This window comes from Rathayibacter sp. AY1A3, assembly GCF_002930975.1.
Taxonomy (GTDB): domain Bacteria; phylum Actinomycetota; class Actinomycetes; order Actinomycetales; family Microbacteriaceae; genus Rathayibacter.
The window spans coordinates 1-57,223 of sequence record NZ_PSTO01000002.1; the positions used below are offsets into that span (position 1 = coordinate 1).

The following is a 57,223-nucleotide window of genomic DNA, read 5'->3' on the forward strand; positions in this document are numbered from 1 at the left end:
GACCGACGACGCCCGGAAGGCAGAGCTCGCAGCCCTGGTCGCGCCGGCGAAGGCGATCTTCCTCGACGCGAAGATCGAGTCCGAGCTGATCGACCTCGACGAGGCCGACGCCGCCGAGATGCTCGAGTCGACCGGCCAGACGGAGTCGGGCCTCAACCAGCTCGCGACCATCGGCTTCGACACCCTGGGCCTCCAGACGTACCTCACGGCCGGCCCGAAGGAGACGCGCGCCTGGACCATCGGGAAGGGCTGGACCGCGCCCCAGGCCGCCGGTGTCATCCACACCGACTTCCAGAAGGGCTTCATCAAGGCCGAGATCATCTCGTTCGACGACCTCGTCGAGACCGGCTCGATCGCCGAGGCCCGCGCGAAGGGCAAGGCCCGCATCGAGGGCAAGGACTACGTCATGCAGGACGGCGACGTCGTGGAGTTCCGCTTCAACGCAACCTCTGGGAATCAAAAGTAGAACGCAACCGTGGAATGGAGCGAAAGTGCGGTCGCGGTCGCAACAAGCGTTGCCACGACTATCGCGACGCTTGCAGTGACGAAGGGCGGGGGATCGATCCTCCGTCTTCGCAAATTTGCGTTTACGCTCCAGCCTGGCATCGGCCAGGTCTGGCACCTGACGAAGATTAGCGGGCGCAAGGCTTCCGATGTGGAATACCGCATCGTTGCTGCTGACTCCAGCGAGACTCGGACGACTGCGCCCCTGCCGGGCGGGTCGATGGAGGTAGGGACAGCCTATGGCGTCGACTCTCTCGTGCCTGGCGACACATTTGAGGTGTACTGGAGAGAGGGGCGCCATCAACGCTCGACGTCTCAAATGATTCTCACGGACCAGCGCGTATATCAGCTTCGTCGCGAGAACACTGGGCACTGAAATCCGTAGAGGGGGTCCAGCGTGCTTGGCCGCCTGGCGAGCGTTGGAGCGTCCTAGGCAATTGCGCCGACCAAGCGCTGCGCGTGACTCGATCACCACCCTGGGGGTGGCAGCGGAGTGTTCGACGTAGTGTCAGCCGCTCGGCCGACGCGCGAACCCACTGTGCCACGTCTCCGTGCAGTCTGGCGGATACACTATTCCCTGGCCGCGGGCCTCGGTAGCGCGAAGGTCGATCAGCCCTGCCTCCCAATGCTTAACCTCTTACTCCTTTGCGTGGAGCGGGAGGTCGCTCTGCTTTACCCGGTGGCGCGTGCCGCGAAGCAAGCAAGGTGGGATGCCCGTAGACAGCTCGCCTCGTGCCGTCCTCACCGGTGCAGCATGATCGTCACATGACGAACAAGTTCAACATCGGCGATCGAGTCTTCGTGCCCTCGCGGATCCTGCCGCGTCCTGACCATCAGCCCCATGCCCTCGCGGAAGCGAAGGTCCTGGGTCAGCGCGATCGAACCGTCCGGATCGACCGTCAAGACGCGGCGGGAAACGATATCGAAGTCGCCTCTCGTCTCGTCCACGGAGATAATCTTGGGATCACCATCCTCGAGATCGGGGATTTTGCCACAGAGGTCACTACGCTTGATCCGCTTACTAAGTCGGTCTTGCAGTATCTGCGGCTCCTTATCGATGACGGAATGCTAAGAAAATATAAAGTGAGGACGACATCAGAATTGTCACGTGTGTGGGCGGATGTCGAACCAGTGACGAGCCACGTTTTGATTATTGGGCACGGCGTAGCCGACTCAATCCGATTTATTGACCGATCTAAGCCGGTACGCGGGAACCAGTTAGCGAAACTCCTTCAAAACGCTTCCGCTAGTTCAAGGCCAAAGATCTTCATTTCGTTGAGTTGTCTAACTGGGCGACGACCATTCGCAAACCCTTTCAGCTCTAACGACGTGTGTTCAGACTACATAGCACCGTTTCAATCGATCCATTCTGCGGCTGCATCGCTGTACGCTCAAAGCTTCTTCAGTCATCATCTTCTAAGTGGTGAAGGAGTCGCTTCGTCTCACAAGAAGGCTAAAGCGGCGGTCGGGGACGGCGTTAGTTTCCGCCGGTGGCGTAAGGGTTCGATGGTCCGTTGAACTCGCAGCGCGGTAGCCCGTTGGGAATGTGACGCTCTTGCATCCTCGAACATCGCGGGTCGTCATCGCGTCCTCCGATCAGGTCAGGCCTCTTGTTTCAAACCACGATTCGTCGAACCAGAGGTGAAAACCCTCCTCCTATATCTCGGGCGCCTCAAGGAGTGATAGCTTCGGATTCTGCCGGAGCGGCGGCGGATAAGGCATGACCGAATTTGCCCGTGCCCTGCCGCATGCAGCTAGCCGGTGGCAGGTTCTGCTATTTGTTGTCGCGCAGGTATGCCTTGATGTCGTTGATGAATACGCCAAGCAAATCGCCTTGTCCGGTCGTCAATGTGGGATGCCCAAGGTCCTGTCTCATAGCCTTTAGTAGCGATTCGAAACCGAGCATCGTCTGACGGGGGTTCGGCTTCGCATCTGCGTCCTTGACCGTGGCAATAGAGCGGAAATCATTCCAGGCGAGGATGACATTTCGCGAACCGTAAGTGATGAGTTTCGGGGTAATGTCCGCAAATAAATTTGCCATATCCGCCTCGGTCATACCGTTGGCTTTCTTGCTGAGATTCAACATCTCCATGAGGCCCGTTATCATGCCATCGTAGAGTTCGGTTTTCTTCTCGCGGATGGCATTTTCACGAGAACGTCGCCGTTCGAGCGAGCGCGACGTGAAGTACGTGATGATCGGCACGGACACGACGCCCAGCAGCGCGGCGGTTGCGGTCTGCGTGTCGCTCGGCAACCCGAGGAACCATGACACCAGCGCCCACAGCCCCCAGACCGCCGCTCCGATGATCGCGACCAGAAGCAGACTGCCGAGTACAAGTTGAATCGCCCTACGCATGATTCAATAGATACCAGCCGCGACCGCCCTGACAGTCGCGGGCGCGCTGAAATGGGGAGCGCGACGACCTAAGGCGAGTCTTATACCGTCCTTCTCCAGGCAAAATTGCCAGAACTGCGGGATAGCCGGGGGGCCGAACGTCCACAGATCTGCCAGGGGCGGGCCGAGACGTGGTGGAGTTCCGCTTCAACGTGTAGGACGGCCGCGCTCGGCTCGAGGCGCCCGGTTCGCTCGGATCCCCGGATCCGCGAGCCGGGCGCTTCTGCACGGAGGTGCGGGATCGCCGACCCCGGGAGTCCGACACGAGGCCGGTCACGTCCGCGGACGTCCGCTCCGCCCGTCAGTTCAGCACGTCCCCGATCAGCCAGCTCGACAGCCCGACGAGGGTGCAGACGCCGACGACCACCCAGGCGACGGTCCGGCGGACCGAACGGGAGACCGCCTCCGAGCTGCGGGGAGTGGGACGCAGCGGCGGCGTGTACGCGGGCGGGACGGTGTAGGTCCGGGCCCGCGGGAGGAGTCGGGGGAGAGTGACCGGACGGCCGTCGACCCACTCGGCGGGCAGCTCCGCGGCCTTCGCGGCCTGCAGTGTGAGCTCGACCTTCAGCGGCGATCCGCGGAGGGAGGCGTAGGCGGCGGCGGTGAGACCGAGGCTCGCGAGGTGGCGGAGGGTCGGGGTGAAATCCGCCGAGAGGGTCGGGGAGAGCTCGCCCACCCGCTCGCCGTCGAGACGGAGCTCGACGAGGTCGCCGGCCGGGTGCAGGGTCACCAGCAGCAGGCCGCGGCCGCTCGCCGGAACGACCGTCGAGAGGCGGGCGAAGTGCTCGTCCTCGCGCAGGACCGGCAGGCCCCGCGACCAGGGGAGGATCGAGTGGCGCTCGACGGGCGGCTCGTTGAGCGGCACGAGCAGCTCGGGGGCGACCAGGGCGACGCGGAGGACGGCCCGCAGGCCCTCCTCGCCGCGCTCGACCCGGAGGCGCGCGGTCGTGACCGGGACGGCTCCGCTCGCCACGACCCGGTCGAGAGCGGCCCGGTGGGCGGAGGCGTTCGGCAGGTAGCCGAGGACGCGGCCGCCGGCCCGGACCGAGACGGCGTCGAGGCCGGTGGGGTGATCGGGCTCGGGGATCAGGTCGACCTCGAGGGTCCGCTCGTCGATCTCGCCCTGCTCGAGCGTGCGGCCGATCAGATCGGCGATCTCCTCGATCCGCTCGGCCTCGGCGAGGGCGTCGACGCTCGGGGCGCCGTCGGCGTTCGGGAGCCGGTAGTCGACGCGCTCCGTGACGGGGGTGACGGGTGCGTCCCGCACCACCGCGGCACTGTCCTGCGCGGAGCGGCGCGCCCCGGTGAACCGCCTGCCGTCCCACCAGCGCATCTCGGCCGCATCGGCCTCGTCGCGGGACCAGCCCGCCGGCGCACCCTCGTCCATCGACCCCCCGTTCCTCCGGCGAACGAGTCTACGAGGAGGGCGGGAGCGTCAGAGACCCGGGTCCGTGGCGGCGGGATCCTCGGGGGCGAGCGCGGCCGCGGGCTCTCCCGAAGCGGGGCCGCTCCACGCACCGGACTCCTGCGCCCGAGGGCCGGCGATCCACTCCAGAGCCTCGCGGACGAGCATCCGGACGTGACGCGCGTGGCCGATGGTGACGGGGGCGGGATCCTCGAGGACCTCGAGCAGGCGCTGCAGCACGGCACGGCTCTGCAGTCGTGTCATGGGCCTCACGGTTGGGGCCCGGTCGCTCGGACGGTAGTGCCGATCCGCGACAGCGCACCCGTCTAGGCTCGCCACATGACTCGTCTCGACGGTGCCGTCGTCCTCGTCCTCGGAGCCTCGGGCGGCCTCGGCCGCCTCCTGGCCGATTCGCTGGAGGCGCGCGGTGCCGTCGCGGTGCGCTCGGGGCGCGACTCCGCGGCGCTCGGCGAGGCACCCCTGGTCGCCGACCTGCGCGGGGAGGACGAGCCCCGGCGCGTGGTCGCCGAGGTGCTCGAGCGGCACGGGCGCCTCGACGGCGTCGTCGTGGCCGCGGGCGTCGTGGCCTTCGGGCCCTCCGCCGAGCTCGATCCGGCCGTTCTGGAGGAGCTCGTCGAGGTGAACGCGCTGGCGCCGATCCGGGTGCTGACCGCCGCGCTGCCGTCGCTCGTCGCGTCGGCGGGCGAGGGGCGCGAGCCGTTCGCGCTGACCATCAGCGGCGTGGTGGCGGAGGCTCCGACCGCGGGACTCGCCGCGTACTCCGCCTCGAAGGCGGCACTGCACTCCTTCGTGAAGGCCTCGGCCCGCGAGTACAAGCGGGCGGGCGTCCTCCTGCTCGACGCGCGCCCCGGCCACACCGAGACCGAGCTGTCCCGGCACCCGCTCGCGGGAGACGCGCCCCGCTTCGGCGCGGGTCTGGCGCCGCAGGACGTGGTCGACCGGCTGCTCGACGCGGTCGAGGGCGGCGAGACCGACCTGCCTCCTGCGGCGTTCACCGGCTGACGCCGTCCCGAGACGAGGCGGAGCCGGTCGATCCTCGCGGGAGCGCCCCGGATCGAGCACTGCAGCCTCGGCTGCGTACAGCCGCCGTGATCAGCCTGCGCATCCGGCGGCCGGGACCGCGATCGGCGCGGCAGCCCGTCCGACCGTCCTCCCCGCAGACGCGGGGATACCCGCCGTTCACCGGAGCGTTGCACGGCCGCACTAGCGTCCCTCCGTGCCCGACACCGCCGATGACGCCCTCCGTCCCACTCCCGAGCTGCTCCGCACGCTCACACCCGCCGACGCGCGGGACCTCGTCGTGCTGGACGAGGACGACGACGATCCGGTGCTCCTGCGCCGCGACGGCACTCAGGTCGACACCTGGCGCGAGGGCTACCCCTACGACGAGCGGATGTCGCGCGAGGAGTACGAGGCGGGCAAGCGCCTCCTCCAGATCGAGCTGCTGAAGCTGCAGAACTGGATCAAGAAGCACGGGCGCCGACTCGTGGTCGTGTTCGAGGGGCGCGACGCCGCGGGCAAGGGCGGCACCATCAAGCGCTTCACCGAGCACCTCAACCCGCGCGGAGCCCGCGTGGTCGCGCTCGAGAAGCCGACCGAGCGCGAGGCCGGTCAGTGGTACTTCCAGCGCTACGTCTCGCACCTGCCGGCCGCCGGCGAGATCGTCCTCTTCGACCGCTCCTGGTACAACCGGGCCGGCGTGGAGCGCGTGATGGGCTTCTGCACGCCGGCGCAGTACGACGAGTTCATCCGCCAGACGCCGCTGTTCGAGCGGATGCTCGTCGGCGACGGCATCGACCTGGTGAAGCTGTGGTTCTCGGTCTCGGCGGAGGAGCAGCGCACCCGGTTCACGATCCGCATGATCGACCCCGTGCGCCAGTGGAAGCTCTCGCCGATGGACCTCGCCTCGCTCGACAAGTGGGGCGACTACACCGCGGCCAAGGAGGCGATGATGGCGGCGACCGACACCGCCGACGCTCCCTGGACCATCGTGAAGAGCAACGACAAGAAGCGCGCCCGGCTCGAGGCCATGCGCTACGTCCTGAGCCTCTACGACTACGACGGACGCGACGAGGAGGTCGTGGGCCCGCTGGGTCCGGACCCGCTGATCGTCGGATCGGCCGCGGACGTGTACGAGCGCGGCGAGCACGCCGCGACGAGCTGACCGGGGGGACGGACATGGGGGAGTCGGGGATCGGCGCGGAGCTGCCGGGGGTGCACCTGCGCTGGCTGGCGCTCGACGAGCAGACGCTGGACGCCGAGCGGCTGCTGCCGCTGCTGAGCGACGAGGAGCGCGAGCGCTACGCCGGCACGGTCGCCGCGTCGGCGGCCGAGCGCTTCGTCTTCGGGCGGGTGCTCCTGCGGATGCTCGCGGCCGAGCTCACGGGGACGCGCGCGTCGGAGGTCCGGGTCGTCGCGTGCTGCCCGCGCTGCGGGGGCGCGCACGGCCGGCCGCGGCTGGAGGGACGCGGGATCGCGCTCGAGCTGCTGTCGGTGAGCATCGCGCACTGCGCGGGCGCCGTCGTGGTCGCGGCGAGCAGCGCCGGTGCGGTCGGCGTCGATGTGGAGCCGACGCTGGGCACGCCCGAGCGCGGGGAGCGGATCACGCGCATCGCCGGAGCGCCCTTCGCCACGGGCGGGATGCGCCCCGCCGACCCCGTCCTGCACTGGACCCGGATCGAGGCCGCTCTGAAGGCGGACGGCCGCGGGCTCGAGCTCGACCCGCGCCGGGTGCACGTGCACGAGTCGCACCACGCGGCGGAGGCGCGGATCGACGGCGTCCGCTTCCGGCTGGCCGAGCCGCAGCTGGACCCCGCGCTGCGGGTCAGCGTCGCCCTCGGGCCGATGGGGGACGCGGGCGCCGGGCCCATCATCGGCTGGCGGCGCGAGCACGGCGACGCGCTCGCGGACTCGCTGGTGTCAGCGCCCGGGCGGTAGCGGCGGCAGCTCCTCGTCGAGGAGCCAGGCGTCGAGCAGGTCGTCCACGCCCTCGCCGAGGACCTCGGTGCAGAGCTCGCGGAACTCCTCGTCGGTGACGGCGGCGGAGGCGTAGCGGGACGTCCACTCCCGCAGCAGCCGGAGGAAGGGCTCGTCGCCGACGGTGAGCCGCAGCGCGTGCAGGGTGAGCGCGCCGCGCTTGTAGACGCGGTCGTCGAAGAGCGCGACCGGCCCCGGATCGGCGAGCACGAGATCCTGCGCCGCGGCCCGCAGCACCGCGTGGTGGCGGCGGGCGCAGGCGTCGGCGGTGGCGCGGCCCGACTCCTCCGACCACAGCCACTCCGCGTAGCAGGCGAACCCCTCGTTGAGCCAGATGTGGCGCCACCGGGCGATGCCCACGCTGTTGCCGAACCACTGGTGCGCGAGCTCGTGCGCGATGAGGCGCTCCGAGCCGCCGCGGCCGTCGGCGTGGTTGGCGCCGAACACCGCCATCGCCTGCGCCTCGAGCGGGATCTCCAGCTCGTCCGCCGTGACGACGACGCAGTAGCGGGCGAAGGGGTAGGGCCCGAACAGCCGCGTGAACAGGGCGAGCATGCGCTCGAGCGGAGCGAAGTCGTGCGCGACCCGAGCGGCCAGGGCGGCGGGGCGGGCGAGGGTCACCGCGACCCCGGCGAGCACGCGCTCCTCGATCGCGTAGCGGCCGATCTGCACCGAGGCGAGGTACGCGGCGCTGGGCTCGCGCTGCTCGTAGAGCCAGGTGCGGCGGCCGGAGCGGGCGCTCGAGTCGACGAGCACCCCGTTCGCGAGCACGGCGTAGCCCTCCTCGGCGGTGACGCGCAGGCGGTACGGAGCCTTCTCGGCGACGTCGTCGTTGCAGGGGAACCAGGTGGAGGAGCCGGAGGGCTGCGAGGCGACGAGCACCCCGTCCTCCAGCTCCTCCCAGCCGAGCTCGCCCCAGTGGCTGGCGCGGGGGGCGGGGTGGCCGCTGTACTCGATCTCGACGTCGACGCTCTCGCCGGCGGCCAGCGGCTCGGCGGGGGACACCCGCAGCTTGTGCGGCGCCTGCTCGTGGCGGGCGCGGCGTCCGTCGATCCGGACGCGGGCCACGCGGAGCCGGGAGAGGTCGAGGGAGAACCGCCGGAGCGGCTGGAGCGCGACGATCCGCAGCACAGCCCGGCCGGCCAGGCGGTTCGAGGCGACGCGGTAGTCGAGGTCGAGGTCGTAGGACTCGACGCGGTAGCCGGTGTTCCCGATGCCGGGGACGTAGGGGTCGCCGGCGGTCTCGAGCCCGGTCAGCGCGGGGCTCACGCGACGGGCGCGTGGTAGTCGGCGACGCGCACCTCGCGCCACGGGCCGATCGGGTTGCCGCTCCAGCGGCTGCCCGCGGGCACGAGCTCCCCCCGCATCACGAGCGAGGCCGGGCCGACCGTGCCGTGCTCGGCGATCCGCGCGGCGGGGAGGATCACGCTGTGCGGGCCCAGGGTGGCGCCGGCGTCGAGGCTCACGAGATCCATGCTCATGATTCGATCATGGAACAGGTGCGTCTGCACGACGCAGCCCCGGTTCACGGTCGCTCCGTCGCCGAGCGAGATCAGATCGGCCTCGGGGAGCCAGTAGCTCTCGCACCAGACGCCGCGTCCGATCCGAGCGCCGAGGCTCCGCAGCCACCAGACCAGCGCGGGAGTGCCCGCGGCGGCGTGGGCGAACCAGGGCGCGGCGACCATCTCGGTGAAGGCGTCGGCCAGCTCGCTCCGCCAGACGAACGAGGACCACAGCGGCTGCTCGCTCGGCTCGACCCGCTGGATCAGGATCCACTTCGCGGCGGTGGAGACGGCCGCGGCGACCGCCCCGGCGGCCAGCAGCACGACGCCTCCCACGAGCGCGGCGAGCACCGCCCCGAGCGTCTGGATCAGCGCGAGCAGTCCGGCGACCACGCCGAGGCCGATCGCGACCGAGACGACCACCGGGACGAAGCGGCCGAGCTCCCACGCGATGCGGGCCGCGCGGAGTCGGCGGGCCGGGCGGAAGGTGCGTGCCGACTCCGCCTCCACGACGGTGCGCCGCAGCCGCACGGGCGGTGAGCCCAGCCACGACGAGCCCGCCTTCGACTTCCGGGGCGCGGAGGAGAGGACGGCGACGAGTCCGCCGGCGGGCACGGTGTGACCGGGAGCCGCCATGCCGGAGTTGCCGAGGAACGCGCGCTCGCCGATCTCGGCGCGGGCGAGCCGCATCCAGCCGCCGCCGAGCGCGTAGGAGGCGACGAGCGTGTCGTCGGCGAGGAACGCGCCGTTGCGGATGGTCGTCATCGCGGGCAGGAGCAGCACCGTCGAGGCCTCGACGTCGCGTCCGACCTTCGCGCCGAGGAGCCGCAGCCAGACCGGGGTGAACAGGCCCGAGTAGAGCGGGAAGAGCAGGACCCGCGCGGAGTCGAGCAGCCGCTCCGTCGACCAGACCTGCCAGCCGATCCGACCGCGCACAGGGTGGGTGCCCGGCTCGACGCCCCGGCCGAGCAGGCGCACCAGGACGACGACGAGAGCGGCGAGGACGACTCCGGAGACGGCGACGGCGGGCACGAGGGCGGCGAGAGCGGGCCCGAGCGCGGCGCCGAGGCCGGCCGAGCCGCGCACGGCGGCGGCCACGACGGCGAGCCCGGCCGCGAGGGCGAGGACCGGGACCGCCGCGAGGCCGACCGCGGACGCTCCGTACGCCCAGACCCAGCCCGGGCGGCGCGCCGGGCGCTCCGAGGGGAACCCGGCGTTCGCCCTGCCGAGCCGCTGGGCGGGGGATCCTCCCCAGCGCTGCCCGGCCGGCACCCGCCCGAAGACGGCCGATCCCGGCTCGATCTGCGCGTGCTTGCCGATCCGGGCGCCGGGGAGGAGCGTGCTGCGCGCGCCCACCGTGCTGCCGGCGCCGACCCGGACGGCGCCGACGCGCAGGACGTCGCCGTCGATCCAGTAGCCGGAGAGGTCGACCTCGGGCTCGATCGCGGCGCCGCGCCCGAGCGTGAGCATCCCGGTCAGCGGAGGGAGGGAGTGCAGGTCGACGTCGTCGGCGATGCGGGCGCCGAGCGCGCGGGCGTAGTAGGCGACCCAGGGCGCGCCCGCCAGGCTCACGGCCTTGAGCTGGAACGCGATCTGCTCGGCCAGCCAGAGCCGGAGGTGCACGCTCCCGCCGCGCGGGTGGTCTCCGGCTCGGATCCCGCGCAGCAGGGTGCGCGCGGCGAGGACGGTGAGCCCCATCCGCCCGAACGGCGTGAGGAAGAGCGCGAAGGCGGGGATCAGCGCGGCGAGCGGAGCGGTGGGCAGCCAGCCGAACCCCGGCACCAGGTCGAGCACCGCGGTGACGCTGAGGATCGCTGTGATCCAGCGGGCGCTGCCGAGCACGAGCAGTGGTGCGCCGAGGAGGGTCTGCAGCACGCGCATCCTGAGGGGGACCGGCGCGATGCGGTGAGCGGACACCTCCGCAGTGCCGGTCGAGCGGCTCTGGATCTCGGCGGCCATCGCCGCGAGACGCGGGTGGGCGTAGACGTCGGCGACCGTGAACTCGGGGTCGCGCTCGCGGATCCGCGCGACCAGCTGGGCGGCGGCGAGGGAGCCGCCGCCGAGGTCGAAGAAGTTCGCCCGCTCGTCGACCGGCACGCCGAGCACGTCGCGCCAGAGGGCGGCGAGCCACGCCTCCTCGGGGTCGAGGGAGGCGTCCTCGGTCGTGCCCACGGCGAGCGGCCAGGGGAGTGCGGCGCGGTCGACCTTGCCGGAGACGCGGGTCGGCAGCTCCTCGACCACGGCCAGCAGCGGCACGAGGGATGCGGGCAGCTCCTCGCGCAGGCGGGCGAGCGCCGCGTCGCGGTCGAGCTCCCGGCCGCCGGCGAGGGCCAGGTAGCCGACGAGGACCTGGTTGCCGGCCGCCGTGGTGCGGACCGCGGCCGCCGCCCCCGAGACTCCGGGGAGCGCCTGCAGCGCCGCCTCGACCTCGCCGAGCTCGATCCGCCGACCGCCGAGCTTCACCTGGTCGTCCGCGCGCCCCTGGAAGACCAGGCCGGCGCTCTCGAAGCGCACCAGGTCGCCGGAGCGGTAGGCCCGCTCCCAGCCCAGGAGCGGTGCCGGCGCGTACTTCTCGGCGTCCTTGACCGGGTCGAGGTAGCGCGCGAGCCCGACCCCGCCGATGACCAGCTCGCCGACCTCGCCCTCGCCGACCCGCTGCCCGTCCGCGTCCACGACGGCGAGCCGCCAGCCGTCCAGCGGCAGCCCGATGCGCACCGGGGGAGGCCCGCCGAGGGGCGCGGCGCAGGCGACGACGGTGGCCTCGGTCGGCCCGTAGGTGTTCCAGACCTCGCGGCCCTCGACGGCCAGGCGCTCGCCGAGCTCCGGCGGGCACGCCTCGCCACCGAAGATCAGCAGGCGGACGTTCTCGAGCGACTCCGCGGGCCAGAGCGCCGCGAGGGTCGGGACGGTCGAGACCACGGTGATGCCGTGCGTGGTCAGCCAGGGGCCGAGGTCCATGCCGCTGCGGACCAGCGAGCGGGGAGCGGGGACGAGGCAGGCGCCGTGCCGCCAGGCGAGCCACATCTCCTCGCAGGACGCGTCGAACGCGACCGAGAGACCGGCCAGCACCCGGTCCCCGGGGCCGAGCGGCTCCGCCTGGAGGAAGAGGCGCGCCTCAGCGTCGACGAAGGCGGCGGCGGAGCGGTGGCTGACCGCCACTCCCTTGGGGGTTCCGGTGGAGCCGGAGGTGAAGATGATCCAGGCGTCGTCCTCGAGCGAGGGCGGCTGCAGCAGCGGGATCGACGCCGTGCTCGGGTGCGGCGCGCTCGCGGTGAACAGGCGCGCGGCCGGCTCGTCGGCGCCGGTGCGCTCGAAGCGGCCGGAGCCGGTGATCACGCCGCGGACGGCGGCCTCGCCGAAGACGAGGCGCGCCCGCTCCTCGGGGTCGTCCGCGTCCACCGGGACGTACGCGGCTCCCGCGGCGAGGACGGCCAGGATCGCAAGGTAGAGCTCGCGGGAGCCGCTGGGCATGCGGATCCCGACGCGGTCGCCGCGTCGGACCCCTGCGGTGGTGAGCTCGCCCGCGAGCTGCACCGTGCGGGCCAGCAGCTCCCGGTAGCTGAGCGCTCCGGCCGGGTCCTCCAGCGCGGAGGCGTCCGGGTGGCGCTCCGCGGTGTCGCGGAGGACGTCGACCAGCGTGCGGGGAGGAGGGGTGGCCGCTCCGGCGTCGAGCACGTCCTGGGGGCCGGCCGTCTCGGTCACGTCTCGTCTCCGTCCCGGCCGCGCGATCGGGAGCGCGGCGGCCGGGGCGACACCGTAGGGAGGCGGGGTGACGCGGAGGTGAACAGGCGGGGTCGGCCCGCCCGGCTCAGTGCGCCATCGGGAGCGGCGCGTCCGACTCCGCCGGGCGGCGGACGAAGAACGCGGCCACGATCGCGACCGTCGCGATCGACGCGCCCCACAGGAACGCGGAGTGGATGCCGCCGGCGTAGGAGGCGGCCTGGTCGGCTCCGCCCTGCGCGAGCTCCGCCGACCTGATCGAGAGGACGGTGACGAACAGCGCCGTGCCCGCCGCGCCGCCCAGCTGCTGCACGGTGCCGATGATGGCGCTGCCGTGCGAGTAGAGCGAGGGGCGCACCGAGCCGAGGCCGGCGGTGAACAGCGGCGTGAAGACGAAGGCGAGGCCCAGGCTGAGGGTCACGTGCAGCGAGAGGACGAACCAGGGCGACGAGTCCGCCGCGAGCAGGGTGTACCCCCACAGCGCGCCGGCGACGACGATCGAGCCGGGCACGAGCAGCACGCGCGGGCCGAAGCGGTCGTAGCCGCGGCCGACGAACGGCGCGAGCAGGCCCATCAGCAGGCCGCCGGGGAGCAGGAGCAGCCCGGTCTCCAGCGGAGTGAGGCCCAGCACGTTCTGCGTGTAGAGGGGCAGCAGGATCAGCGTGCCGAAGAGCGCCGACATGCTGACCGCCATCATCGCGATGACGATGGTGAAGTTCGCGGAGGAGAAGGTCCGGAGGTCCAGCAGGGCCCGGTCGGTGCGCTGCAGCAGGAGCTGGCGCGCGATGAAGCCCGCGAGGCCGAGGCCCGCGACGACGAACGGGATCCACGGCGCGACGACCGCGGCTCCGCCCTCGCCGAGGCTCGACAGGCCGTAGACGAGGCCGCCGAAGCCGAAGACCGAGAGGACGACCGAGAGCGAGTCGATCGGGATGGAGCGGGGCTCGGTGACGTTCTCGACCTTGCGCAGGCCCAGGAGCAGCGCGCCGATCGCGATCGGCAGCACGATCCAGAACATCCAGCGCCAGCCGAGGAAGTTGAGGATGACGCCCGAGATCGTCGGTCCGACGGCCGGAGCCACCGAGATGACGATCGAGATGTTGCCCATCATCCGGCCGCGGATCGCCGGGGGCACCAGCGTCATCACGGTCGTCATCAGCAGCGGCATCATGATGGCCGTGCCGCCGGCCTGCACCACGCGGGCCGCCAGGAGGACCGCGAAGGTCGGGGCGAGCGCGGCGGTGAGCGTGCCGAGGCTGAAGAGGATCATCGCGGCGGCGAAGAGCGTGCGGGTGTGCAGCCGCTGGATCAGGTAGCCCGTGATCGGGATGACGACGGCCATCGTGAGCATGAAGGCGGTCGAGAGCCACTGGCCCACGTGCGCCTCGACGTCGAAGTCGCGCATGAGGTCGGGCAGCGCCACGCTCATGATCGTCTCGTTGAGGATCACGACGAACGCCGACACCAGCAGGAGGCTGATGACCAGGCGGCTGCGCGGCTCGAGGGTCGTGGCGGCGGCAAGTGCGGCGGGCCGCGCGGCGGGAAGGGTGCTGCGCTCGGTCACAGGTGTTCTCCGGTCGTGAGGGGATCGGTGTGAGGGGCGCATCGACGGCTCGACTCGCGGGCGCGGATGCGGGGTACGGAGGGAGAACAGCGGCGGACGCCCCGGACATTCCCGATCGACGGGGATCCGCTGCGAGAGGTCTCAGGTGAGGACCGCGGAGAGCGCGGAGGACGCGGCCTCGGCCTCCTCGAGCGTGGCGCCCTCGCCGAAGCTGAACCGCACGGCGGTCCGGGCGACGTCGGGGTCGAGGCCGAGGGCCAGCAGCGCGGGCGAGGGCTCGTCGCGCCCGGCGGCGCACGCCGAGCCGCTCGAGACGACGACGCCGCGTTCCTCCAGCTCGAGGAGCGTCGACTCGCCGCTGCGCCCGGGGACGGCGTACGCCGCGATCGAGGGGAGCCGGTGCGCCGCGGAGCCCAGCGGCACGGCCCGGGGCGCCAGGGCCGCGACCCGCTCGGCGAACGCGTCCCGGACCGCTCCGACCCGTGCCGCGCGGTCCGGATCGAGCAGGTGCACCGCGGTGCCGAGCGCGACCGCGAAGGCCACGTTCTCGGTGCCCGAGCGCCGCTCCCGCTCCTGGCCGCCGCCGTGCAGCAGGGGCTCGAACGGGAGCCGGCTGCGCAGCAGCAGCGCCCCCACGCCCTTCGGCGCCCCGAGCTTGTGCCCGGAGACCGAGACCGCGTCGGCGCCCCAGCCCGCGACGTCCAGCCAGCCGGCGGCCTGGACGGCGTCCACGTGCAGCGGCACGCCCCGCGATCGGCAGAGCGCCGCGATCGCCGGAACGTCCTGCACCGTCCCGATCTCGTTGCTCGCCGCGAGCACCGAGACCAGTGCGGTGTCCGGCCGGACCAGCGCGGCGAGCGCGTCGAGGTCGAGCAGGCCGGTCGCGTCGACGGGGGCCGTCGACACCTCGAAGCCGTGCAGGCGCCGGAGGTGGTCGGCCGACTCGACGGTCGCCTCGTGCTCGAGCGCCGAGATCACCAGGTGCCGTCCGCGCGGCGATCCCAGCGCGAGGCCCTTGACCGCCGTGTTGATCGACTCCGTGCCGCCGGAGGTGAAGAGCGTCTCGGAGGCGCGGCCGCCGAGGAAGCGGGCCACGTGAGCGCGCGCCGCCTCCAGCGCGCGCGCCGCGGCGTCGCCGAGCGAGTGGCTGCTCGACGGATTGCCGTACTCGGCGGTGAGGAACGGCCACATGGCCTCCAGCACCTCGCGGCGCACGGGCGAGGTCGCGGCGTGGTCGAGGTAGATCACTCGACCGCGATGTCCAGGCCGAGGTCGAGCGAGCGGACGCTGTGGGTGAGCGCGCCGACGGAGATCACGTCGACCCCCGCCTCCGCGATCGCGCGCACGGTCGAGAGGTCGACGCCGCCGCTCGCCTCGACCACGGCCCGCCCGCCGATGAGGGCGACGCCCTGGCGGAGCAGTTCGGGGGTGAAGTTGTCGAGCATGATCGTGTCCGCGCCTCCCGCCAGCGCGGGCTCGATCTGGTCGAGCCGGTCGACCTCGACCTCGAGGTGCGCCGTGTGCGGGATCGAGGCGCGCGCCGCCCGCAGGGCCGCGGTCAGGTCGATCCCGCGCGCGGCGAGCACCGCGAGGTGGTTGTCCTTCGCCAGCACCGCGTCCGAGAGCGAGAAGCGGTGGTTGCGGCCGCCGCCGCTGCGGACGGCGTGCCTCTCGAGCGCGCGCAGGCCCGGCGTGGTCTTGCGGGTGTCGACGATGCGGGCGCGCGTCCCCTCCACCGCGGCGACGTACTGCGCCGTCAGGGTGGCGATGCCGCTCATCCGCTGCACGAGGTTGAGCGCGACGCGCTCGCCGCGGAGCACGCCGCCCGCGGGGCCCTCGATCCGGGCGAGGGTCTGCCCGGCCTCGAAGACCGCGCCGTCCTCCACGAGCACCGAGCAGCGGATCCGGGAGTCGACCTGCCGCATCGTGCCGATGAGGACGGCGCCGCCGCTGAAGACGCCGGGCTCGCGGGCCACGAGGGCGGCGCTCGCGGTGGCGTCCGCGGGGAGGAGGGTGTCGGAGGTCAGGTCGCCCCAGGGCGCGTCCTCCTCGAGGGCGAGGGTGACGACGCGGTCGATGCTCTGGCGGGTCAGCACGGAAGGGCCGCCTCTCTGGTGGGGGCGGCGGCGCTCGCCGTCGCGGGGTCGGAGGAGTCGGTGCGGTGGTGGGCGCCGACGGAGTGCGTGCGCGCGAGCGCGGCGTCGATGAGAGCGAGGGCGCAGGTCAGCAGGTTCGCGTCCTCGAGCGTCCTCAGTTCGAGCGGAGCGGGCGAGGCGGAGGCGACGAGCGCGTCGCGCGCCGCTGTGAGCCCCGCCGCGTCCCGGGAGAGGCCGGCTCCCGCCCACATCGCGTCCTGGAGAGCGGCGCGGTCGAGCGTCATCGGCACGACGGCGCAGGGAGGGGCGACCGGGCCCCCGCTCCAGGAGAGGGAGTCGAGGGCGAGCGCCGCGCGGCGCGCGAACACGACGCCCTCGAGCAGGCTGTTGGAGGCGAGGCGGTTCGCGCCGTGGACGCCGGTGCGGGCGACCTCGCCGACCGCGAACAGCCCGGGGAGGCTGGTGCGCCCGTCCAGGTCCGTCGCGATCCCGCCCATCCAGTAGTGCGCGGCCGGAGTCACGGGCAGCAGGTCGTCGGCGAGCGAGAGCCCGTTCTCGCGGCAGGCCGCCGAGATCGTCGGGAACCTCTTCGCCAGCACCTCGGAATCGATCGCCCGGGCGTCCAGGTGCACGGGCAGTCCGCCCTGCAGCCGCATCCGCTCCGCGATCGCGCGCGCCACGACGTCGCGCGGCGCCAGCTCGGCCTCGGGGTGCACCCCGGCCAGGAACCGCTCGCCGGCGGCGTCCCGCAGCACCGCGCCCTCGCCGCGCACCGCCTCCGAGACGAGGAAGCCGCCCGGCAGCGCGAGCGTGGTCGGGTGGAACTGGTAGAACTCCAGGTCCGCCGTCTCCGCTCCTGCCCGCAGGGCGGCGGCGAGCCCGTCCCCGGTCGCGACGGACGGATTGGTGGTGTGCCGGTAGAGCTGACCGGCGCCTCCGGTGGCCAGCACGACCGCGTCGGCCGTCAGGCGCTCGAGCACGCCGTCGTGCAGGACGTCGGCGCCCGTGACCGAGACGCCCTCCCGCACCAGGTCGACCAGGGCGGCGTGCTCGCGCACCTCGACGGACGAGGCCCGCACCGCCGCCACGAGCGCGGCCTCGATCGCGGAACCCGTCGCGTCGCCGCCGGCGTGCAGGATCCGCGGACGCGAGTGGGCGCCCTCGAGTCCCCGCGCCAGCTCGCCGCCCTCACGGTCGAAGCCGACGCCCCACTCCTGCAGCACCGCGACCGCCTCCGGCCCCTCGGCGCAGAGCACCTCGACCGCCGAGCGCACGGCGAGGCCCGCACCGGCGGTGAGCGTGTCCTCCACGTGCAGCGCCACGGAGTCGCCCGGCGCCGTGACCGCGGCGATCCCGCCCTGCGCGGCGCGCGTCGACGACTCCGCCAGCGCGCCCTTGGTGACGAGCAGCACCTCGTGGCGGCGCTGCGCCGTCAGCGCGGCGACCAGCCCGGCGATGCCGCTGCCGACGACGACGACCCGTGCCATGTCAGACCGCCGCCGGCCCGGCGGGCGGAACGGCCGCGAGCATCCGCTCGAGGGCGATGCGCGCCTCGGCCTGCACCGATTCCGCGACCTCGATGCGGTTGAGCACCGTCCCCGCGACCAGTCCCTCGAGCACCCAGGCGAGGTAGCCGGGGTGGATGCGGTACATGGTCGAGCAGGGGCAGACCACGTCGTCGAGGCAGAAGATCGTGTGCTGCGGGTACTGGACGGCGAGGCGCTGCACCAGGTTGATCTCGGTGCCGATCGCGAAGGTCGATCCCGCGGGTGCCGCCTGGATCGCCTTCACGATGTAGTCGGTCGAGCCGTACTCGTCGGCCGCGTCGACGACCGCCATCGGGCACTCCGGGTGCACGATCACGCGCACGCCCGGGTGATCGGCGCGCGCCTTCGCGATCTGGGCCGTCGTGAAGCGCTTGTGCACCGAGCAGAAGCCGTGCCAGAGGATCACCTGCGCGTCCAGGAGTGTCGCGGTGTCGGAGCCGCCCTGCGGCTTCCGCGGGTTCCACATCGGCATCCGCTCCAGCGGCACGCCCATCGCCTTGGCGGTGTTGCGGCCGAGGTGCTGGTCGGGGAAGAACAGCACCCGCTGCCCGCGCGCGAACGCGTCCTCGAGCACGGTCGCCGCGTTCGAGGAGGTGCAGACCACGCCTCCGTTGCGGCCGCAGAACGCCTTCAGCGCGGCGGAGGAGTTCATGTACGTGACCGGGACGAGCGGCACGCGGCCGTCGGCGTCCGGCTCGGTGCCGTAGAGCTCGGTGAGCTCGGCCCAGGCGTCCTCGACGGAGTCGATGTCGGCCATGTCCGCCATCGAGCAGCCGGCCGCCAGGTTCGGGAGGATCACGGCCTGCTCCGGTCCGGAGAGGATGTCGGCCGTCTCCGCCATGAAGTGCACGCCGCAGAAGACGATGGCCTCGGCGTCGGGCCGGCTCGTCGCCGCCTTCGCCAGCTGGAACGAGTCGCCCACGTAGTCGGCGTACTGCACCACCTCGTCCCGCTGGTAGAAGTGCCCGAGCACGACGACCCGCTCGCCGAGCGTCTCCTTCGCCGCGAGGATGCGGTGGTGCAGCTCGTCGGCGCTCGCCGTCGTGTACTCCTCCGGCAGACGTCCCTGGACCGGGGCGTCGGCCGGGATCGGGTCGGCCTGGGAGGCGCCGGGCCCGTAGGCGGGCAGGCCGAGGTCGAACGACCAGGGGGCCTCCGCGAGCTCGGGCGCGCAGGTGGCGCCGGGCGCGGAGCCGCCCTCGATGAGCCGGATGGTGCTGTCGACGGATGTCACGGTGTTCTCCTCGTGAGGCGGGTGGGGGAGTCGGGCGGCGCGCTCAGACGGGCAGCGGGCCGTTGTCGACGAGCGCCGCCGACTCGTCGTAGCGGTAGAGGCGCGGGGGACGGTGGCGGGTGCCCGTCAGGCGCTCCCCGGTGGGCACCACGGTGCCGGAGCTCTCGATCGTCCGGCGGAAGTTGGCCGGGTCGAGGGGCTTCTGCAGGACGGCCTCGTGGACCTCCCGCAGCTGGGACAGGGTGAAGGCGCCGCCGAGGAAGGCCTGCGCGATGCGGGAGTACTCCATCTTGTTGCGCAGGCGCCAGAGGGCGTAGTCGACGATCAGTCCGTGGTCGAAGGCGAGCTCGAGCGGCAGATCGGTGCAGAGCCAGGCGACGTTCTCTCCCACGATGGCCTCGTCGGCCTCGGCGGAGCGCACGAGCGCCCAGTAGACGATCGACACGACGCGGTCCTCGCCGGGGGAGCGGTCGGTGCCGCCGACGGCGTAGAGCTGCTCGAGGTAGCGCGGAGCCAGGCCCGTGGTCTCGCGGAGAGTGCGGCGGGCCGACTCGGCGAGGTCCTCGTCCGGATGCAGCGGTCCGCCGGGCAGTGCCCAGAGTCCCTCGAACGGCTCGCGGATGCGCCGGACGACGGGGATCCAGACGGTGCTCGCTCCGGTCTCCAGGTGCGGCCGCAGGGCGAAGATCACCGTCGACACGGCGAGCTGCACGTCCGGCATCCGGTGCCCCCTACTAAGAGTCGCACCGACTGTAAGTGCTGGGATCACCTTAGTGTCACGAACACCTGAACACCTAGCGGAAGAGGCGACACGCCGCGCAGGGTCCGCCCTCACCGCTAGGCTGACCGCACAACCGAATACCGGGCCGCAATACGCGACGCGGGAGAGCCGACTCCGGTCGGCACCGAAGGAGCAAGCCTCCCCGCCAATCTCTCAGGTCTTGTACCGCGTCGAACTGGCCACTCTGGAAAGCGATCCGCTCGGATCCGCCCATGGTGAAAGCGCTCGACCCCTCGGGGCGGCGCGAATCTCTCAGGCTCCACGACAGAGGGGGAGTTCCCACGGCACTGCTGTGCTCTGCCGCGAACGCGGCGCGAGTCCAGCACTGCGACGAAATGGAGAACTCATGTCCGAGACCCCGACGACCAGCCCCGAAGCCCGCTACTCGCCCCTGCACGAGGTGCACGTCGCCGCCGGCGCGTCCTTCACCGACTTCGCCGGGTGGCAGATGCCGGTCCGCTACTCCGGCGATCTCGCCGAGCACCACGCCGTGCGCACTGCCGCCGGCCTCTTCGACCTCTCGCACATGGCCGAGATCCTCGTCGTCGGCCCCGAGGCGGTCGACGCCCTCGACTACGCGCTGGCGAGCGACATCTCGGCCGTCGCCGCCGGCCGCGCGAAGTACACCCTCCTCCTGGAGCGCACGGGCGGCGTGATCGACGACCTCGTCGTCTACCGCACGGGCGAGGACCGCTTCATGGTCGTCGCGAACGCGGCCAACCGGCACATCGTCGTCGAGACGCTCCGCGACCGCACCGCGATGTTCGAGTGCGAGCTGTTCGACGAGAGCGACGACGTCGCCCTCATCGCGCTGCAGGGCCCGCGCTCGCTCGAGATCCTGCAGAACGTCCAGGGCCTCGCCGTCGAGACCGAGCGGGGAGCGGAGTCCGTGCTCGACACGGACGACGCCGCCCGCCTGCTCGCGGAGCTGCGCTACTACCGCGCCGTGCCCGCGACCTTCGAGGCGCATCCGATCCTGATCGCGCGCACCGGGTACACGGGCGAGGACGGCTTCGAGATCTACGTCTCGCCCGACTCCGCTCCCGCGCTCTGGCAGGCTCTCGCCGAGACCGGCGCCGGAGCGGGCCTCGTCCCCGCCGGCCTCGCCGCCCGCGACACCCTCCGCCTCGAGGCGGGCATGCCGCTCTACGGCCACGAGCTCTCCCGCGACGTCTTCCCCGCACAGGCCGGCCTCGGCCGCGTCGTCGCCTTCGGGAAGCCGATCGACTTCGTCGGCCGCGCGGCCAGCGAGGAGGGTCCCTCCGGAGACGCTCCCGTGCTCGTCGGGCTCGTCGGCGAGGGCCGCCGCGCCGCCCGTGCCGACTACACCGTCCTCTCCGGCGACGACGAGGTCGGAGTGGTCACCAGCGGCGTCCTCTCGCCGACCCTGGGCGTCCCGATCGCGATGGCCTACGTCGCCCCCGCCTCCGCGCAGCCCGGGACGGCGCTCGCCGTCGACATCCGCGGCACGCGCCTCCCGATGACCGTCACCGAGCTCCCCTTCTACTCGAGAAAGAAGAACTGACATGGCCGTGCCCACCGAGCTGCAGTACACCTCCGACCACGAGTGGATCCGGGTCGACGGAGAGGTCGCGACCGTCGGCATCACCGCCTACGCCGCGGACAAGCTGGGCGACGTCGTCTTCGTCGAGCTCCCCGAGGCGGGAGCCCGCGTCGAGGGCGGCAGCGTCGTCGGCGAGATCGAGTCGACCAAGTCGGTGGGCGAGCTGTTCGCCCCCGTCGACGGCGAGGTCCTCGAGACCAACACGGCCGTCGTCGACAGCCCCGAGCTCGTCAACTCCGACCCGTTCGGCGAGGGGTGGCTGATCCGGGTCCGCTTCGACGCCCTGCCCGACGGCCTCCTCGACTCGGCCGCCTACACCGAGCTGGTCGGCGAGTAGATGGCGGCCACCAGGACCCCCGGCGCCTTCGAGTCCCGCCACATCGGGACCGACGCCGACGCGCAGCGCACCATGCTCGCGGCTCTCGGCTACGACTCCGTGGAGGAGCTCGTCACCGCCGCCGTCCCCGAGTCGATCCACGTCCGCGACCTCCCGCAGGTGCTGCCCGCTCCGGCCACCGAGACGGAGGCGCTCGCCGAGCTGCGCGCCCTCGCCGCGAGGAACACGGTGCGTCGGCCGATGATCGGCCTCGGCTACTACGGCACGCACACCCCCGCGGTGATCAAGCGCAACGTGCTCGAGAACCCCAGCTGGTACACGGCCTACACGCCGTACCAGCCCGAGATCTCGCAGGGGCGCCTGGAGGCGCTGATCAACTTCCAGACGATGGTCTCCGACCTCACCGGCCTCGACACGGCCGGCGCGTCGATGCTCGACGAGGGCACGGCCGTCGTCGAGGCGATGCTGCTCGCGCGCCGCGCCTCGAAGGCGCGCACCGACGTCTTCGTCGTCGACTCCGACGCTCTCCCGCAGACCCTCGCGCTGCTGCGCGGCCGGGCGGAGGCCGTCGGCATCCGCATCGTCGAGCTCCCGCTCTCGCGCACCGCCGCGGAGGAGGTGCCGGAGTGCTTCGGCGCCCTCGTGCAGTACCCCGGCGCGTCCGGGCACCTCTGGGACCCGTCGGCGGTGCTCGCCGCGGTGAAGGCCCACGGCGGCCTGGCCGTCGTCGCCGCCGACCTGCTCGCGCTGACCCTGGTGCGCTCGCCGGGCGAGCTCGGCGCGGACGTCGCGGTCGGCACCACGCAGCGCTTCGGCGTCCCGCTGGGCTTCGGAGGACCGCACGCCGGCTACCTCGCCGTCCGCAAGGGACTCGAGCGCCAGCTGCCCGGCCGCCTCGTCGGCGTCAGCCAGGACGCGGACGGCCACCCCGCCTACCGCCTGTCCCTCCAGGCCCGCGAGCAGCACATCCGCCGCGAGAAGGCGACCTCCAACATCTGCACCGCGCAGGTCCTCCTGGCGGTCATGGCGGCGATGTACGCGGTCTACCACGGGCCGGACGGGCTCGCCGCGATCGCCGAGCGCGTGCACGGCCGGGCCGCGCTCCTCGCGCGCCTCCTCCTCGACCGGGGCCACTCCCTCCGGCACGCCGACTTCTTCGACACCGTCTCGGTCGTCGTGCCCGGCGGCGCGGAGGCGGCGGTCGCCCGCGCCCGCGAGGCCGGCTTCGACGTGCGCCTGGTCGACGCCGACACGGTCTCGGTGTCGATCGACGAGACGGTCACCGACCTCGAGGTGATCGCCGTCGCGACCGCCGTCGGGCAGCTGGACTCGTCGTTCGGCTTCCTCGGCGGCTCCGCGCGGAGCATCCCCGCCGAGCTCGACCGCCGCACGCCCTTCCTCGTGCACCCGGTCTTCAGCAGCCACCACAGCGAGACCTCGATGATGCGCTACCTCAAGCGCCTCGCCGACTCGGACTACGCGCTGGACCGCGGCATGATCCCGCTCGGCTCCTGCACCATGAAGCTCAACGCCGCCACCGAGATGGAGGCGGTCAGCTGGCCCGAGTTCGCGGACCTGCACCCGTTCGCCCCCGAGGCGGACGTGCAGGGCTCCCTGGCGCTGATCGACCAGCTGGAGGGGTGGCTCGCCCACCTCACCGGCTACGACTCCGTGTCGCTCCAGCCCAACGCCGGCTCGCAGGGCGAGCTCGCGGGCCTGCTGGCGATCCGCGGCTGGCACCGGTCGAACGGCGACGAGGACCGCACGGTCTGCCTGATCCCCTCGAGCGCCCACGGCACCAACGCCGCGAGCGCGGTCCTCGCCGGCATGCGCGTCGTCGTCGTGGCCTGCGACGAGCTCGGCAACGTCGACCTGGACGACCTCCGGGCGAAGATCGCCGAGCACGCGGGCTCCCTCGCCGCGCTGATGATCACCTATCCGTCGACCCACGGCGTCTACGAGCACGAGGTCGCCGAGATCTGCCGCCTCGTCCACGAGGCCGGCGGACAGGTGTACGTGGACGGCGCGAACCTCAACGCGCTTCTGGGCTTCGCCCGCTTCGGAGACTTCGGCGGCGACGTCTCGCACCTCAACCTGCACAAGACGTTCTGCGTCCCGCACGGCGGAGGCGGTCCCGGCGTCGGTCCCGTCGCCGCGAAGGCGCACCTCGCGCCGTTCCTGCCCGGCCACCCGCTCGCGCAGCGGCTCGAGCACGGCGTGGGCACCCAGGGCGAGCGGATCGTCCACGGCGGCGCACCGGTGTCGGCAGCGCCCTACGGCAGCCCCGGCATCCTGCCGATCTCGTGGGCGTACGCCCGGATGATGGGCGAGGAGGGCCTGCGGGCCGCGACCGGGGCGGCCGTCCTCTCGGCCAACTACGTCGCCGCGCGCCTCCGCGAGCACTACCCGGTGCTCTACACGGGGGACAACGGGCTCGTCGCCCACGAGTGCATCCTCGACATCCGCCCGCTGACGGCGGCGACCGGAGTGACCGTGGACGACGTCGCCAAGCGCCTCGTCGACTACGGCTTCCACGCCCCGACCATGAGCTTCCCCGTCGCCGGGACCCTGATGGTCGAGCCGACGGAGAGCGAGGACCTCGCCGAGATCGACCGCTTCATCGACGCGATGATCGGGATCCGGGCGGAGGCCGACCGCGTCGGCGCGGGGGAGTGGCCGGTGGACGACAACCCGCTGCGCGGCGCCCCGCACACCGCCGAGTGCCTGACGGCCGAGGAGTGGACGCACCCCTACAGCCGCGAGCAGGCCGTCTACCCGGTCCGCTCGCTGGTGCGCGGCAAGTACTGGCCGCCGGTCCGCCGGATCGACCAGGCCTACGGCGACCGCAACCTCGTCTGCGCCTGCCCGCCCATCGAGGCCTTCGCCTGATCCGCCCGCACGCGCTCGTCCGCAACCGAGGGTGAGAGAGCAGGAACGGAGCCTCGAGCCCGTCCTCGGCTCTCCCACCCTCGGTTGTGGACACGGTCGGTCCCTCACGGGCACGGAGTGGGGCGCAGTCCTCCCGATCCGTGGGGAACGGCGCACGGCGACCCCGACGCACGAGGGAGCCCGACCGTGGGGAACGCGTGGTGGAGGTGCTGGCAGGGCTCGACGGAGTAGTGACGAGCGAGCAGCTCCACCGTGCGGGCGTCACGCCGCGGCAGTGGAGAGCCGCCGTCGAGCGCGGCGCGGTCCTGCGGCTCCTCGGATGCGATCGGTCCGTCGTCACGTCCGCGGAGCCGGCGGCGCGAACAGCTCGGGCCAGAGGGCGACGGCCAGCGGGTACCCGACGAACGAGACGATGTCGATGATCGAGTGGGCGATCACCAGGGGCAGGGTGCGGCCGAAGCGCTGGTAGAACAGTCCGAACACCAGGCCCATGACCACGTTCCCGATGAAGGGCCCGATGCCCTGGTACAGGTGGTAGCTGCCCCGGAGCAGCGCACTGGTCACCAGGATCCGCCACCGCCCCCAGCCCAGATCGCCCAGGCGGGCGAAGAGGTACCCGATCACGACGACCTCCTCCTGCACTCCCGCCCGGATCGCGGAGAGCACGAGCACGGGCACCGTCCACCAGTACGCGTCCAGCGGCGAGGCCACCACCGCCACGGTGATGCCCAGCGCGCGTCCGACGGCGTACAGCGCGATGCCCGGCGCGCCGATCGCCACCGCGAGGACCGTCCCGGTCCCCAGGTCCGCGAACGGCCGGCGCAGGTCGAGCCCCAGGCGCCCGAGGGGACGGCCCGAGCTCTGCCAGAGCAGGAACGCGCAGAGGGCCACCGGCACCAGATCGAAGAAGAGCGCGAGCAGCTGGTAGACGAGGTCGAAGCCCGGGCGGTCGCTGAGGGCGCCGTTGATCGTCGCGGTCTGGTCGGCCAGCGCGGTCGAGCGGGTGAGCCGGTTGGCGATGGAGACCACCGAGTAGACAGCGGAGGCGCCCAGCGAGAGCCCGAGGACCAGCAGGATCTCGACGCGGATCCGGCGCCGTCCGGGCGCGGATCCTGACAGGTCGGTGGACACTCCGCGCGTCTCCTCTGAAGTCGATGTGTTGCGCGACGGCCGCCCGGCACGCACGTTTCGTGCAGAACAGCGCAAGGATTCCACCTCCCGGTTACCGCTGTGTAACGGTTGCCACATGCTTTTGTGCAGATAGCGGGCGAATACATAGTCTCGTTGAAGGCATCCGCGCGACGGCCACCAGTCTCGTGCGCCGCCGCCGTCGCCACGCGCACGGCACTCCACGCGTCAGGGAAACCACTTCTCGCGCGCCCCCACATCACTGGAGGAATAGTGAACATCAGACGTTACGGATTCGGGGCTCTGGCGCTCGTCGCCGCGAGCACGCTGGTCCTGGCCGGCTGCAGCAGCTCGAACGACTCGGGCGGAGGTGCATCGGGAGGCGACGCCGCCGCGATCATCTCCACGAACGGCTCCGAGCCGCAGAACCCGCTGATCCCGACGAACACCAACGAGGTGGGCGGCGGCAAGATCCTCGACGAGATCTTCGCGGGCCTGGTCTACTACGACGCCAAGGGCGCCCCCGAGAACGACGTCGCCGAGTCCATCGAGTCGGACGACGCGCAGAACTACACGATCAAGATCAAGTCGGGCCTGACCTTCACGAACGGCGACCCGGTCACCTCCAGCTCGTTCATCGACGCCTGGAACTACGGCGCCAAGCTGTCGAACAACCAGCTCAGCGCGTCGTTCTTCTCGAACTTCGAGGGCTTCAGCGACACCGAGGACAGCGAGCTCACCGGTCTCAAGGCCGTGGACGACACCACCTTCACCGTCGCGCTCAAGTCCCCCCAGTCGGACTTCCCGATCAGCCTCGGCTACTCGGCGTACTACCCGCTGCCCGCCGCCGCGTTCGACGACATGGCCGCCTTCGGCGAGAACCCGATCGGCAACGGCCCGTACAAGCTCGACGGCGACGACGCGTGGCAGCACGACGTCCAGATCGAGCTCGTCAAGAACGACGAGTACACCGGCCCCCGCGAGGCGCAGAACGGCGGCCTGAAGATCGTCTTCTACGCCACCCAGGACGCCTCCTACGCCGACCTCCTCGGCGGCAACGTCGACGTGATCGACCAGATCCCGGACTCCGCCTTCGGCACCTTTGAGAGCGACCTCGGCGACCGCGCCGTGAACCAGCCCTCGGCCGTGTTCCAGTCCTTCACCATCCCGGGCCGTCTCCCGCACTTCGACGGCGAGGAGGGCCAGCTCCGCCGCCAGGCGATCTCGATGTCCTTCGACCGCAAGGAGATCACCGACGTGATCTTCGAGGGCACCCGCACCCCGGCCTCCGACTTCACCTCCCCGGTGATCGACGGCTACAGCGACGCCCTCTCCGGCGCCGACGTGCTCGAGTACAACCCCGACGAGGCCAAGGCGCTGTGGGCTCAGGCCGACGCGATCAGCCCCTGGGACGGCACCTTCAAGATCGCCTACAACGCCGACGGCGGCCACCAGGGCTGGGTCGACGCGGTGACCAACTCGATCAAGAACACGCTGGGCATCGACGCCGAGGGCGACGCGTACCCGACCTTCGCCGAGGCGCGCACCAAGATCGTCGACCGCTCGATCGAGACCGCGTTCCGGACCGGATGGCAGGCCGACTACCCGAGCCTCTACAACTTCCTCGGACCGCTCTACGTGACCGGCGCCTCGTCCAACGACGGCGACTACTCGAACCCCGAGTTCGACACCCTGCTCCAGCAGGGCCTGTCGGACGCCGACGCCGACGCTGCGAACAAGACGTTCCAGCAGGCCCAGGAGATCCTCCTGAAGGACCTCCCGTCGCTGCCCCTGTGGTACGCGAACGTGACCGGCGGCTACGGCGAGGGCGTGTCGAACGTCGAGTTCGGCTGGAACTCGGTGCCGCTCTACTACGAGATCACCAAGAACTAAGCTCGAACCACTGGGGCGCTTCGCCCGTGCCGTCGGCCACCAGGTCACGGCACGGGCGGAGCGCCCTGTTTCGGTCACAATCGAATGAGGTCCCCATCCATGCGACTCCGGAACCGGCTGGGCTGACATGCTCGCCTACATCGTCCGACGCATCCTGCAAGCCGTCCCCGTGCTCATCGGCACCACGTTCCTCATCTACTTCATGGTCTTCTCCATGCCGGGGAACCCGCTCCTGTCGCTCTTCGGCGACAAGACGCCGAGCCCCGCACTCCTCGCCCGCCTCGAGGAGCAGTACCACCTGAACGAGCCCTTCTTCGTCCAGTACCTGTACTACCTGGGAGGCGTCGTCCGCGGCGACTTCGGCATCTCGTTCTCCGGCCAGTCCGTCAACGAGATCCTCGCCCGCACCTTCCCGGTCACCCTGACGCTGGCCATGATGGCGATCGTCATCGAGATCGTCGTCGCGCTGACCATCGGCCTCATCAGCGGTCTGCGCAAGGGCAGCTTCTTCGACGCGAGCGCGCTGGTCGTCAGCCTCCTGCTCGTGTCGGTGCCGATCTTCGTGCTCTGCTTCATCGCGCAGTCCTTCTTCGCGATCCAGCTGGGATGGTTCCCTCCGACCGTCGGAGCCGACGCGTCGTTCCAGAGGCTGCTGCTGCCCGCGATCGTGCTCGCCCTGTTCGTGGTCGCGTCGGCCATCCGCCTCACGCGCGGCTCGGTCATCGAGACGGCCGGCTCGGACTTCGTCCGCACCGCGTACAGCAAGGGGCTCTCGCGACGCCGCGTCATCCCCGTGCACGTCCTGCGCAACTCGCTCATCCCGGTCACGACGCAGTTCGGAGCCGACTTCGGCCTCCTGATCGTCGGCGCGACCGTGACCGAGGGCATCTTCAACGTTCCCGGAGTCGGGAACACGCTCTATCAGGCGATCATCCGAGGTGAGCGGCCGACCGTCGTCTCCTTCGTCACGGTCATGGTGCTGTTCTACCTCGTGGTGAACATCCTCGTCGACCTGCTCTACGCCGTACTCGACCCGAGGATCCGCTATGCCAAATGAGTCCACCGGCGGCGCGCAGAAGGCCCGCCGCATCGACCACTTCGTGGCCCCGCTCGAGGAGACGCCGATCGCGTCGGTCGACGCCGTCAGCCTCGACGAGAAGCCCAGCAACCTCTGGACCGACGCGTGGCGCGACCTGCGCAAGCGGCCCATGTTCTGGATCTCGGGCGTGCTGATCCTCGTCATCATCGCCGTCGCGCTGTTCCCGGGCCTGTTCACCTCGGTGGACCCCCGCCAGTGCGCGCTCTCGTTCAGCAACCAGGGCCCCGGCGACGGCAGCCTGCTCGGCTACACCAAGCAGGGCTGCGACGTCTTCTCGCGGATCATCCACGGCACGTCCACGTCGCTGACCGTCGGCCTCATCGTGATCGTGATCACGACGGTCTCCGGCGTCATCGGCGGCGCGCTGGCCGGCTTCTTCGGCGGCTGGGTGGACACCGTGATCATGCGCCTCGGCGACATCTTCTTCTCGATCCCCTACATCCTCGCCGCGGTCGTCATCATGTCCGTCTTCTCGGCCTACCGGAACGTGTTCGTCATCGCCCTGGCGATCGGCGCGTTCGCCTGGCCGACGACGGCGCGCGTCCTGCGCTCCGAGGTCCTCCGAGTGAAGCAGGCCGACTTCGTCGGCGCCGCCACCGCGACCGGCCTCTCGCGCATGGCGATCCTGTTCCGGCACGTGCTGCCGAACTCGATCGCCCCCGTCATCGTCGTCACGACGATCTCGCTCGGCGCGGCCATCACCGCGGAGGCGACGCTGTCGTTCCTCGGCGTCGGCCTGCCCGGCTCGGTCATGTCGTGGGGCAACGACATCAGCCAGGCCCAGCGCGATCTGCGCACCAACCCGCAGACGCTGATCTACCCGTCGATCGCCCTGACGGTCACGGTGCTGAGCTTCATCCTCCTCGGCGAGTCGCTCCGCGACGCGCTCGACCCGAAGGCGAGGGCCCTCCGATGACCGCCACGACACCGAACGCACCGCAGGGGCCGCTGCTCGAGGTCACCGACCTCGAGGTCGGCTTCCAGACCGGCAGCGGACTGGTCCCCGCCCTCCGCGGCGTGAGCCTCACGATCGAGCACGGCCAGACCGTCGCGATCGTGGGGGAGTCGGGCTCCGGCAAGTCGACGACCGCCGCCGCGATCATCGGCCTGCTCCCCGGCACCGGCCAGGTCACCGCCGGCTCCGTGCTGTTCGACGGCAAGGACCTCGCGAAGGCGACGAGGACCGAGCTCGAGGACATCCGCGGCCGCCGGATCGGCTACGTCCCGCAGGACCCGATGTCGAACCTGAACCCCGTGTGGTCGGTCGGCTTCCAGGTCGAGGAGACCATCAAGGCCAACGGCCTCGCGACCGGTCGCAAGGAGGTGCGCGCCAAGGCGATCGAGGTCCTGCAGAACGCGGGCCTCGCCGACGCGGAGAAGCGCCTCAAGCAGTTCCCGCACCAGTTCTCGGGCGGCATGCGCCAGCGCGTGCTGATCGGCATCGGCCTGGCCGCGGCTCCCCAGCTGCTGATCGCCGACGAGCCCACCTCGGCGCTCGACGTCACGGTCCAGCGCCGGATCCTCGACCACCTCGAGACGCTGACGAAGACCGACGGCACCGCGCTGCTCTTCATCACGCACGACCTGGGCCTCGCCGCCGAGCGCGCCGAGAAGCTCATCGTCATGTACAAGGGCCGCATCGTCGAGTCCGGCGCCTCGGTGGAGGTGCTGCAGAACCCGCAGCACCCCTACACGCAGCGCCTGATCGCGGCGGCGCCCAGCCTCGCGTCGCGCCGCATCCAGTCGACGGCCGGCCGGGCCGTGGAGTCGGTCCCCGGCGAGTCGGAGGCCGTCCGCGAGGTCGACCTGGTCGGCGCGGGTGCCGCGCACCACGCCGGCGCGGTCGCCTCGGGCGCCCCGATGATCGAGGTCGATGGCCTCACCAAGGTCTTCAAGATCCGCCGCGGCGGCCTGAAGGCCGAGGACTTCACGGCCGTCGACAACGTGTCGTTCTCGATCCCGAAGGGCACCACCACGGCGCTCGTGGGCGAGTCCGGATCGGGCAAGTCGACGATCGCCCGCCTGGTGCTGGGCCTCGAGACGGCGACGTCCGGAGCGATCTCGATCGCCGGCCGACGGACCGAGAAGCTCAAGGGCCGCGACATGCTGGCGCTCCGGCGCTCCATGCAGCCGGTGTTCCAGGACCCGTACGGCTCGCTCGACCCGCTGCACAACATCGGCAACACCATCTCGGAGCCGCTGCGGGTGCACAAGGTCGGCGACCGGACGTCGCAGCGCGAGCGCGTCCTCGAGCTGCTCGACCAGGTGTCCCTCCCGCGCGTGATCGCGAGCCGGTACCCGAACGAGCTCTCCGGCGGCCAGCGCCAGCGCGTGGCGATCGCCCGCGCACTCGCGCTGAAGCCGGAGATCGTGGTGCTCGACGAGGCCGTGTCGGCTCTGGACGTCCTCGTCCAGGCGCAGATCCTCCGCCTCCTCGCCGACCTGCAGGCCGAGCTCGGGCTGACCTACCTGTTCATCACGCACGACCTGGCGGTGGTCCGCGTGATCGCCGACGACGTCTGCGTGATGCAGAAGGGCAGGATCGTCGAACACGCCAAGACGGACACCGTGTTCGACTCGCCGCAGCAGGAGTACACCCGCGAGCTGCTCGACGCCATCCCCGGCGCCGGCATCGAGTTCGCGGTCTGACCGACCGTCACCTGGGCCCCGGCCCCGCCTGGAGCGCTCCTCGGAGCCCTCCGGAGCGGAGATCCGGGGCCCTTCGCCGTGCGGACGCCTCGCTGCGGTACGATGGATGGTCCCCCTTTTGCACGAGAACACGAGACGAGTCCGTATCCATGGCAAGTGCCACCCGCTCCGACCTGCGCAACGTCGCGATCGTCGCCCACGTCGACCATGGCAAGACCACGCTGGTCGACGCCATGCTCAAGCAGACGAACTCCTTCGACGCGCACGCCCACGTGGACGAGCGCGCGATGGACTCCAACGAGCTCGAGCGCGAGAAGGGCATCACGATCCTCGCGAAGAACACCGCTGTCTCGTACAGCGGCAAGCACGCGAGCGACGGTCCCATCACCATCAACGTCATCGACACCCCGGGCCACGCCGACTTCGGCGGCGAGGTCGAGCGCGGCCTGTCGATGGTCGACGGCGTCTGCCTCCTCGTCGACGCGTCCGAGGGCCCGCTGCCCCAGACCCGCTTCGTGCTGCGCAAGGCGCTCGAGGCGAAGCTCCCCGTCATCCTCCTGGTCAACAAGACCGACCGCCCCGACGCGCGCATCGACGAGGTCGTCGCCGAGAGCCAGGACCTGCTCCTCGGCCTCGCCTCCGACATGGCCGACGACGTGCCGGACCTCGACCTCGACGCGATCCTCGACGTCCCCGTGGTCTACGCCTCCGGCAAGGCCGGCCGCGCCTCGGCGAACAAGCCCGAGGACGGCACGCTGCCGGACGCCGAGGACCTGGAGCCGCTGTTCGAGGCGATCCTCAAGCACATCCCCGCGCCGACCTACGACGACGACGCGCCCCTCCAGGCCCACGTCACCAACCTCGACGCGTCGCCGTTCCTCGGCCGCCTCGCCCTCCTCCGCGTCTTCAACGGCACGATCAAGAAGGGGCAGACGGTCGCCTGGGTCCACCACGACGGCACCCACACCAACGCGCGCATCACCGAGCTGCTGATCACCAAGGCGCTCGACCGCTACCCGGCCGAGTCCGCGGGCCCAGGCGACATCGTCGCGATCGCGGGCTTCCCCGAGATCACCATCGGCGAGACCATCGCCGACCCCGAGGACATCCGCCCGCTGCCGGCCATCACGGTCGACGACCCGGCGATCTCGATGACGATCGGCACCAACACCTCGCCGCTCGTCGGCAAGGTGAAGGGCCACAAGCTCACGGCGCGGATGGTCAAGGACCGCCTCGACCGCGAGCTCATCGGAAACGTGTCGCTCAAGATCGTCGACATCGGACGCCCCGACTCCTGGGAGGTCCAGGGCCGCGGCGAGCTCGCGCTGGCCATCCTCGTCGAGCAGATGCGCCGCGAGGGCTACGAGCTGACCGTCGGCAAGCCCCAGGTGGTCACCCGCCAGGTCGACGGCAAGACGCACGAGCCCTTCGAGCACCTGACGATCGACGCTCCGGAGGAGTACCTCGGCGCGATCACGCAGCTCCTCGCCGCCCGCAAGGGCCGCATGGACGGCATGTCGAACCACGGCACCGGCTGGGTCCGCATGGAGTTCATTGTCCCGTCGCGCGGCCTGATCGGCTTCCGCACCGAGTTCCTCACCACCACCCGCGGCACCGGCATCGCGAACGCGATCCTGCACGGCTACGAGCCGTGGGCCGGCGCGATCGTCACCCGCAACAACGGGTCGATCGTCGCGGACCGCAACGGCGTCGTGACCCCGTTCGCCATCATCGCGCTCCAGGAGCGGATGACCTTCTTCGTGAACCCCACCGAGGAGGTCTACGAGGGCATGGTGATCGGCGAGAACTCGCGCAACGACGACATGGACGTCAACATCACCAAGGAGAAGAAGCTGACCAACATGCGTCAGTCCACCTCCGACACCTTCGAGTCGATGACGCCGTCGCGTCAGCTGACGCTCGAGGAGTGCCTCGAGTTCGCCCGCGAGGACGAGTGCGTCGAGGTCACCCCCGAGGTCGTCCGCATCCGCAAGGTGGAGCTCGATGCGAACGCCCGCGCGCGCATGACGAGCCGCCTCAAGAAGCAGGGCTGAGCCCCGGGCGCCTCGGCGCCCGCCCACGACGAGACCGGCCGGAGCGATGCTCCGGCCGGTCTCGTCGTCTCCGCCCGGTGCTGCAGAGTGCAGCGCCGATCCCGTCCCTCGCGGTCCGGATCAGCCCGCCGGACTCGGAGAGGGAGAGGGGGTCGCGGACTCCGCCTCGAGCGTCGAGGTGACGAAGGAGACGAACGCCGCCGCGTCGTCCGGCTTCCCCGTGTACTGCTCGCCGTTCACCAGCACGGTGGGCGTCGACTCGAGCTTCGGCAACGAGGAGTTCGCGAGGGGGAGCGAGGTGGCCCGCTCGGTCGCGGCCTTCACCCAGGGCCGGAACTCGCCCGCGGTCATGCAGGCGAGGACGTCGTCGTCGGTGACGCCCGCTCCGGTCACCAGCGCCCGCAGAGCGTCGTCGTCGAGGCCCGTCGTCCCCTCCGCCGGCTGCTGCGCGAAGAGCGCCGCGTTCACGGCGAGGAAGCGGTCCGGATCCTCGTCGGCGACGCACGCCGCGGCGTTCGCGGCCCGGCTGGAGTACTCGGAGCCGGCCGAGGAGGAGTCGAGGATCGCCACCGGATGGATCTCGAGCGTGATCGCCCCCTTCGTCAGCCACGACTGCAGCTGCTCGGCGTTCGCCTTCTCGAACTGCCCGCAGTACGGGCAGAGGTAGTCGACGTAGAGGTCGACGGCGACGACTCTGCCCGCCCGCGTGGCGCTCTCGTCGGTCGGGACGGGGGAGGCTCCCGGAGCGATCGCCGCGGTCGTCGTCGCCGTCACGGCCGAGCCGTCGCCCGCGAGGACGATGCCGTCGCTGAGCATGTTCGCCGGGCCGGCGCTCGCGACCTCCTGCTGCGACCAGACGTTCCAGCAGACCAGGGCCACGACCGCGAGGAGCCCGACGACCGCTCCGCCCTGCCCGAGCAGCCGGTTCCGGCGCCGCCGGCGCCTCTCCGCTTCGCGGCGCTCCCGCGCCTGCGCTCGGGCGAGCTCCTGGCGCTCGCGCTTGGTCAGGCCGCTTCTCGCACTGTTCCCGGACATCGCCGACGACGCTACGGGCGCCGGCTTCGGCGCGCCGTGGAGTGCGCCCGCCGGATCCTGGGATGGAGTGCGGGTCCTCTCAGGGATCAGGCGAAGAGGCCGGAGCCGAGGAAGTCGGTCTCGTCGCGAGCACCGGGCGGCACCGCGAACACGGCCGAGCCGACGTGCTTCACGTACTCGTTCAGCGCGTCCGTCGCGAGGTTCCGCTGCACGGTGACGAACTGCTCCGGGGAGCGCTGGAACGAGAGGAAGAACAGCCCCGCGTTCAGGCGTCCGAGCTCGTCGTTGCCGTCGACGAAGTTGTAGCCGCGCCGCAGGAGCCGCACTCCGTTGTTCACGCTCGGGTGCGCGAGGCGCACGTGCGACTCCTGATCGATCAGCGGGGCACCGGTGGCGCCGGCCGCTGCGAAGTCGGGCTCGGTGGACTCCGTGCCGCCCGAGAGCGGGGCTCCGGACCCCTTGCTGCGGCCGATGACCCGCTCCTGCTCGCCCAGCTGGCTGCGGTCCCACGTCTCGATGATCATCCGGATCTTCCGCGCGACCAGGTAGCTGCCGCCGACCATCCACGCGGGGCCGTCGGAGGAGGGGACCCAGACGTGCTCTTCTACGGCGTCGGCCTCCTCGGACTTCACGTTCGCCGTGCCGTCCTTGAAGCCGAACAGGTTGCGCGGAGTCGCCTGGGCGGTGGACGTCGAGGAGGTGCGGCCGAAGCCGAGCTGCGACCAGCGGAGCGAGGCCCGGCCGAACGCGATCCGGCTCAGGTTGCGGATGGCGTGCACGGCGACCTGCGGATCGTCGGCGCAGGCCTGGATGCAGAGGTCGCCGCCGCCGGCCGACGGGACGAGCGCGTCACCGCGGAAGCGGGGCAGGGCCTGCAGCTGCGGAGGCCGGCGGTCGGCGAGGCCGAAGCGGTCGGCGCCGGACTCGTCCGTGAAGAGGGTGGGTCCGAAGCCGACCGTGACGGTGAGGGACGCGGCGTCGAGCCCGAGCGCCTCCCCGGTGTCCTCCGGGGGAGCCGTGTCCGGCCCGTCTACCGCGCCGGTCTCGCCGACCTCGAGGCCCTGGGTCATCCGCGAGGCGGCGAGCGTCCAGTCCTTCAGGAGCTCGACGAGGTCCTCGCGCGTGGTGCCCGCGGCGAGGTCGAACGCGGCGAAGTGCAGACGGTCCTGCGCGGCGGTGGTGATGCCCGCCTGGTTCGCGCCGAAGAACGGCACGGTGCGCGTGGCGGAGGAGGCCGTCGCGCTGGCGGACGACGTGACGGCCACCGTGCCGCCCACTCCGGCGGCCAGCCCGGCCGTCCCCGCCGAGACGAGGCCGAGCAGCCCGCGCCGCGAGAGGCGGCGGGGCTCGTCGGCGGGCTGCTCGGACTCCGTCGGCCGGACTCCCTCGTGCTGCTCGGCGCCCACTACGCGGCCGGCTCCTCGACGCCCAGCACCGTGTGGGTCAGCTGCGAGAGCGGCTCGGAGAGAGCGTTGACCGCGTCCGAGAGCTCCTTCTTCTGCTCCGCGGTGACGGTGGAGTACGCGGCGAAGCCGGAGTCGATCGAGCCGTACTGCGCGAGCAGGGCGTCGAGCTCGGAGAACCGCTGCGTGATCCGTCCGGTGAGGTCGGCGCCCTCGTCGCCGCTGGCGGTCGCGATCGGCTCGACGTTGCCGAACGCCACCTCCGCGCCCTGGACGTTCGCGGCGAAGTCGGTGAGGTCGGTGCTCGACCACCAGTCCTCCTCGCCCGTGATCTTGCCGGCCGCGACCTCGTCGAGCAGGCCGATGGCGCCGTTGGAGATGTCGCCCACCGAGACGGTGAAGCCGGGCGCGTTCACGAGGTCGGCCAGGCTCTGCACGTCGTCGACGAGGCCCTGGCCGAACTGCGCGCGCTGCTCGGGGGTGGAGGGCGCCCAATCGAGGAGCGCGCTCGTGCCGTCGGAGTTGAGCGCACCCTCCGCGGGGGCCCACAGGTCCTTCTCGATGCGGTGGAAGCCGGTCCAGTCCAGGCCCTCGGCGACGGCGTCGACCTCGCGGTAGTCGATGCGCGGGTCGAGGTCGCCGAACGCCTCCGCGGTCGGCTCGATCCGCTCGTAGAAGACGCGGGTCGACGCGAAGAGGCCGCGCGCCTTCTCGTCGTCGCCGGCCTCGTAGGCCTGCGCGAACTCGGCGACCGCGGGGAGCAGCTCGCCCACCTGCGACTTCACGTACGCCACGTAGTTGGTGACCGCCGCCTCCGTCGCCGCCTTCTCGTCCGCCGACTGCGCGGTGGCCTCACCGGTCACGGTGAACTCGCTCAGCCCGACCGGGGCGCCGACCTGCTGGAACTTGCAGGCGGTGTAGTAGGTGCCCGGCTCGAGCTGAGCGACGTAGGAGACGCTCTGGCCCGGGGTCACGTTCTCCTTCTCGCCCACGATCCGCAGCTTGTCCTCGGCCAGGATCTCGAACTCGTTGACGTCCGAGCCGCCGTTGGTTAGTGAGAACGTCACCGCTCCCGCCTCGGCGGTCGCCGTCGACACCTCGCAGGCGTCGTCCCTGATCGCGACGTCGAGCGCGGCGGAGGAGGAGGACGCGGGGGTGTTCGGCACGCAGCCCGTGAGGATCAGCGCCAGGGCGCCGGCGCCGGCGAGGCCGAGGGTGACGCGGGGGAGGGTGGGACGAGCGCGCGAGGACATGCTTCTCCTGGATCGGGGCGAGTGCGCCGGCGGTGCCGGAGCGGGTCAGACGGAGGTGGGAGCGGGAGCGGCGACCGGGGCCGCGCTGCCCCGTCGCGGACCGCGCAGGCGGACCTGGCGGACGAACAGGGCACCGACGACGACGAGGTAGAGCAGCCAGGCGGCGAACTGCAGAGCGGTCGGCTCGGGCGTGTAGTTGAAGAGGCCGCCGACCACGGCGGTCACGGGCGGCGGGAGGATCGGGCCGAGCGAGAACAGCGGGGTGCCCCAGCCGGGCAGGAGCGACGCCTCCTGCAGGTCGCCGACGCCGTAGGAGAGGACGCCGGCCGCGACGAGGATGAGGAAGCCGCCCGTCCAGGTGAAGAAGCGCCCGAGGTCGATCCGGACGAAGCCCCGGAAGATCAGGTACGCGATGACGACCGAGCTGAGGATGCCCAGCAGTGCGCCGACCGTGCCGACCCACGCGCTGGATCCCGACCCCGCACTGCTCGAGGACACGCTCGCCCAGACGAAGAGCGCCGTCTCGATGCCCTCGCGGCCGACGCTGATGAAGCCGAGGACCACGATGCCGAGGGCCGACCCCGCGACGGCGCCGTCGAGCCGGGACTCGAGGTCGCCCTTCATGCTGCGGGCGTTCGCGCCCATCCAGAAGATCATCCAGGTGACCAGCCCGACCGCGAGGATCGAGAGGCCGCCGCCGATGAGCTCCTGGGCCTGGAACGACAGGGTCGAGGGGCCCCAGGTGAGGATCGCACCGGTGACGAGCGAGATCGCGATCGCGGCGGCGATACCGGTCCAGAGCCGCGGCAGCACGTCGCGCCGGCCGAGCTTGGTCAGGTAGGCCACGAGGATGCCGACGACGAGGCCGGCTTCGAGGCCTTCGCGGAGGCCGATGAGGTAGTTTGCGAGCACGCGTGTTCTCTTGGTCGATGGTGGACGAGGAGGGGGCGACTCCCGCCCCGAGTCGATCCGGTCGGCGGGGCTCCGTTGTTCGGTAAGCCTTGCCTAACCCGGGTCGACTGTAGTCCGCTGCCCGGTCGCTGTCCAGAAGCGCCCGCAGCGGAGGCCGCGCAGGACGAGAGGCGGAGAGTGGACGCGGGCCGGGACGCAGCAGCGGAGCGGGTGGTGGCGGTGCACGCCCACCCCGACGACGAGACGATCACCATGGGCGGGACCCTGGCGCGGCTGGTGGCGCAGGGCGCCTCCGTCACCGTCGTCACCGCCACGCGGGGGGAGTGCGGCGAGGTCATCCCCGAGGACCTCGCTCCGCTCGAGGGCTCGGCCGAGCTGGCCGCGCACCGGACGACCGAGCTCGTCGTCGCCCTGACGGCCCTCGGCGTCGCCGACCACCGCTTCCTCGGCGAGGCGGGCGCCCGCGCGCCCGGCCTCGCTCCGCGGGTCTACCGGGACTCCGGCATGCAGTGGGGGCCCGGCCGCGTCCCGGTGCCGCTCGAGCCGGTGCATCCCGCGTCCTTCACCGCCGCGCCCGAGGACGAGGAGGTGGCCGATCTCGTCGCCGTCCTGCGGCAGGTCGATGCGGGCGTCGTGCTGTCCTACGACGCGGGCGGCGGCTACGGCCACCCCGACCACGTCCGCACCGCCCGGGTCGCCGAGCGCGCCGCCGAGCTGCTGGGCCTGCGCTTCCTCGCCGTCCTCCCCGACGCGGCCCCGCCCCTCCCCGGCGACGTCGTGATCGAGCTGTCCGCCGAGGACCACGCCCGCAAGCGCGCGGCCCTCGAGGCGCACGCGACGCAGCTGGTGGTCGAGGGCGACGAGGCCCGCCTCTCGAGCGGTCCGCCGTTCCCCATCGGCCGCATCGAGCGCTTCCGCCCGGTCGCGCAGGCGGGGCGTCCGGCGCCGCTGCCGGAGGAGCGTCCGACGCTGGGATCGCGCGTGCTGTCGGGTGTCGCCGGAGTCCTGGTCGGCGCGGTGGTAGGAGCGATCACGACCGTCGCCCATCAGAGCACCGTGTCGGTCGGCGGTGTCGTCCTCCCGGTCGGCCTCGCCGCCTCCCTCGCCGGCGTGCTGCTGCTCCTGCTCGGGCTGCGCCTCGTGCTCATCGACCGGTTCGTCGCGTTCTGCACCGCGATGGGCCTGCTCGGGATGATCGGGCTGCTCGCCCTGCGCAGCACGGGCGGATCCGTCCTCGTCCCGGCGAACGGCCTCGGCGTGGCCTGGACCTTCCTCCCCGCCCTCATCGCCCTCGTCGTGATCGCCTGGCCGCGGCTGCGGGCGGCCGCTCCCGCCGCCGCCCCGCGGCCCGCGGACGCCGACGCCCCGTCGGCCCCCGTACGATAGAGACACTGTTCGAAGGGACCTGGAGCACCGTGACCTACGTGATCGCACTTCCGTGCGTCGATGTCAAAGACCGCGCCTGCATCGACGAGTGCCCGGTCGACTGCATCTACGAAGGCGAGCGCTCGCTCTACATCCACCCGGACGAGTGCGTGGACTGCGGTGCCTGCGAGCCGGTCTGCCCCGTCGAGGCGATCTACTACGAGGACGACCTCCCCGAGGAGTGGTCCGACTACTACAAGGCCAACGTCGAGTTCTTCGACGAGATCGGCTCCCCGGGCGGAGCCGCCAAGGTCGGCGTGATCGCGAAGGACCACCCGGTCATCGCGGCGCTGCCTCCGCAGAGCCACTGAGGCCGCTCCCGTGGCCCTCGGCGCGCTGCCCGACTACCCCTGGGACCTGATGGCGCCCTTCGCCCGCACGGCGGCGGAGCACCCCGGCGGGATCGTCGACCTGTCGATCGGCTCGCCGGTGGACCCGACGCCCGCCCCGATCCGCGACGCGCTCGCCCGCGCGACGGATTCGCACGCGTACCCCACGACCGTGGGCACCCCCGCTCTGCGCGAGGCGATCGCCGCCTGGTACGCGCGGCGGCGCGGAGTCGAGGGCCTCGGGATCGACGAGGTCCTGCCGACGATCGGCTCCAAGGAGCTCGTCGCCTGGCTGCCCTTCCTCCTCGGACTCGGGGAGGGGGACGTGGTCGTGCATCCGCGCGCCGCCTACCCGACGTACGCGATGGGCGCGGCGATCGCCGGCGCTGAGGCGCTCGCCTCCGACGACCCGGCCGAGTGGCCTGCGACGACCCGCCTGGTCTGGCTCAACTCTCCCGGCAACCCCGATGGCGCCGTGCTCGACGTGCCCGCCCTGCAGCGCGCCGTCGCGCGTGCCCGTGAGCTGGGCGCTGTGATCGCGGGGGACGAGTGCTACGCCGAGCTCGGCTGGGACGGCCGCTGGGCCGACGAGCCGATCCCGAGCGTCCTCGACCCGCGCGTGGTGGGGGAGGACCGCACCGGGGTCCTCGGCGTCTACTCGCTGAGCAAGCAGTCGAACCTCGCCGGCTACCGCGCCGCCTTCGTCGCCGGGGACGCGGCCCTGATCGCGCGCCTGGTGACCGTCCGCAAGCACGCGGGCATGATCGTGCCCGGTCCGCTGCAGGAGGCGATGATCGTCGCCCTCGCCGACGACGAGCACGTCGCCGCGCAGAAGGAGCGCTACCGCTCCCGCCGCGACCGCCTCCGGCCCGCCCTCGAGTCCGCGGGCTTCCGGATCGACCGCAGCGAGGCCGGCCTCTACCTGTGGGCGACCGAGGGCCGCCCGGCCTGGGAGTCCATCGACCGGCTCGCCCGCCTCGGCGTCCTCGCGGGCCCCGGCGTCTTCTACGGGGAGGGCTTCCCCGAGCACGTGCGCCTCTCGCTGACGGCCTCCGACGAGCGGATCGACGCGGCCGTCGAGCGCCTGTCCGGCGGCCTCTGAGACGCTCGACCCGGCCGATCCTGGCGGGTTCCGACAAGGCCCCGGCCCCAGCGCTGGGCGATGTCACAGTGCCCCCGCTTTGCCCATAGGCTGTATGTGGTTCGGTCGACGGCGCCTCGCGAGGCCCCGGCTGCACCACGATCCAGACCCGGCGCCGCCCGCTCCGCGCGAGCGCTTCCGGGGTGCGACCGCGACGACCTGGGAGGCGTTGTGACCGAATCCGGCACGCAGAGCGACGGAACCGCGACGGTGGGCTCCACGGAGCCCGCGACCGGGAGCGCCACGACGCCGCCTCCCGCGCCGGCGGAGCAGGAGCTCCCCGAGAAGGTCACGCTCACCTTCGGCGACCGCACCGCGGACTTCCCGGTCCTGCGCAGCGTCGACGGCTCCTCGAGCATCGACTTCTCGACCCTGTCGAAGCAGACCGGCTTCATGTCGCTCGACTACGGCTTCGTGAACACGGCGGCGACCAAGTCGCAGATCACCTACATCGACGGCGACCAGGGGATCCTCCGCTACCGCGGCTACCCGATCGAGGAGGTGGCCACCAACGCGACCTACCTCGAGGTGGCCTGGCTCCTCATCTACGGCGAGCTGCCGACGGCCGACGAGCTCGCGGGCTTCGACGAGCGCATCCGCCGCCACACGCTCCTCCACGAGGACCTCAAGCGCTTCTTCGACGCGCTCCCGCACAGCGCGCACCCCATGTCGGTGCTCTCGGCCGGAGTGTCGGCCCTGTCGACGTACTACGAGGACAGCTCCAACCCGAAGGATCCGGAGGCGGTGGAGCTCACCACGATCCGCCTCCTGGCGAAGCTGCCCGTGATGGCGGCGTACGCCCACAAGAAGGCGATCGGCCAGGCGTTCCTCTACCCGGACAACTCGCTGAGCTTCGTCGACAACTTCCTCCGCCTCAACTTCGGCACGATGGCCGAGCAGTACCAGGTCGACCCGGTGCTCTCGAAGGCGCTCGACCGCCTCCTGATCCTCCACGAGGACCACGAGCAGAACGCGTCGACATCGACCGTCCGCCTCGTCGGCTCGACCGAGGCGAACCTCTACGCCTCGGTGTCTGCCGGCATCAACGCCCTGTTCGGCCCTCTGCACGGCGGAGCGAACGAGGCGGTGCTCACCATGCTCGGCCGGATCCGCGAGTCGGGCGAGAGCGTGTCGACGTTCGTCGAGCGGGTGAAGAACAAGGAGGAGGGCGTGCGCCTGATGGGCTTCGGCCACCGGGTGTACAAGAACTACGACCCGCGCGCGAAGCTGGTCAAGGAGAGCGCCTCCGAGGTCCTGCAGGCCCTCGGCGTGAAGGACCCGCTGCTCGACATCGCGATGGAGCTCGAGGCCCTCGCGCTCGAGGACGACTACTTCAAGGAGCGGCGCCTCTACCCGAACGTCGACTTCTACACGGGCGTCATCTACAAGGCGATGGGCTTCCCGACCCGGATGTTCACCGTCCTCTTCGCGATCGGCCGCCTGCCCGGCTGGATCGCCCACTGGCGCGAGATGAACACCGACAAGCAGACCAAGATCGGCCGCCCGCAGCAGCTCTACATGGGCGCGCCCGAGCGCCACTGGCCGACCGACCGCTGACCGGTCCCCGAGAGCCCGTCCCCGCCGGGGGCGGGCTCTCGCCGTAAGGCGCACCCGCCTCTCGTCAGCCGTCCGAGGCTCGAACCGCTTCTTCGAGGCGGGACGCAGAGCGGCGTGGTCGCCGCGGACTCGATCAGCACGGGTCGTCCCGGGGTGCCGCCTGCGGGGCCCGGCGGCGCCGGACGCTCGCCCTCAGGCGTGCAGGGCGGCGTTCAGCTCGATGCCGGCGCCGGTGCGGGGGAGGACCTCGACGGCCCCGGTGAGGGAGTTGCGGCGGAAGAGCAGGTTCGGCACGCCCGAGAGCTGCACGGCCTTCACGGTCTGCGGGGCGCCGTCGGCGCGCGGCGCTCCGCCGACCACGACGACCTTGGTGCCGGCGGTCACGTAGAGGCCGGCCTCGACGACGGTGTCGTCGCCGAGGGAGATGCCGATGCCCGAGTTCGCACCCAGCAGCGCCCGCGCGCCGATCGAGACGCGCTGCACTCCTCCGCCCGAGAGGGTGCCCATGATGGACGCGCCGCCGCCGATGTCCGAGCCGTCGCCGACCACGACGCCCTGCGAGATGCGCCCCTCGACCATCGAGCTGCCGAGGGTCCCGGCGTTGAAGTTGACGAAGCCCTCGTGCATCACCGTCGTGCCGGGTGCCAGATGCGCCCCGAGGCGGACGCGCGAGGTGTCCGCGATGCGCACCTTCGCGGGGGTGACGTAGTCGGTCAGCCGCGGGAACTTGTCGATCCCGGTGGCCTGGATGCCGTGGCGCCGGAGCGAGGGGCGCAGGCGGGTGAACGACTCCGGCGAGACCGGACCGGCGTTCGTCCACACCACGTTCGGCAGGTGCGCGAAGACGCCGTCGAGGTTCACCTCGTTCGGGCGGACCAGGAGGTGCGAGAGCAGGTGCAGCCGCAGGTAGGCGTCGGACGTGGAGGCGGGCGGCGCCTGCACGTCGATCTGCAGCGTGACCACGTCGATGCGGACCTCGCGGCGCGGATCCTCGCCGGCCTGCTCCTCGAACTCCGCCGGCACGATCCAGGGGTCGCGGCCGGCCGGGATGGTGCCGAGGCGCGGCTCCGGGAACCAGGTGTCGAGGACGGTGCCGTCGGCGGCCACGGTGGCGAGCCCGTATCCCCAGGCGGAGGCGGGCGCGGAGGAGTCTGCGGAGTGCTCGAGGGTCATGCCGATCAGGGTAGCGCGGAGCGTCCGGCCGCTACCCTGGGGCGCATGGCCGATCCGACCACCGCCCCTCCGCTCGATCTGCGCACCGATCCGGTCGCCCTGACGCGGATCCTCTGCGACATCCCGTCCGTCTCGGGCGACGAGCTCGAGATCGCGGACGCGGTGCAGTGGGCGCTCGAGCAGTACGACCACCTCGAGGTCATCCGCGACGGCCACACCGTCGTGGCGCGGACGAACCTCGGCCTCGCCCAGCGCGTCGTGATCGCCGGGCACCTCGACACGGTGCCGGTCAACGGCAACCTGCCCGTCGTCGCCGAGACGATCGACGGCGTCGAGCACCTGGTCGGCCGCGGGACCGTCGACATGAAGGCCGGAGTGGCGGTGCAGCTCGTCCTCGCCGCCGAGCTCTCCGATCCGGCCGTCGACATCACCTGGATGTGGTACGACAACGAGGAGGTCGCAGCGGACCTCAACGGCCTCGGCCGTCTCTCCCGGCACCGCCCCGACCTCTTCTCCGCCGACTTCGCCGTGCTCGGCGAGCCGACGAGCGGAGCAGTGGAGGGCGGCTGCAACGGGACGCTCCGGGTCGACGTGGTCACCCGCGGCGTCCGCGCCCACTCCGCCCGCAGCTGGGTCGGCGAGAACGCGATCCACGCGGCCGCGCCGATCCTCGACCGCCTCGCCGCCTACGTGCCGCGCGAGGTCGAGGTCGAGGGCCTCGTGTACCGCGAGGGCGTCAACGCCGTGCGCGTCACCGGCGGGGTCGCGGGCAACGTGATCCCGGACCTCTGCACGGTGCAGGTCAACTACCGCTTCGCCCCCGACCGGTCCGGGGAGGAGGCGCTCGCCCACCTCGAGGAGCTCTTCGAGGAGTTCGAGGTGACGGTGGACGATCTGGCCGAGGGCGCCCGCCCGGGGCTGGACGCACCTCTGGCCCAGGCCTTCCTCGCGGCCGTCGGAGCCGAGGCGAAGCCCAAGTACGGCTGGACCGACGTCGCGCGGTTCTCCGCCATGGGCATCCCGGCTGTCAACTACGGACCGGGCGACCCGCTCCGGGCCCATGCCGACGACGAGCGCGTGGCGGTGCACGAGATCACCGAGTGCACCGAGGGCCTCCGCCGCTGGCTGACCGCGTCCTCGTGAGCGCGACCGCCACGGCCGTCCCCGTCCGGCTCCGCCTGCGCCTGGTCCCGTGGTGGGCGCGCGTCCTCCTGGTGTTCATCGCGACCCGCGTGGTCACGACCGTGATCCTGCTGCAGTTCGCTGCGCACCAGCTCGCGAACCCGTGGACCGGCCCCTCCCCGTCCTACTCGGCCTTCGCGTCGATGTGGGACGGCCGCTGGTACGAGATCATCGCGGCCACCGGGTACCCCGGCTTCCTGCCGATCACGCAGGACGGCCACGTGGGGGAGAACGCCTGGGCCTTCATGCCGCTCTACCCGGGGGTCGTGAAGGCGCTGATGGCGGTCACCGGCCTCACCTGGGCTCCGGCCGCCGTGACCGTCTCCGTCCTGTGCGGAGCCGGAGCCTGCCTCGTCCTGTACCGCCTCTTCCGGCACTCCCTCGGCGAGTCGCAGTCGCTGACGGCGGTGCTGCTGTTCTGCGTGGCGCCGACCTCGCCGCTGATGCAGCTCGCCTACGCGGAGTCGATGGCGATGCTGCTGACCGCGGTCACGCTCCTCCTCCTGGTGCGGCGGCGCTGGCTCGCGGTCGTGCCCGTCGTGCTGCTGCTGGGCCTGACGCGGCCGAGCGGGCTCGCCTTCGCCGCCGCGCTCGGCCTGTACGTCGTCTACCGGTTCGTCCGGCGCCGCACGGAGCCGTTCCCTCGGTCGGAGTGGCTGCCGGCTGTGGGCCTGACGGCGTGGGGGCTCGTGGTCGGCTTCCTCTGGCCCGCCGTGGCGTGGGCCGTCACCGGGTCGATGACCGCGTACACCGACACCGAGCTGGCGTGGCGTGCGGTCTACATCGGCTACCAGGAGCTGCTCCCGCTGACCCCGTGGTTCCAGGGCGGCGCCTGGTGGGGCTCGTGGTGGTTCGGTGCTCCGGCCGTCGGCGTCGTGCTGGTGGTGCTCCTGCTGGCGGCGTTCGTCGGGATCCTCGCCGCACCGTGGACACGGCGGCTCGATCTCTTCAGCCGGGCCTGGGTCGCCGGGTACGGCGTCTACCTGCTGGCGTTCTTCTTCCCGCAGTCGAGCACCTTCCGGCTGCTGGGCCCGATGTTCCCGCTCGTCGGAGCGCTGGCGGTGCCGCGCTCGCCGGTCTTCCGCATCGCGCTGGTCCTGCTCGGGATCGGCGGCCAGATCGTCTGGATCTCGATCTGCTGGGCCGTCGCCGGATCGGACTGGACTCCGCCGTGATCGTGGTGCGCGCCCGCCCGGCGCGGTGCTCCTCCGGGGACTCCCGACTCCCGCACGGGTATGCTCGTCGGAATGTCTCCCCTCACGCCAGCCGGTGAGCCGCGACACGCGTCGCCCCTCCTCCGGCCGACCCGCCGGCGAGCCGCGGCGACACCCGCCCGCTCCCCGCTGACGACCGCCTCCTCGACGGACCGCGGGCCGCTCGCGTGAGCGCCACCGCGATCGCGCCGGAGACGGAGGACGCCTCTCCGTCCCGCTCCCGCTGGGGTCTGCTCCGGAGGATCCCGTGGTGGATCCAGGTGCTCCTGGTCTTCGCCGTGTCCCGGGTCGTCACGACCGTGATCATGCTCCGTGTCGGCGCCGTGCGTCAGGGCGTCGAGTGGACGGGACTCCGCGACACCTACGTCCGGTTCGCGACGACGTGGGACGGCGGCTGGTACGAGCGGATCGGGATGACGGGGTACCCGTCGGTCCTGCCGCTCTCGCCGTCCGGAGCCGTGGAGCAGAACCCCTGGGCGTTCATGCCCGTCTACCCGTTCACCGTCCGCGGCCTGATGAACATCACCGGGCTCGACTGGGCGAACGCGGCGGTGCTCGTCGCCCTGGTCTGCAGTGCAGCGGCGTGCCTGGTGATCTACCGGCTGTTCCGCGTCTCGCTCAGCGAGGGCCAGGCGCTGATGGGGATCGTCTTCTTCTGCGTCGCTCCGACGTCCCCGATCCTGCAGATCGGCTACGCGGAGTCCGGCGGCATCCTCCTGACGGCCGTGCTGCTCCTCCTGCTGGTGCGCCGCAAGTGGATCTGGACGTTCCCCGTCGTGCTGGTCGTGGGGCTCCTGCGCCCGAGCGGCCTCGCGATCGCGGCGATGACGGGCCTCTACTTCCTCTACCGCGTCTGGCGCCACGTGCGCGGCACCGAGCCGTTCGCCCGCCGGGAGTTCGCCTTCACGGTCTCGCTCACGGTCTGGTCCCTCGCGGTGGGCTTCGCCTGGCTGCTCATCGCCTGGGCCGTGACCGGCTCCTTCACCGCCTACACCGACACCGAGCTCGCCTGGCGCAGCGTCTTCATCGGCGAGGGCGAGCTCATCCCCTTCACCTCCTGGTTCGCCGGAGGGGGCTGGTGGGGAGGCCTCTGGTTCGGCTCGCCGATCACGGGCATGGGCATCACCGTCGTGGTGGTGCTCGGATTCCTGGCGATCCTGTTCTCGCGGGCCACGCGCAGCCTCGACGTCTTCTCGCGGCTCTGGGTCGGCGGCTACGCGATCTACCTCTTCGCGTTCTTCTACCCGCAGTCGAGCACGTTCCGCATCCTGATGCCGATGTTCCCGCTGGCCGGGGCGCTCGCGGTGCCGCGGTCGACTCTCCTGAGGGTGTTCGTGGTGGCCGCATCGATCGTCGGGCAGATCGTCTGGGTGCTGCTGTGCTGGGTGTTCACCCCGGGCGACTGGTCCCCGCCGTGATCGGCTGACGCCCGACTTCCGGGCGCGGTTCGGAACACCCCCGCGGATGCACGATAATAGGGGGATACGTCACGAAAGGGGAACTCTATGGCGGCCATGAAGCCGAGGACCGGAGACGGACCGATGGAGGCTGTTAAGGAGGGCCGACTCATCGTCGTGCGCGTTCCGCTCGAAGGAGGCGGACGCCTCGTCGTCTCGGTCAACGATGCAGAGGCGAAAGAGCTGCACGACGCGCTCGCGTCGGTGGTGTCTCCCGCCTGATCCGCACCGTCGTGAACGCCCGTCGCACACCGTGCGGCGGGCGTTCCGTCTGTCCCCGGTCGACCGCGCTCGTCAGGCGCGGCGCTTGTTGGCCTGCAGCAGGCCGTCGCCGATCGGCGAGAGCACGCTGACCACGGCGGGGGAGGCGCAGACCTCGGCCACCAGCGTGCGGAACGCCGTCGCGATCTCGTCGCGCTGCGCGGGGTTGGCCACGCGTCCGCGCCAGAGCGCGTGGGGGACGAGGACCGTCCCGCCCGGACGGACGAGCCGCAGCGCGTGCTCGACGTTCTCGATGACCTGCAGCGGATCGCCGTCGACGAAGACGATGTCGTAGGAGTTCTCGTTCATCCGGGGCAGCACCTCGAGGGCGCGGCCCGGGATGAGCCGCAGCCGGTTGGGCGAGATGCCCGCCTCGTGGAACTGGGTACGCGCGTGCTGCTGGTGCACCGCCTCGGAGTCGATCGAGGTGAGCATCGCCTCGGGGGCGCCGTCGAGCAGCCACAGGCCGCTCACTCCGGTGCCGGTGCCGATCTCGATGATGGAGGTCGCGCGCGCCGCGGCGGCGACCAGCGCGGCCTGCGCGCCGATCGAGGGGGAGACGGCGTCGATGCCCAGCTCGACCGAGAGCCGGCGGGCCGAGGCGATGGCCTCCGACTCGACGACCGCGTCCTCGGCGTACTTCCAGTTGGCATCCTTGTCGGACACGGGGGCGCTCCTCTGATCGGTGCACCGGGCGGATCGCGCCCGGGCATCGTCAGGGTACGGTGGCGCGCGGGCTCCGCGAGGGAGGCGCGGCGGGTTAGTGTTGTCCTCGTGTTCGGTCTGACGTTCGACAAGCTCCTCATCATCGGGGTCATCGCCGTCTTCGTGCTGGGTCCCGACCGCCTCCCGCACTACGCCGCCCAGCTCGGGCAGCTCGTGCGCAAGGTGCGCGGATTCGCCACGCAGGCCCGGGAGCGCGTCAAGGACGAGATGGGCGACGAGTTCAACGACGTCGACTGGAAGAAGCTCGACCCGCGCCAGTACGATCCCCGCCGCATCATTCGCGACGCCCTGCTCGAGGACGACCCGGTCCCCACCGTGAAGCCGCCCACCGCTGTCGCCGCTCCGGTCGTGCCGGGCGGCACCGGCTCCGCGCAGGACAGCTACTACACGACGATGCAGCGCTCCGTCTCGTCCGGCACGCTCTCGAGCGTCGCGCCGCCGCCGATCGACTCCGAGGCCACCTGAGCCCTGCTCCGCGAGGAGCGCCGGGCGGGCGTCCCGACCGACGCCGTCCGCACCAAGCCGCGCGGAGGCGTCAGCCGACGGCGAGCGGAAGCCGACGGCCGATCAGTCCCCGCGGCCGCGCGGCGAGCGTCGCCGCCAGGGCGTCGATCGCCCGGGCAGCAGGATCCTCCGGATCGCCGACGACGACGGGCACGCCCTCATCGCCCCCCGCCCGCAGCGCGACGGAGATCGGCAGCGACGCGAGCAGCGGCACCTCGTCGCCCGCCGCGGTGAGCCGACGCGCGACCTCGGCGCCGCCTCCGCTGCCGAAGAGCTCCAGCACCGAGCCGTCGGGCTGGGGGAGTCCGGACATGTTCTCGACCACTCCGACGATGCGCTGACCCGACTGGCGGGCGAGCGCGCCGCTGCGCTCGGCCACGTCGGCGGCCGCCGGCTGCGGCGTGGTGACGATGAGGACCTCCGCATGGGGGAGCAGCTGCCCGATGGAGATCGCCACATCCCCCGTGCCGGGAGGCAGGTCGAGCAGGAGCACGTCGAGGTCGCCGAAGTACACGTCGGTGAGGAACTGGGAGATCGTGCGGTGCAGCATGGGCCCGCGCCAGGAGACGGCCGCCCCCCGGGTGTCGCCCTCGAGGAACATCCCGATCGAGATGACCTTCACGCCGTGCGCCACCGGCGGCAGCATCAGCTCGCCGACGCGGGTGGGTCCCGCGACGCGCCCGTCGTGCATCAGGCCGAGCAGGCCGGGGATGGAGAAGCCGTGCACGTCGGCGTCCACGAGGCCGACCGCGAGACCCCGCTGAGCGAGGGCGACCGCGAGGTTGGCGGTGACGGTCGACTTGCCGACGCCGCCCTTGCCGCTGGTGACCGCGTACACGCGGGTGAGCGAGTCCGGGCCGAAGGGCATGCTCCGGCGGCCGCCCTGGAGGCGTTCGGTGAGGGCGGTGCGCTGCGCCGGCGTCATGACTCCGACCACGACGTCGACCGCCGTGACTCCGGGAGCCGAGGCCGCGGCCTCGCGTACGTCGCGCTCGATCGCGGAGGCGGCCGGGCAGCCGACGATGGTCAGCCGGATCGCGACGCGGACCGCTCCGTCGACGGCCGCCTCGACCGACTCGAGCATGTCGAGCTCGGTGATGGGCTTCCGGATCTCCGGATCGACGACCCGGGCCAGCGCCGTCCTGACGGCGGTCTCGATGGCGGCGACGTCAGGCATCGCGCCGCTCGGGCTCCTGCGCCCGATCCTTCTCGAGCTCCTCGAGCAGGCCGCGCAGCTCCGAGCGGATGAAGTCCTTGCTCGCCATGTCGCGGATCGCCAGGCGCAGGGCCACGACCTCGCGCGCGAGGTACTCGGTGTCCGCGAGGTTGCGCTCGGCCCGCTGCCGGTCCTGCTCGATCTGCACGCGGTCGCGGTCGTCCTGTCGGTTCTGCGCGAGCAGCAGGAGCGGCGCGGCGTAGGAGGCCTGCAGCGAGAGGATCAGCGTCAGCACCGTGAAGCCGAGGGCCTGAGAGTCGAAGCGAGCGTCCGCGGGCCCGTAGGTGTTGAACATCAGCCAGAAGACGCAGAAGATCGTCATCCCGACCAGGAACCACGGCGTGCCCATGCCGCGGGCGAACGACTCGGTCAGGCGGCCGAAGCGGTCGCTGCTCGGGCGGTTCCGCCGCGAGAGGACGCGGGTGCGCAAGCCCTTGGGAGCGTCCAGGCGCCGGTCCTGCTTGGTGTCCCTAGCCACGCGCGCCCCTCCGTCCCCGTCGTGTCCTGCCTGTCGCCGCGGGTGCCGGCGGCACGAGCGGGACGCCCTGCGTCGCCGTCGTCACCGGCTTCCTCGGTTCGTCGTCGTCGCCGTGGCTGCGCCAGTCGTCGGGGAGGAGGTAGTCGAGGACGTCGTCGATGGTCACGACGCCGACGAGGCGGTGGGACGCGTCGACGACGGGCACCGAGACGAGGTTGTAGCTGGCCAGGATCCGGGCGACCTCGGCCGCCGAGGTCTCGGGCGTGATCGGGTCCATGCTCTGGTCGAGCAGGGTGCCGAGGCGCTCGTGCGGCGGGTAGCGGAGCATCCGCTGGAAGTGCACCATGCCGAGGAAGCGGCCGGTCGGCGGCTCGTAGGGCGGCAGTGTGACGCAGACGGCGGCGCCGAGGGCCGGGGCGAGCTCGTGGCGGCGGATGAGGGCGAGACCCTCGGCGACGGTCGCCTCGGAGGAGACGATGATCGGCTCCGTGGTCATCAGACCGCCGGCGGACTCCGGGGCGTAGGTGAGGAGCATGCGGACGTCGTCGGCCTCCTCCGGCTCCATCAGCTCCAGGAGCGCCTCGCCGCGCTCCTCCGAGAGCTGGGCGATCAGGTCGGCCGCGTCGTCCGGCTGCATCTGGTCGAGGACGTCGGCTGCGCGGTCGTCGTCGAGCCGGCCGAGGATCTCGACCTGCTCGCTCTCGGGCATCTCCTCGAGCACGTCCGCGAGGCGGTCGTCCGAGAGCTCGCCGGCGACCTCGAGCATCCGCTGCTGCGGCAGATCGAGGAGCGTGCTGGCGAGGTCGGCGGGCTTGAGCTCGGAGAGGCTGGCGACGTACTGCTCGGCGGACTGCGCCTCGGTCGAGACGCTCTCGCGGACCTCGCGCCAGCCGGCGAAGGCGGTCGCGCCCTTGGCGAAGGGGGAGGGGCTGGTCTTGGGCCGGCGGACGAAGAGCTGCGCGAGCTCCCACTCGCCGGGAGCGGCCTCCTCGATCGCGACGTCCTCGACGACCGCGTCACCGGAGCCGTCCACGAAGGTCACCCGGCGGCCGAGGAGCTCGGCGATGACGCGGACCTCGCCGCCCCGCTGCTCGAAGCGGCGCACGTTGATGAGCCCGGTGGTGATGATCTGGCCGCTGCCGATGCTGGTGACCCGGCCGATCGACACGAAGACGCGACGGCGCCCGGGGATCTCGACCACCAGGCCGACCACCCGCGGGGCGTCGTTCTGCCGGTAGACCAGGAGCACGTCGCGGACCTTGCCGACGCGATCGCCGGCCGGGTCGAAGACACTGCATCCGGCCAAGCGCGCGACGAAGACTCTGGCGGAACTCACGGCTACAAACCTAGTCCCGTGCAGCCGGGCGGACGCCGAGCGTTCCCGGCTCGCCCTCGGCCGGTTCTCCGAATCCGTTCAGAGACCTTCAAGTGGCCTGTGCGATTCTGTCCGGGTGACTCAGCAGACGCCGTTCAGCGGCCGAGGGCCGGCCTTCCCCACGATCCCGCGCGGGGAGATCCTCGCCACGTTCGACACGTACCAGGAGGCGCAGGCCGCCGTCGACGTGCTCGCCCGCGCCGACTTCCCGGTGCGCCAGCTCGCCATCATCGGCAACGAGCTCAAGAGCGTCGAGCGGGTGACCGGCAAGCTGACCTGGGGCCGCGTCGCCCTCGCCGGAGCGGCCTCCGGCGCCTGGCTCGGCGTCTTCCTGGGCCTCCTGCTCATCATCTTCTCGCCGACGACGGAGCTCTCCTTCCTCATCGCGGCGGTCCTCCTCGGCGCCGGCTTCGGGATGCTCTTCGGGCTCGCCTCCTACGCCGTGAACCGCCGCCGTCGCGACTTCACCTCGACCATGCAGGTGATCGCGACCAGCTACTCCGTGCTCGTGGACCCCGAGGTGGTCAACCGCGCGCGCAACCTGCTCGACGTCGGCACCTCCCCGGCGGAGGCGCCGCAAACGACCTGGGCTCCGCCGCCCGCCGCGGTCGGCGACCCGCAGCCGCAGCCCGTCCGCCCCGAGGACGACCCGCGCTGACGATCCTCCACGAAGGCCCCCGGTCCGCCGGGGGCCTTCGTCGTTCCCGGGGCGGGGCGGCTCAGGCGGAGCCGACGGGCGGGAGGACGATGTCGACCGCGAGACCCCGGGGGGAGCGGTTGACCAGGGCGACCGTCCCGCCGGCCGAGAGCACGGTGGTGTGCACCAGGGCCAGTCCGAGACCGCTGCCGCCGGAGGCGAGGGTCCGGGAGTCGTCCGGGCGGGAGAAGCGGTCGAAGGCGACCGGGATGAAGGCGTCGGGCATCCCCGGTCCGTCGTCCGAGACGCTGAGCATCAGGCGCCCGTCCGACTGCGAGAGGGAGGCGACGATCATGCCGCCGCCGTTCATCGCCTGGATCGCGTTCCTCACGAGGTTGTCGATCACCCGGCCGAAGTCCTGGGACGCGACCGCGTAGAGCCGCGCCGGTTCGCGCTCGTCGATCTCGTAGTCGATCTCCACCCCCGACTCCGAGGCGAGCAGGCGGGTGCGGTCGACGGCGCCCACCAGCTCGTCGACGAGCTCGGCGAAGGGAGCGGTCGGGCGGACAGTGCGGCTCTCGATGCGCGAGATGTCGAGCAGGGCGGACGCGAGGCGCACCAGCCGGTCGACGCTCTTCTGCGCGTCGAGGATGACCCGGTCGACCGCGACCGGGTCGTCGACGCGGTGGTGGGCGATCTCGAGCTGCGCGGAGAGCGCGGCGAGGGGAGTGCGGAGCTCGTGGCTCGCATCCGACACCATCTGCTTCTCCCGGGCCAGCGACGCGGTCTGCTTGGTCAGGAACGCGTTCAGCGTCACCGCGAGCTCGTCGATCTCGTCGCGCGTGCCGACGACCGGGAGCTGGTCGCCCTGCCCGGGCTCGGCGGCGATCTGATCCGCGCGCGCCCGCATCCGCCGCACCGGGGCGAGGGCCGCGCCCGTCAGGATCCACGAGGCGAGCCCGAACGTGACGACGAGGAAGATCGCGGCGTAGACGAGCACGTGGGCGAAGTCGTCGAGGACGAGCTGCGACGCGGCCTGGTCGCGCGCGGACGCGACCTGCCAGACGCCGCGATCGCTCTCGATGGCCGTGAAGCGGACCAGGTAGCTGCCGTTCGCCGTCGTCACGTCGGCGTACCGGGGCGAGGTGTCGGCGGGCTCCTCCGCCAGAGCGCTGAGCACCTCGCCGCTCAGGCGCGAGGGCATGGTCGAGGTGCTGACGCTCCCGTCGGGAGCGAGGGCGAGGAACAGCTGGCCCGTCGACGAGCCCTGCGTGCGCGGGACGTTGCCCGCCGAGATGTCGCGGCGCACCTCGTCCTCGATCGACATCAGGATCGTCCGCTCGCTGCGGTCGACGATGCCGGTGACCACCTGGTAGAAGAGCAGCGCCGCGAGCGCGAAGAGGGCGGTCGCCACAGCGACCGTTCCCACGGTGATCCTCGCGCGGATCGAGAGCGCGCCGACCCTGCGGCGTGCCGTGCTCATCCGCGACACGGGCTACTCGACCGGGCGGAGGAAGTAGCCCTTGCCGCGGACGGTCACGATGCTGACGCCCGTGTCCTCGGTCGGGAGCTTCTTGCGCAGGTAGCTGACGTACTGGTCGACGATGTTGTTGTCGACGATCTCGCCGCCGCCCCAGATCTCGGAGAGGATCCGCTGGCGGGTCACGACGGAGCCGACGGGAGTGATGAGGAGCTTGAGGAGCTCGAGCTCCTTCGGGCTGACGTGGATGCGCGAGCCGTCGGCGGTGCGCCGGATGCTCGATCCGTCCACGGTGATGCGTCCGACGTCGATCGAGGTGGACATCAGCGACGGGCTGCGGCGCAGGAGGGCCCGGAGGCGCGCGTTGAGCTCGGTGAACGCGAACGGCTTGGTCAGGTAGTCGTCCGCTCCGGCGTCGAGCCCGAAGACGCGGTCCTCGATCGCGTCCCGCGCGGTCAGCAGCATGATCGGCGTGGGCCGGCCGAGCTCGCGGATCCGGCGGCAGATCTCGAAGCCCGACATCGCCGGGAGCATGACGTCCACGATGGCGGCCGAGAACTCGGCATTGCTGAACGCGACGAGCGCGTCGATGCCGTTCGTGGTCAGCACGGCCTCGTAGCCGGCGTCTTCGAGGCCGCCGACGAGGGCCTCACCCATGGCTGGATCGTCTTCGACGACAAGGATCTTCACGCGCTCACCCTACGGCCCGGCTCCCAGGAGGACGCACTGGGCGGGCCGTGTGTCGATCGGATGCGGGATCGACCCATCCGATCGGCGCTGGGCGACGAATGAGGAGCAACAGACCGCTCGGGGGCGTGGCGGGAGAGGCGCGATCAGTGGCGCAATTCTACTCTTCTCCCCCCGTCGGCCCGATGATACTGTTCGCGAAGTTCACCTCTACCGTCACCCGAAGGCGGCACAAACATGCTCAATATTCTTTCCATCTGGGCGCGTCTCGCGCTGTCGGTCCTCCTGTGGATCGTCCTTCTCCCCGTCATGCTCGTCCTGCTGCCATTCCGCACGGGCAGGAGCGCCTCGCTCCCCGCCCTGCGAACGGTGCCGGTTCCCGCATCGACGGTGGCGATCGACACCCGGAGCGCCAGCGGCGCCTACTAGGCCCACTTCCCGGTCGTTCCGGGCCCGACGCCCCGCTCCCATGAGCTCCGGCGTCGTCCGCCCACCGATCCCCGACACCCGAACAGCCGTGCCTCTCTCCGCCAGGAGGGGGCGCGGCTGTTCGTCGTTCCCCGGGTCGATCCCGACTGACCGACAGGTGTCGATTTCGGCTACTCTCGATCGCGAGCCGCGTCAAGCCCTTCGCAGAATCTCAGGGACTGGCAATACAGTGCTCGCACATGGTTCACCGATCGGAAGGAACACGGATGCTTCGCGCCACGCTCGACACCGCTGGGATCCAGCTCGATTCGACCACGGGAGCCCCCGTGCGCCCCGACACCCCGGTCTCGGTGGTCGCGTCGGCGCCTCAGAGCCTGATCTCGCGGATGCTCGGACGCCGCCGCTGCGAAGCCTGCGGAGCGGCCTCGGCCCGTCGCCGCGACGGCTTCTGCTCGGCCGACTGCGCCGGCACCTTCCACCTCTACGAGTGAGCCCGACCGGCCGAGTGCCGGTGGTGAACGTTCCGAAGGCCCGTGATCGACGATCGCGGGCCTTCGTGCTGTCCGGGGAGGGTCGGAGCGCCGGGTGAGGAGCGCCACGGTCGGACTCGGTCGCCCACCGGGTGACGCCGCTCGGTCCGTGGTGGAGGGGTGCGCCTCGAGGGGCGTCGAGCACCGGAGCTGAGCGCCCATGTGCGAGGGAGGAGAGCGGAGGACCGCCGATGTGCCCCCAGTAGGATTCGAACCTACGCCCCTGCCTCCGGAGGGCAGTGCTCTATCCCCTGAGCTATGGGGGCCAGGAGTGCCTGACCACATTAGCACCCGGGCGGGGCAGGCCCCGACGCCGGGAGCGGTCCTCGCGCATGCCACGATGGAGCCATGCTGCGCACTGTCTCCGCCTCGCTGGATCTGCGTCTGAACGGCCCGACCGACCTGATCTTCCTGGTGGCGGCGACGCCCACGGGCGACTCGTTCGAGGACTCCTTCACCGTCCGGCTCGACGGGCAGGACGTGCCGGTGCGGGAGTTCCCGGCGCGGCACGGCGCCCGCGTGCACCGCGTCGCGGGGAACGAGGGCGACCTGCGGGTCGAGTACCGGGCGCGGGTCGCCGGCCACGGCGCTCCGGACGAGCCGAGCGAGCTCGAGCTCGTCGAGTACCTGCGGCCGAGCCGGTACGCCGAGGCGGACGTGCTCGGAGGGATCGCCCGGCGCGAGTTCGGGCGGGCCCGGGGCTTCGAGGCGCTGACGGCCGTCGAGGAATGGGTGCACGGCCACCTGTCGTACGTCTACGGCTCGACGGTCGGCACCGGGGGAGCGGCGCAGGTCATCGAGAGCGGCCAGGGCGTGTGCCGGGACTTCGCGCACACGGTCGCCGGGCTCCTCCGTGCTCTCGACATCCCCGCTCGGGTGACAGCGGTCTACGCGCCGGGCCTCGAGCCGCGGGACTTCCACGCTGTCACGGAGGCCTGGGTCGGCGGCGCCTGGCACGTCGTGGACGCGACCCGGCTGGCTCCGCGCGGGTCGATGCTGCGCATCTCGTCCGGCCGGGACACGGCCGACACCGCGTTCCTCAGCAGCTACCTGACGGACCTGCGCCTGACCGGGATGAGCGTGGAGGCCGACTGCGACGCGGCGCTCGTCGACGACCACGTCTCGCCGGTGCGCCTGGGCTGACGCCGGGGCTCAGCCGGCGAGGACGCCGATCGCCGACCGCACGAGCGGCTCGGGGTCGCCCGGCTCGACGAAGGAGGCGCTGGACGCCTCGATCCAGTACTCGCCGACGAAGGCGTCCGCGACGCCCCGCCCCTCGGCCACCTGGTAGTAGCCCTCGATCTCCGGCGGCTTGCCGTAGGTGGGGACGGCCTTGCTGGTGGTGAAGAACTCGTTCTTGAGCGCCTCGATCACCGCGGGGTCGAGGTGGGCCACGGCCAGCTGCAGCTCGGCGCCCGAATCGTCGGACCATCCGCAGACCAGGCCGTCGTACTGGGCGAT

51 protein-coding genes, 1 tRNA gene and 1 riboswitch (1 of these 53 cut by a window edge) are annotated in these 57,223 nt (G+C 71.8%); of the genes, 26 read left to right on the plus strand and 26 right to left on the minus strand.

What is annotated here, in order from left to right; genetic code table 11:
- The coding region (locus C5C10_RS01060) for a DUF933 domain-containing protein (RefSeq protein ID WP_146082083.1) at positions 1–466 on the plus strand (466 nt) is incomplete at its 5' end.
- Positions 467–475: 9 nt separating this feature from the next.
- A complete protein-coding gene (locus C5C10_RS17465) occupies positions 476–880 on the plus strand; it encodes a hypothetical protein (protein WP_146082084.1) in 405 nt (134 codons plus the stop codon).
- Positions 881–1,245: 365 nt separating this feature from the next.
- Here the strand turns inward: C5C10_RS17465 and C5C10_RS01065 are convergent, their stop codons facing one another.
- The 4 genes from C5C10_RS01065 to C5C10_RS01080 form a co-directional block, all read right to left on the minus strand.
- Positions 1,246–1,452, minus strand: a complete 207-nt coding sequence (locus C5C10_RS01065) for a hypothetical protein (RefSeq protein ID WP_104328303.1) — start codon at positions 1,450–1,452, stop codon at positions 1,246–1,248.
- Between the two features lie 826 nt (positions 1,453–2,278).
- Complete coding sequence (locus tag C5C10_RS01070) at positions 2,279–2,860, minus strand: hypothetical protein (RefSeq protein WP_104328304.1); 582 nt, start codon at positions 2,858–2,860, stop codon at positions 2,279–2,281.
- Between the two features lie 340 nt (positions 2,861–3,200).
- On the minus strand, positions 3,201–4,286 hold the full coding sequence (locus tag C5C10_RS01075; RefSeq protein ID WP_104328305.1) for a hypothetical protein: 1,086 nt from the start codon (positions 4,284–4,286) through the stop codon (positions 3,201–3,203).
- A 48-nt stretch (positions 4,287–4,334) separates the two neighbouring features.
- Complete coding sequence (locus C5C10_RS01080) at positions 4,335–4,568, minus strand: hypothetical protein (protein WP_104345335.1); 234 nt, start codon at positions 4,566–4,568, stop codon at positions 4,335–4,337.
- A gap of 75 nt (positions 4,569–4,643) precedes the next feature.
- Here C5C10_RS01080 and C5C10_RS01085 point away from each other — a divergent pair, with 75 nt between their 5' ends.
- From C5C10_RS01085 to C5C10_RS01095, 3 genes are all read left to right on the plus strand, one after another.
- Positions 4,644–5,327 carry an SDR family oxidoreductase gene (locus C5C10_RS01085; RefSeq protein ID WP_104222961.1) on the plus strand — a complete coding sequence of 228 codons (684 nt, stop codon included), beginning with the start codon at positions 4,644–4,646 and terminating at the stop codon, positions 5,325–5,327.
- 301 nt (positions 5,328–5,628) lie between these two features.
- The gene (ppk2, locus tag C5C10_RS01090; protein WP_244230712.1) at positions 5,629–6,489 is read left to right on the plus strand and encodes a polyphosphate kinase 2; all 861 of its coding nucleotides are present in this window, start codon (positions 5,629–5,631) and stop codon (positions 6,487–6,489) included.
- A gap of 14 nt (positions 6,490–6,503) precedes the next feature.
- Complete coding sequence (locus C5C10_RS01095) at positions 6,504–7,262, plus strand: 4'-phosphopantetheinyl transferase superfamily protein (RefSeq protein WP_104222962.1); 759 nt, start codon at positions 6,504–6,506, stop codon at positions 7,260–7,262.
- Here the strand turns inward: C5C10_RS01095 and C5C10_RS01100 are convergent.
- From C5C10_RS01100 to C5C10_RS01135, 8 genes are all read right to left on the minus strand, one after another.
- Positions 7,245–8,570, minus strand: coding sequence for a M1 family metallopeptidase (locus C5C10_RS01100; protein ID WP_258060335.1), 1,326 nt, complete (start codon positions 8,568–8,570; stop codon positions 7,245–7,247). The two genes, C5C10_RS01095 and C5C10_RS01100, sit on opposite strands and share 18 nt — an antisense overlap.
- Positions 8,567–12,505: a Pls/PosA family non-ribosomal peptide synthetase gene (locus C5C10_RS01105; protein WP_181073354.1), complete on the minus strand. Its 3,939-nt coding sequence runs from the start codon at positions 12,503–12,505 to the stop codon at positions 8,567–8,569. The genes C5C10_RS01100 and C5C10_RS01105 overlap by 4 nt, the downstream gene beginning before the upstream one ends.
- Positions 12,506–12,611: 106 nt before the next feature.
- A complete protein-coding gene (locus tag C5C10_RS01110; protein ID WP_104328307.1) occupies positions 12,612–14,129 on the minus strand; it encodes a DHA2 family efflux MFS transporter permease subunit in 1,518 nt (505 codons plus the stop codon).
- A 99-nt stretch (positions 14,130–14,228) separates the two neighbouring features.
- Entirely contained in the window at positions 14,229–15,335 is a 1,107-nt protein-coding gene (locus tag C5C10_RS01115; RefSeq protein WP_104328308.1) for a cysteine desulfurase family protein, read from the minus strand.
- On the minus strand, positions 15,332–16,183 hold the full coding sequence (gene nadC, locus C5C10_RS01120) for a carboxylating nicotinate-nucleotide diphosphorylase (RefSeq protein ID WP_104328309.1): 852 nt from the start codon (positions 16,181–16,183) through the stop codon (positions 15,332–15,334). Before nadC ends, C5C10_RS01115 begins: the two co-directional genes overlap by 4 nt.
- A complete protein-coding gene (gene nadB / locus C5C10_RS01125) occupies positions 16,177–17,670 on the minus strand; it encodes an L-aspartate oxidase (protein WP_104328310.1) in 1,494 nt (497 codons plus the stop codon). Before nadB ends, nadC begins: the two co-directional genes overlap by 7 nt.
- 1 nt (position 17,671) lies before the next feature.
- Positions 17,672–18,964, minus strand: coding sequence for a quinolinate synthase NadA (gene nadA, locus C5C10_RS01130; RefSeq protein ID WP_104328311.1), 1,293 nt, complete (start codon positions 18,962–18,964; stop codon positions 17,672–17,674).
- A 43-nt stretch (positions 18,965–19,007) separates the two neighbouring features.
- Positions 19,008–19,685, minus strand: coding sequence for an NUDIX domain-containing protein (locus C5C10_RS01135; RefSeq protein ID WP_104328312.1), 678 nt, complete (start codon positions 19,683–19,685; stop codon positions 19,008–19,010).
- 150 nt (positions 19,686–19,835) lie between these two features.
- Positions 19,836–19,923: riboswitch (glycine riboswitch) on the plus strand.
- Between the two features lie 168 nt (positions 19,924–20,091).
- On the opposite strand from C5C10_RS01135, the gene gcvT reads away from it, so the two are divergent.
- From gcvT to gcvP, 3 genes are read left to right on the plus strand one after another with little or no spacing between them, the layout of a single operon-like run.
- Complete coding sequence (gene gcvT / locus C5C10_RS01140; protein ID WP_104328313.1) at positions 20,092–21,270, plus strand: glycine cleavage system aminomethyltransferase GcvT; 1,179 nt, start codon at positions 20,092–20,094, stop codon at positions 21,268–21,270.
- Position 21,271: 1 nt separating this feature from the next.
- Positions 21,272–21,646 (plus strand): glycine cleavage system protein GcvH, encoded by a 375-nt coding sequence (gene gcvH, locus C5C10_RS01145; RefSeq protein ID WP_104225540.1) that lies wholly within the window; start codon positions 21,272–21,274, stop codon positions 21,644–21,646.
- Entirely contained in the window at positions 21,647–24,535 is a 2,889-nt protein-coding gene (gene gcvP / locus C5C10_RS01150; protein WP_104328314.1) for an aminomethyl-transferring glycine dehydrogenase, read from the plus strand.
- Positions 24,536–24,871: 336 nt separating this feature from the next.
- Here gcvP and C5C10_RS01155 read toward each other — a convergent pair whose 3' ends face one another.
- Positions 24,872–25,666, minus strand: a complete 795-nt coding sequence (locus C5C10_RS01155) for a CPBP family intramembrane glutamic endopeptidase (RefSeq protein WP_258060338.1) — start codon at positions 25,664–25,666, stop codon at positions 24,872–24,874.
- Positions 25,667–25,936: 270 nt separating this feature from the next.
- Here C5C10_RS01155 and C5C10_RS01160 point away from each other — a divergent pair, with 270 nt between their 5' ends.
- From C5C10_RS01160 to typA, 5 genes are all read left to right on the plus strand, one after another.
- Positions 25,937–27,556, plus strand: coding sequence for an ABC transporter substrate-binding protein (locus C5C10_RS01160; protein WP_104232745.1), 1,620 nt, complete (start codon positions 25,937–25,939; stop codon positions 27,554–27,556).
- A gap of 127 nt (positions 27,557–27,683) precedes the next feature.
- On the plus strand, positions 27,684–28,613 hold the full coding sequence (locus C5C10_RS01165) for an ABC transporter permease (RefSeq protein ID WP_104222975.1): 930 nt from the start codon (positions 27,684–27,686) through the stop codon (positions 28,611–28,613).
- Positions 28,603–29,571 carry an ABC transporter permease gene (locus C5C10_RS01170; RefSeq protein ID WP_104222976.1) on the plus strand — a complete coding sequence of 323 codons (969 nt, stop codon included), beginning with the start codon at positions 28,603–28,605 and terminating at the stop codon, positions 29,569–29,571. Before C5C10_RS01165 ends, C5C10_RS01170 begins: the two co-directional genes overlap by 11 nt.
- Positions 29,568–31,304, plus strand: a complete 1,737-nt coding sequence (locus C5C10_RS01175) for an ABC transporter ATP-binding protein (RefSeq protein ID WP_104328316.1) — start codon at positions 29,568–29,570, stop codon at positions 31,302–31,304. The genes C5C10_RS01170 and C5C10_RS01175 overlap by 4 nt, the downstream gene beginning before the upstream one ends.
- Positions 31,305–31,453: 149 nt before the next feature.
- Positions 31,454–33,358 carry a translational GTPase TypA gene (typA, locus tag C5C10_RS01180; protein WP_104222978.1) on the plus strand — a complete coding sequence of 635 codons (1,905 nt, stop codon included), beginning with the start codon at positions 31,454–31,456 and terminating at the stop codon, positions 33,356–33,358.
- A 120-nt stretch (positions 33,359–33,478) separates the two neighbouring features.
- On the opposite strand, the gene C5C10_RS01185 is transcribed toward typA, so the two are convergent.
- The 4 genes from C5C10_RS01185 to efeU form a co-directional block, all read right to left on the minus strand.
- Entirely contained in the window at positions 33,479–34,393 is a 915-nt protein-coding gene (locus C5C10_RS01185; RefSeq protein WP_104328317.1) for a thioredoxin domain-containing protein, read from the minus strand.
- A gap of 86 nt (positions 34,394–34,479) precedes the next feature.
- Positions 34,480–35,799: an iron uptake transporter deferrochelatase/peroxidase subunit gene (gene efeB / locus C5C10_RS01190; RefSeq protein WP_104328318.1), complete on the minus strand. Its 1,320-nt coding sequence runs from the start codon at positions 35,797–35,799 to the stop codon at positions 34,480–34,482.
- A complete protein-coding gene (gene efeO, locus C5C10_RS01195) occupies positions 35,799–37,049 on the minus strand; it encodes an iron uptake system protein EfeO (protein ID WP_104237549.1) in 1,251 nt (416 codons plus the stop codon). Before efeO ends, efeB begins: the two co-directional genes overlap by 1 nt.
- A 45-nt stretch (positions 37,050–37,094) precedes the next feature.
- Positions 37,095–37,961 (minus strand): iron uptake transporter permease EfeU, encoded by an 867-nt coding sequence (efeU, locus tag C5C10_RS01200; protein WP_104222982.1) that lies wholly within the window; start codon positions 37,959–37,961, stop codon positions 37,095–37,097.
- A 177-nt stretch (positions 37,962–38,138) separates the two neighbouring features.
- On the opposite strand from efeU, the gene C5C10_RS01205 reads away from it, so the two are divergent.
- The 4 genes from C5C10_RS01205 to C5C10_RS01220 all read left to right on the plus strand — a co-directional run bounded on the left by C5C10_RS01205 (position 38,139) and on the right by C5C10_RS01220 (position 42,413).
- Complete coding sequence (locus C5C10_RS01205) at positions 38,139–39,347, plus strand: PIG-L family deacetylase (RefSeq protein ID WP_146076874.1); 1,209 nt, start codon at positions 38,139–38,141, stop codon at positions 39,345–39,347.
- A 29-nt stretch (positions 39,348–39,376) separates the two neighbouring features.
- Positions 39,377–39,697 carry a ferredoxin gene (fdxA, locus tag C5C10_RS01210; RefSeq protein ID WP_104222984.1) on the plus strand — a complete coding sequence of 107 codons (321 nt, stop codon included), beginning with the start codon at positions 39,377–39,379 and terminating at the stop codon, positions 39,695–39,697.
- A gap of 10 nt (positions 39,698–39,707) precedes the next feature.
- On the plus strand, positions 39,708–40,817 hold the full coding sequence (gene dapC / locus C5C10_RS01215) for a succinyldiaminopimelate transaminase (protein ID WP_104328319.1): 1,110 nt from the start codon (positions 39,708–39,710) through the stop codon (positions 40,815–40,817).
- Between the two features lie 210 nt (positions 40,818–41,027).
- Positions 41,028–42,413, plus strand: coding sequence for a citrate synthase (locus tag C5C10_RS01220; protein ID WP_244229452.1), 1,386 nt, complete (start codon positions 41,028–41,030; stop codon positions 42,411–42,413).
- A 192-nt stretch (positions 42,414–42,605) separates the two neighbouring features.
- Here C5C10_RS01220 and dapD read toward each other — a convergent pair whose 3' ends face one another.
- Entirely contained in the window at positions 42,606–43,586 is a 981-nt protein-coding gene (dapD, locus tag C5C10_RS01225; protein WP_104232738.1) for a 2,3,4,5-tetrahydropyridine-2,6-dicarboxylate N-succinyltransferase, read from the minus strand.
- 45 nt (positions 43,587–43,631) lie between these two features.
- On the opposite strand from dapD, the gene dapE reads away from it, so the two are divergent.
- The 4 genes from dapE (at position 43,632) to C5C10_RS01245 (ending at position 47,661) form a co-directional block, all read left to right on the plus strand.
- Positions 43,632–44,729 (plus strand): succinyl-diaminopimelate desuccinylase, encoded by a 1,098-nt coding sequence (gene dapE, locus C5C10_RS01230; RefSeq protein WP_104328320.1) that lies wholly within the window; start codon positions 43,632–43,634, stop codon positions 44,727–44,729.
- Entirely contained in the window at positions 44,726–45,943 is a 1,218-nt protein-coding gene (locus tag C5C10_RS01235; protein ID WP_258060341.1) for a hypothetical protein, read from the plus strand. Before dapE ends, C5C10_RS01235 begins: the two co-directional genes overlap by 4 nt.
- A 206-nt stretch (positions 45,944–46,149) precedes the next feature.
- Complete coding sequence (locus C5C10_RS01240; protein WP_104222988.1) at positions 46,150–47,400, plus strand: hypothetical protein; 1,251 nt, start codon at positions 46,150–46,152, stop codon at positions 47,398–47,400.
- 87 nt (positions 47,401–47,487) lie between these two features.
- Positions 47,488–47,661: a DUF3117 domain-containing protein gene (locus tag C5C10_RS01245; protein WP_068208299.1), complete on the plus strand. Its 174-nt coding sequence runs from the start codon at positions 47,488–47,490 to the stop codon at positions 47,659–47,661.
- A gap of 72 nt (positions 47,662–47,733) precedes the next feature.
- Here C5C10_RS01245 and C5C10_RS01250 read toward each other — a convergent pair whose 3' ends face one another.
- Positions 47,734–48,366, minus strand: a complete 633-nt coding sequence (locus C5C10_RS01250) for an O-methyltransferase (protein ID WP_104328321.1) — start codon at positions 48,364–48,366, stop codon at positions 47,734–47,736.
- A 108-nt stretch (positions 48,367–48,474) separates the two neighbouring features.
- Between C5C10_RS01250 and C5C10_RS17470 the strand changes: the two genes are divergently transcribed.
- The gene (locus C5C10_RS17470; RefSeq protein ID WP_146079582.1) at positions 48,475–48,891 is read left to right on the plus strand and encodes a twin-arginine translocase TatA/TatE family subunit; all 417 of its coding nucleotides are present in this window, start codon (positions 48,475–48,477) and stop codon (positions 48,889–48,891) included.
- Between the two features lie 70 nt (positions 48,892–48,961).
- Here C5C10_RS17470 and C5C10_RS01260 read toward each other — a convergent pair whose 3' ends face one another.
- Genes C5C10_RS01260 through C5C10_RS01270 form a run of 3 tightly spaced genes read right to left on the minus strand, consistent with a single transcriptional unit; the run spans position 48,962 to position 51,960 of the window.
- Complete coding sequence (locus C5C10_RS01260; protein ID WP_104328322.1) at positions 48,962–50,107, minus strand: Mrp/NBP35 family ATP-binding protein; 1,146 nt, start codon at positions 50,105–50,107, stop codon at positions 48,962–48,964.
- Positions 50,100–50,624, minus strand: coding sequence for a DUF1003 domain-containing protein (locus tag C5C10_RS01265; protein ID WP_104222991.1), 525 nt, complete (start codon positions 50,622–50,624; stop codon positions 50,100–50,102). Before C5C10_RS01265 ends, C5C10_RS01260 begins: the two co-directional genes overlap by 8 nt.
- Positions 50,617–51,960 carry a magnesium transporter MgtE N-terminal domain-containing protein gene (locus C5C10_RS01270; protein WP_104222992.1) on the minus strand — a complete coding sequence of 448 codons (1,344 nt, stop codon included), beginning with the start codon at positions 51,958–51,960 and terminating at the stop codon, positions 50,617–50,619. Before C5C10_RS01270 ends, C5C10_RS01265 begins: the two co-directional genes overlap by 8 nt.
- Before the next feature lie 115 nt (positions 51,961–52,075).
- On the opposite strand from C5C10_RS01270, the gene C5C10_RS01275 reads away from it, so the two are divergent.
- Positions 52,076–52,657 (plus strand): general stress protein, encoded by a 582-nt coding sequence (locus C5C10_RS01275; protein WP_258060342.1) that lies wholly within the window; start codon positions 52,076–52,078, stop codon positions 52,655–52,657.
- Between the two features lie 61 nt (positions 52,658–52,718).
- Here C5C10_RS01275 and C5C10_RS01280 read toward each other — a convergent pair whose 3' ends face one another.
- Together C5C10_RS01280 and C5C10_RS01285 are read right to left on the minus strand one after the other, a co-directional pair.
- Positions 52,719–54,119 carry a cell wall metabolism sensor histidine kinase WalK gene (locus C5C10_RS01280; RefSeq protein WP_146076469.1) on the minus strand — a complete coding sequence of 467 codons (1,401 nt, stop codon included), beginning with the start codon at positions 54,117–54,119 and terminating at the stop codon, positions 52,719–52,721.
- A 12-nt stretch (positions 54,120–54,131) separates the two neighbouring features.
- Positions 54,132–54,806, minus strand: coding sequence for a response regulator transcription factor (locus tag C5C10_RS01285; RefSeq protein WP_258059273.1), 675 nt, complete (start codon positions 54,804–54,806; stop codon positions 54,132–54,134).
- 234 nt (positions 54,807–55,040) lie between these two features.
- Here C5C10_RS01285 and C5C10_RS01290 point away from each other — a divergent pair, with 234 nt between their 5' ends.
- Positions 55,041–55,232, plus strand: a complete 192-nt coding sequence (locus C5C10_RS01290) for a hypothetical protein (RefSeq protein WP_104328323.1) — start codon at positions 55,041–55,043, stop codon at positions 55,230–55,232.
- 266 nt (positions 55,233–55,498) lie between these two features.
- Positions 55,499–55,723: a hypothetical protein gene (locus tag C5C10_RS01295; protein WP_104249561.1), complete on the plus strand. Its 225-nt coding sequence runs from the start codon at positions 55,499–55,501 to the stop codon at positions 55,721–55,723.
- 233 nt (positions 55,724–55,956) lie between these two features.
- Here the strand turns inward: C5C10_RS01295 and C5C10_RS01300 are convergent.
- Positions 55,957–56,028, minus strand: a tRNA-Arg gene (locus tag C5C10_RS01300).
- Between the two features lie 82 nt (positions 56,029–56,110).
- Between C5C10_RS01300 and C5C10_RS01305 the strand changes: the two genes are divergently transcribed.
- Positions 56,111–56,905: a transglutaminase family protein gene (locus C5C10_RS01305; RefSeq protein ID WP_104232730.1), complete on the plus strand. Its 795-nt coding sequence runs from the start codon at positions 56,111–56,113 to the stop codon at positions 56,903–56,905.
- Between the two features lie 9 nt (positions 56,906–56,914).
- Here the strand turns inward: C5C10_RS01305 and C5C10_RS01310 are convergent, their stop codons facing one another.
- Positions 56,915–57,223: the 3' portion of a hypothetical protein gene (locus C5C10_RS01310; RefSeq protein ID WP_104237561.1), read on the minus strand. 219 nt of this gene lie beyond the right edge of the window; 309 of the gene's 528 nt are visible here — the last part of the coding sequence; its start codon lies off the right edge, out of view; it ends in the stop codon at positions 56,915–56,917.

Bases quoted from the DNA above. Each gene is read 5' to 3' on its own strand.
- C5C10_RS01070 (WP_104328304.1), bottom strand. From the start codon at position 2,860: ATGCGTAGGGCGATTCAACTTGTACTCGGCAGTCTGCTTCTGGTCGCG.
- C5C10_RS01075 (WP_104328305.1), bottom strand. From the start codon at position 4,286: ATGGACGAGGGTGCGCCGGCGGGCTGGTCCCGCGACGAGGCCGATGCG.
- C5C10_RS01080 (WP_104345335.1), bottom strand. From the start codon at position 4,568: ATGACACGACTGCAGAGCCGTGCCGTGCTGCAGCGCCTGCTCGAGGTC.
- C5C10_RS01085 (WP_104222961.1), top strand. From the start codon at position 4,644: ATGACTCGTCTCGACGGTGCCGTCGTCCTCGTCCTCGGAGCCTCGGGC.
- C5C10_RS01095 (WP_104222962.1), top strand. From the start codon at position 6,504: ATGGGGGAGTCGGGGATCGGCGCGGAGCTGCCGGGGGTGCACCTGCGC.
- C5C10_RS01110 (WP_104328307.1), bottom strand. From the start codon at position 14,129: ATGCGCCCCTCACACCGATCCCCTCACGACCGGAGAACACCTGTGACC.
- nadB (WP_104328310.1), bottom strand. From the start codon at position 17,670: ATGGCACGGGTCGTCGTCGTCGGCAGCGGCATCGCCGGGCTGGTCGCC.
- C5C10_RS01135 (WP_104328312.1), bottom strand. From the start codon at position 19,685: ATGCCGGACGTGCAGCTCGCCGTGTCGACGGTGATCTTCGCCCTGCGG.
- gcvT (WP_104328313.1), top strand. From the start codon at position 20,092: ATGTCCGAGACCCCGACGACCAGCCCCGAAGCCCGCTACTCGCCCCTG.
- gcvH (WP_104225540.1), top strand. From the start codon at position 21,272: ATGGCCGTGCCCACCGAGCTGCAGTACACCTCCGACCACGAGTGGATC.
- gcvP (WP_104328314.1), top strand. From the start codon at position 21,647: ATGGCGGCCACCAGGACCCCCGGCGCCTTCGAGTCCCGCCACATCGGG.
- C5C10_RS01165 (WP_104222975.1), top strand. From the start codon at position 27,684: ATGCTCGCCTACATCGTCCGACGCATCCTGCAAGCCGTCCCCGTGCTC.
- C5C10_RS01170 (WP_104222976.1), top strand. From the start codon at position 28,603: ATGCCAAATGAGTCCACCGGCGGCGCGCAGAAGGCCCGCCGCATCGAC.
- C5C10_RS01175 (WP_104328316.1), top strand. From the start codon at position 29,568: ATGACCGCCACGACACCGAACGCACCGCAGGGGCCGCTGCTCGAGGTC.
- typA (WP_104222978.1), top strand. From the start codon at position 31,454: ATGGCAAGTGCCACCCGCTCCGACCTGCGCAACGTCGCGATCGTCGCC.
- C5C10_RS01185 (WP_104328317.1), bottom strand. From the start codon at position 34,393: ATGTCCGGGAACAGTGCGAGAAGCGGCCTGACCAAGCGCGAGCGCCAG.
- efeO (WP_104237549.1), bottom strand. From the start codon at position 37,049: ATGTCCTCGCGCGCTCGTCCCACCCTCCCCCGCGTCACCCTCGGCCTC.
- dapD (WP_104232738.1), bottom strand. From the start codon at position 43,586: ATGACCCTCGAGCACTCCGCAGACTCCTCCGCGCCCGCCTCCGCCTGG.
- dapE (WP_104328320.1), top strand. From the start codon at position 43,632: ATGGCCGATCCGACCACCGCCCCTCCGCTCGATCTGCGCACCGATCCG.
- C5C10_RS01245 (WP_068208299.1), top strand. From the start codon at position 47,488: ATGGCGGCCATGAAGCCGAGGACCGGAGACGGACCGATGGAGGCTGTT.
- C5C10_RS01260 (WP_104328322.1), bottom strand. From the start codon at position 50,107: ATGCCTGACGTCGCCGCCATCGAGACCGCCGTCAGGACGGCGCTGGCC.
- C5C10_RS01280 (WP_146076469.1), bottom strand. From the start codon at position 54,119: ATGAGCACGGCACGCCGCAGGGTCGGCGCGCTCTCGATCCGCGCGAGG.
- C5C10_RS01290 (WP_104328323.1), top strand. From the start codon at position 55,041: ATGCTCAATATTCTTTCCATCTGGGCGCGTCTCGCGCTGTCGGTCCTC.
- C5C10_RS01295 (WP_104249561.1), top strand. From the start codon at position 55,499: ATGCTTCGCGCCACGCTCGACACCGCTGGGATCCAGCTCGATTCGACC.
- C5C10_RS01305 (WP_104232730.1), top strand. From the start codon at position 56,111: ATGCTGCGCACTGTCTCCGCCTCGCTGGATCTGCGTCTGAACGGCCCG.